This is a genomic window from Anaerosporobacter mobilis DSM 15930 (genome assembly GCF_900142955.1).
Taxonomy (GTDB): domain Bacteria; phylum Bacillota; class Clostridia; order Lachnospirales; family Lachnospiraceae; genus Anaerosporobacter; species Anaerosporobacter mobilis.
The window spans coordinates 270252-327922 of record NZ_FRCP01000007.1 but is presented as its reverse complement, the minus strand read 5'-3'; the positions used below and the strand labels follow the sequence as shown (position 1 = coordinate 327922).

At 35.1% G+C, this 57671-nt stretch carries 47 protein-coding genes (1 of these 47 only partly in view); 45 read left to right on the top strand and 2 right to left on the bottom strand.

All coding sequences use genetic code 11. The annotated features are described in order from the left end of the window. Window positions 1-411: 411 nt before the first annotated feature. The 23 genes from BUB90_RS06375 to BUB90_RS06265 all read left to right on the top strand — a co-directional run bounded on the left by BUB90_RS06375 (window position 412) and on the right by BUB90_RS06265 (window position 32385). On the top strand, window positions 412-768 hold the full coding sequence (locus BUB90_RS06375) for an Asp23/Gls24 family envelope stress response protein (protein WP_073284796.1): 357 nt from the start codon (window positions 412-414) through the stop codon (window positions 766-768). Between the two features lie 44 nt (window positions 769-812). After that, complete coding sequence (locus BUB90_RS06370) at window positions 813-2474, top strand: DAK2 domain-containing protein (RefSeq protein WP_073284794.1); 1662 nt, start codon at window positions 813-815, stop codon at window positions 2472-2474. 454 nt (window positions 2475-2928) lie between these two features. Next, a complete protein-coding gene (recG, locus tag BUB90_RS06365; protein ID WP_073284791.1) occupies window positions 2929-4965 on the top strand; it encodes an ATP-dependent DNA helicase RecG in 2037 nt (678 codons plus the stop codon). Between the two features lie 516 nt (window positions 4966-5481). Beyond that, window positions 5482-7185 carry a GspE/PulE family protein gene (locus BUB90_RS06360; protein ID WP_073284788.1) on the top strand — a complete coding sequence of 568 codons (1704 nt, stop codon included), beginning with the start codon at window positions 5482-5484 and terminating at the stop codon, window positions 7183-7185. A 45-nt stretch (window positions 7186-7230) separates the two neighbouring features. Then, window positions 7231-8283 (top strand): type IV pilus twitching motility protein PilT, encoded by a 1053-nt coding sequence (locus BUB90_RS06355; RefSeq protein WP_139241709.1) that lies wholly within the window; start codon window positions 7231-7233, stop codon window positions 8281-8283. Further along, a complete protein-coding gene (locus BUB90_RS06350) occupies window positions 8283-9497 on the top strand; it encodes a type II secretion system F family protein (RefSeq protein ID WP_073284785.1) in 1215 nt (404 codons plus the stop codon). The genes BUB90_RS06355 and BUB90_RS06350 overlap by 1 nt, the downstream gene beginning before the upstream one ends. Window positions 9498-9622: 125 nt before the next feature. Further along, window positions 9623-10111, top strand: coding sequence for a type II secretion system protein (locus BUB90_RS06345; protein ID WP_073284782.1), 489 nt, complete (start codon window positions 9623-9625; stop codon window positions 10109-10111). Between the two features lie 36 nt (window positions 10112-10147). Beyond that, window positions 10148-10900, top strand: coding sequence for a prepilin peptidase (locus BUB90_RS06340; RefSeq protein ID WP_073284777.1), 753 nt, complete (start codon window positions 10148-10150; stop codon window positions 10898-10900). A gap of 31 nt (window positions 10901-10931) precedes the next feature. Further along, on the top strand, window positions 10932-12575 hold the full coding sequence (gene pilM / locus BUB90_RS06335) for a pilus assembly protein PilM (RefSeq protein WP_073284774.1): 1644 nt from the start codon (window positions 10932-10934) through the stop codon (window positions 12573-12575). Between the two features lie 116 nt (window positions 12576-12691). Further along, a complete protein-coding gene (locus BUB90_RS06330; RefSeq protein ID WP_073284770.1) occupies window positions 12692-13414 on the top strand; it encodes a hypothetical protein in 723 nt (240 codons plus the stop codon). A 30-nt stretch (window positions 13415-13444) separates the two neighbouring features. Next, a complete protein-coding gene (locus tag BUB90_RS06325; protein ID WP_073284765.1) occupies window positions 13445-14725 on the top strand; it encodes a type IV pilus modification PilV family protein in 1281 nt (426 codons plus the stop codon). A 4-nt stretch (window positions 14726-14729) separates the two neighbouring features. Beyond that, on the top strand, window positions 14730-16904 hold the full coding sequence (locus tag BUB90_RS06320) for a pilus assembly PilX N-terminal domain-containing protein (protein ID WP_073284761.1): 2175 nt from the start codon (window positions 14730-14732) through the stop codon (window positions 16902-16904). Window positions 16905-16915: 11 nt separating this feature from the next. Beyond that, window positions 16916-17473, top strand: a complete 558-nt coding sequence (locus BUB90_RS06315) for a type II secretion system protein (RefSeq protein WP_073284758.1) — start codon at window positions 16916-16918, stop codon at window positions 17471-17473. Window positions 17474-17497: 24 nt separating this feature from the next. Then, window positions 17498-18076 (top strand): PilW family protein, encoded by a 579-nt coding sequence (locus tag BUB90_RS06310; RefSeq protein ID WP_073284755.1) that lies wholly within the window; start codon window positions 17498-17500, stop codon window positions 18074-18076. Window positions 18077-18095: 19 nt separating this feature from the next. After that, on the top strand, window positions 18096-22595 hold the full coding sequence (locus tag BUB90_RS06305; RefSeq protein WP_073284752.1) for a DUF5057 domain-containing protein: 4500 nt from the start codon (window positions 18096-18098) through the stop codon (window positions 22593-22595). 238 nt (window positions 22596-22833) lie between these two features. Continuing rightward, window positions 22834-24468, top strand: a complete 1635-nt coding sequence (locus tag BUB90_RS06300) for an AAA family ATPase (protein WP_073284749.1) — start codon at window positions 22834-22836, stop codon at window positions 24466-24468. A gap of 62 nt (window positions 24469-24530) precedes the next feature. Beyond that, window positions 24531-24998 carry a TspO/MBR family protein gene (locus BUB90_RS06295; RefSeq protein ID WP_073284746.1) on the top strand — a complete coding sequence of 156 codons (468 nt, stop codon included), beginning with the start codon at window positions 24531-24533 and terminating at the stop codon, window positions 24996-24998. Between the two features lie 85 nt (window positions 24999-25083). After that, window positions 25084-26409, top strand: a complete 1326-nt coding sequence (locus tag BUB90_RS06290; protein WP_073284743.1) for a D-alanyl-D-alanine carboxypeptidase family protein — start codon at window positions 25084-25086, stop codon at window positions 26407-26409. 466 nt (window positions 26410-26875) lie between these two features. Continuing rightward, a complete protein-coding gene (locus BUB90_RS06285; RefSeq protein WP_073284739.1) occupies window positions 26876-28330 on the top strand; it encodes an acyl-CoA carboxylase subunit beta in 1455 nt (484 codons plus the stop codon). A gap of 90 nt (window positions 28331-28420) precedes the next feature. Beyond that, a complete protein-coding gene (locus BUB90_RS06280; protein ID WP_073284734.1) occupies window positions 28421-29215 on the top strand; it encodes an OadG family protein in 795 nt (264 codons plus the stop codon). Window positions 29216-29234: 19 nt separating this feature from the next. Continuing rightward, window positions 29235-29678: a biotin/lipoyl-containing protein gene (locus BUB90_RS06275; protein ID WP_073284730.1), complete on the top strand. Its 444-nt coding sequence runs from the start codon at window positions 29235-29237 to the stop codon at window positions 29676-29678. Window positions 29679-29731: 53 nt separating this feature from the next. Continuing rightward, window positions 29732-30859, top strand: coding sequence for a sodium ion-translocating decarboxylase subunit beta (locus tag BUB90_RS06270; RefSeq protein ID WP_073284727.1), 1128 nt, complete (start codon window positions 29732-29734; stop codon window positions 30857-30859). A 113-nt stretch (window positions 30860-30972) separates the two neighbouring features. After that, window positions 30973-32385, top strand: a complete 1413-nt coding sequence (locus BUB90_RS06265; RefSeq protein ID WP_073284724.1) for an oxaloacetate decarboxylase subunit alpha — start codon at window positions 30973-30975, stop codon at window positions 32383-32385. 132 nt (window positions 32386-32517) lie between these two features. Here the strand turns inward: BUB90_RS06265 and BUB90_RS06260 are convergent, their stop codons facing one another. Next, window positions 32518-32946 (bottom strand): hypothetical protein, encoded by a 429-nt coding sequence (locus BUB90_RS06260; protein ID WP_073284720.1) that lies wholly within the window; start codon window positions 32944-32946, stop codon window positions 32518-32520. Between the two features lie 198 nt (window positions 32947-33144). Beyond that, complete coding sequence (locus BUB90_RS06255) at window positions 33145-33900, bottom strand: sulfite exporter TauE/SafE family protein (protein WP_073284717.1); 756 nt, start codon at window positions 33898-33900, stop codon at window positions 33145-33147. Between the two features lie 309 nt (window positions 33901-34209). Between BUB90_RS06255 and BUB90_RS06250 the strand changes: the two genes are divergently transcribed. The 22 genes from BUB90_RS06250 to BUB90_RS06145 form a co-directional block, all read left to right on the top strand. Next, window positions 34210-34710: a MarR family winged helix-turn-helix transcriptional regulator gene (locus tag BUB90_RS06250; RefSeq protein ID WP_073284714.1), complete on the top strand. Its 501-nt coding sequence runs from the start codon at window positions 34210-34212 to the stop codon at window positions 34708-34710. Window positions 34711-34818: 108 nt separating this feature from the next. After that, window positions 34819-35985, top strand: coding sequence for an ArsA family ATPase (locus tag BUB90_RS06245; RefSeq protein WP_073284711.1), 1167 nt, complete (start codon window positions 34819-34821; stop codon window positions 35983-35985). 83 nt (window positions 35986-36068) lie between these two features. Beyond that, the gene (locus tag BUB90_RS06240) at window positions 36069-36368 is read left to right on the top strand and encodes a hypothetical protein (RefSeq protein ID WP_073284707.1); all 300 of its coding nucleotides are present in this window, start codon (window positions 36069-36071) and stop codon (window positions 36366-36368) included. An 88-nt stretch (window positions 36369-36456) separates the two neighbouring features. Further along, the gene (locus BUB90_RS06235) at window positions 36457-37620 is read left to right on the top strand and encodes an ArsA family ATPase (protein WP_073284704.1); all 1164 of its coding nucleotides are present in this window, start codon (window positions 36457-36459) and stop codon (window positions 37618-37620) included. A 729-nt stretch (window positions 37621-38349) separates the two neighbouring features. Then, window positions 38350-39786, top strand: coding sequence for a group II intron reverse transcriptase/maturase (gene ltrA / locus BUB90_RS06230; protein ID WP_073284699.1), 1437 nt, complete (start codon window positions 38350-38352; stop codon window positions 39784-39786). A gap of 263 nt (window positions 39787-40049) precedes the next feature. Next, entirely contained in the window at window positions 40050-40517 is a 468-nt protein-coding gene (locus BUB90_RS06225) for a GyrI-like domain-containing protein (protein ID WP_073284696.1), read from the top strand. 33 nt (window positions 40518-40550) lie between these two features. Then, the gene (locus BUB90_RS06220) at window positions 40551-41000 is read left to right on the top strand and encodes a hypothetical protein (RefSeq protein WP_073284693.1); all 450 of its coding nucleotides are present in this window, start codon (window positions 40551-40553) and stop codon (window positions 40998-41000) included. An 893-nt stretch (window positions 41001-41893) separates the two neighbouring features. After that, complete coding sequence (locus BUB90_RS06215; RefSeq protein WP_073284688.1) at window positions 41894-42520, top strand: hypothetical protein; 627 nt, start codon at window positions 41894-41896, stop codon at window positions 42518-42520. Window positions 42521-42540: 20 nt separating this feature from the next. Beyond that, the gene (locus BUB90_RS06210; RefSeq protein ID WP_073284684.1) at window positions 42541-43173 is read left to right on the top strand and encodes a hypothetical protein; all 633 of its coding nucleotides are present in this window, start codon (window positions 42541-42543) and stop codon (window positions 43171-43173) included. A gap of 63 nt (window positions 43174-43236) precedes the next feature. After that, a complete protein-coding gene (locus BUB90_RS06205; RefSeq protein ID WP_073284681.1) occupies window positions 43237-43863 on the top strand; it encodes a hypothetical protein in 627 nt (208 codons plus the stop codon). 21 nt (window positions 43864-43884) lie between these two features. After that, the gene (locus tag BUB90_RS06200; RefSeq protein ID WP_073284678.1) at window positions 43885-44130 is read left to right on the top strand and encodes a hypothetical protein; all 246 of its coding nucleotides are present in this window, start codon (window positions 43885-43887) and stop codon (window positions 44128-44130) included. A gap of 109 nt (window positions 44131-44239) precedes the next feature. After that, complete coding sequence (locus BUB90_RS06195; protein ID WP_073284675.1) at window positions 44240-44866, top strand: hypothetical protein; 627 nt, start codon at window positions 44240-44242, stop codon at window positions 44864-44866. A gap of 21 nt (window positions 44867-44887) precedes the next feature. Continuing rightward, window positions 44888-51034 carry an InlB B-repeat-containing protein gene (locus tag BUB90_RS06190; protein WP_073284671.1) on the top strand — a complete coding sequence of 2049 codons (6147 nt, stop codon included), beginning with the start codon at window positions 44888-44890 and terminating at the stop codon, window positions 51032-51034. Between the two features lie 440 nt (window positions 51035-51474). Continuing rightward, window positions 51475-51873, top strand: coding sequence for a YlxM family DNA-binding protein (gene ylxM / locus BUB90_RS06185; protein ID WP_170865450.1), 399 nt, complete (start codon window positions 51475-51477; stop codon window positions 51871-51873). A gap of 53 nt (window positions 51874-51926) precedes the next feature. After that, window positions 51927-53270: a signal recognition particle protein gene (gene ffh, locus BUB90_RS06180; RefSeq protein ID WP_073284663.1), complete on the top strand. Its 1344-nt coding sequence runs from the start codon at window positions 51927-51929 to the stop codon at window positions 53268-53270. Between the two features lie 81 nt (window positions 53271-53351). Next, a complete protein-coding gene (rpsP, locus tag BUB90_RS06175) occupies window positions 53352-53597 on the top strand; it encodes a 30S ribosomal protein S16 (RefSeq protein ID WP_073284659.1) in 246 nt (81 codons plus the stop codon). A gap of 130 nt (window positions 53598-53727) precedes the next feature. Beyond that, window positions 53728-53955 carry a KH domain-containing protein gene (locus BUB90_RS06170; RefSeq protein WP_073284656.1) on the top strand — a complete coding sequence of 76 codons (228 nt, stop codon included), beginning with the start codon at window positions 53728-53730 and terminating at the stop codon, window positions 53953-53955. 145 nt (window positions 53956-54100) lie between these two features. Then, complete coding sequence (gene rimM, locus BUB90_RS06165; RefSeq protein WP_073284653.1) at window positions 54101-54610, top strand: ribosome maturation factor RimM; 510 nt, start codon at window positions 54101-54103, stop codon at window positions 54608-54610. 15 nt (window positions 54611-54625) lie between these two features. After that, window positions 54626-55387: a tRNA (guanosine(37)-N1)-methyltransferase TrmD gene (gene trmD / locus BUB90_RS06160; RefSeq protein ID WP_073284650.1), complete on the top strand. Its 762-nt coding sequence runs from the start codon at window positions 54626-54628 to the stop codon at window positions 55385-55387. 167 nt (window positions 55388-55554) lie between these two features. Next, on the top strand, window positions 55555-56007 hold the full coding sequence (locus tag BUB90_RS06155) for a methylated-DNA--[protein]-cysteine S-methyltransferase (protein ID WP_242952490.1): 453 nt from the start codon (window positions 55555-55557) through the stop codon (window positions 56005-56007). Between the two features lie 27 nt (window positions 56008-56034). Beyond that, window positions 56035-56802 (top strand): DUF2087 domain-containing protein, encoded by a 768-nt coding sequence (locus tag BUB90_RS06150; protein WP_073284644.1) that lies wholly within the window; start codon window positions 56035-56037, stop codon window positions 56800-56802. Window positions 56803-57055: 253 nt separating this feature from the next. After that, on the top strand, window positions 57056-57671 hold the 5' portion of the coding sequence (locus BUB90_RS06145; RefSeq protein ID WP_073284640.1) for a DegV family protein. 254 nt of this gene lie beyond the right edge of the window; 616 of the gene's 870 nt are visible here — the first part of the coding sequence; the start codon lies at window positions 57056-57058; the stop codon falls past the right edge of the window.

The following is a 57671-nucleotide window of genomic DNA, read 5'->3' as shown; positions in this document are numbered from 1 at the left end:
CCGATACTTATTTAGTAATATATATTCTAACATATGTATATTATGTGTACGATGTGACTGTTATAGCTCAATTTATTGGTTTTGAATGGTGGAATTATATGCGAAATAGCATAACGAAAACGTGGTATACTTGAAGTCTATATAGTAAGCTGTGCGATCATTGCAAATAATGAATAGGATTATGAATATTCGTTTGGAGATTACAAAAAGTGGATATAATTTGTATATAGACGTTTTTTTCATTTAACTGTTTCCTTTTTTATAAAAAAAGGGTATAATAATCGAGTAAGAAGATATATGGATCCATAAATGAACGGTAATTTATATTATTGCTATATGTGCAATCGTGCCAGCGTTGTACTGGGTAACATAATCGTTTGATCCATAGAATTAGGAATTGGAGGGTTAACTATGAAAGGACATATGAATACTCAGATGGGTGAGATCATGATTGATAACGAAGTAATCGCTAAGTATGCTGGTTCAGCTGCTGTAGAATGCTTTGGTATCGTTGGTATGGCTTCTGTGAATGTCAAAGAAGGTTTTGTTCGCTTACTTAAAAAAGACAGCCTTAGTCATGGAGTTAATGTCGTTGTAGAAGACAATAATCTAACAATAGATATGCATATTATTGTTGCATATGGTGTAAGTATTTCAGCTGTTACAGATAATTTAATCAGTAACGTTATATATAAAGTAGAAGAATTTACTGGCATGAAAGTTGAGAAGATTAATGTATTTGTCGAAGGCGTACGTGTGCTCGACTAGATAGACTTTTATGGTTTATTGTTAATTTAAGGAGGAACAAACAAGTGGTAATGAATACATTAGATGCGATAACACTTCAGAAATTATTTCTAGCAGGAGCAAAACGCATTGAAGCAAAAAAAGAATATATTAATGAATTAAACGTATTTCCTGTTCCAGACGGTGATACTGGTACGAATATGTCATTAACGATAATGGCAGCTGCAAGAGAAGTTAGTGCAATTGAGAATCCAACAATCGCAGTACTAGCGAAAGCAATTTCCAGTGGTTCTTTACGTGGAGCTAGAGGTAATTCAGGTGTTATTCTTTCACAGTTATTCCGTGGATTCACAAAAGAAATTCAAGAACATGAAACGGTTACTGTTGCTATCATGGCGGCAGCCTTTGAAAGAGCGGTTGAAACTGCTTATAAAGCTGTTATGAAACCAAAAGAAGGTACCATCTTAACCGTAGCACGTGGTGGAGCAGAAAAAGCAGCTGAATTAGTAGGACAGACAGAAGACTTGGTTTATTTTGCTGATGAAGTAATTAAGCATATGGATTCAGTATTAGCTAAGACTCCTGATATGCTTCCTGTATTAAAAGAGGCTGGTGTAGTAGATTCGGGCGGACAAGGTTTATTAGAAGTTTTAAAAGGTGCTTATGATGCAATGCTTGGCAAAGAAGTAGATATCACAATCGAAGCTTCAAAACCAGTAACTAAGAGCACGGATTCTACTTCTTCTGAACCAGTAGATATCAAATTTGGATATTGTACAGAATTTATTGTTATGTTAGAAAAGGAATATACTTTAAATACAGAAAAAGAATTCAAAGGATATTTGGAATCAATTGGGGATTCAATCGTAGTAGTTTCAGACGATGATATCGTTAAGGTACACGTACATACGAACGATCCTGGACTTGCAATTCAGAGAGCGTTAACGTATGGTTCCCTAACTAGTATGAAGATTGATAACATGCGTGAAGAACATCATGAGAAGTTAATCAAAGAAGCAGAAAAGATGCAAGCAGAAGCAGCTGAGAAGAAAAAAGATGAACCAATGAAAGAAGTTGGATTTATATCTGTTTCAATTGGTGAAGGTGTGAATGAAATCTTTAAGGGATTAGGTGTTGATTACTTAATTGAAGGTGGTCAAACTATGAATCCTAGTACAGAAGATATGTTGAATGCAATTGAACAAGTGAATGCTAAAACAATCTTTATCCTACCGAATAACAAGAATATTATTCTTGCGGCGGAACAAGCAAAACAATTAACAGAGGATAAAGAAATCATTGTAATACCAACTAAGACAATTCCACAAGGAATTACAGCTGTAATTAACTTTGTATATGATAAATCACCGGAAGAAAACATGGAACGCATGATTGAAGAGATGTCAAGAGTAAAATCAGGACAAGTAACGTATGCAGTGCGTGATACTACAATTGATGGAAAAGAGATTCACCAAGGTGATATCATGGGAATCGGCGATTCCGCAATTCTTACAGTAGGTAATGCAATCCATAGTACTACGGTAAATCTAGTTAAAAGCCTAGTAGATGAAGACTCAGAACTAATCAGCTTATACTATGGTGAAGAAGTAAATGAAGAAGATGCGAATAAAGTAGCAGAAGCTATTATGTCATTATATCCAGATGTGGACGTAGAGGTACACAGTGGCGGACAACCAATCTATTATTATGTATTGTCTGTAGAATGATCGCGAAGGCTACGAGCAGTGCGGAAATAGAAATAAAGATACCCGGAAGAACAAGCTTGCTTGTGCTTCCGGGTATCTTTATTTCTATTTCCATAGGGCGACAGCCCGTGTGCAGATTGAGCGTAAGCTCAAGCTGCTGGACAGCGAGAGAGAAAACATAGGGGGGACAGCCCATGTGCAGATTGAGCGTTAGCTCAAAGCTGCTGGACAGAGAGAGAAAACATAGGGGGACAGCCCGTGTGCGGTGTAAGCTCAAGACGCTAGGACAGGAACTATCTTCGAATATACGTTCTTGTATAATCGCATTAACTATGATAAAATCATACTACATGGAACTATGCCTTAAATAGTTTTAGGCCGCAGTCAAACATTAGAAAGAACAATCTGTCACTGTCTGTTGTCATGAATTACAAAGAGTGATTTTTAGTAAAACCTTATAGATAGGGGGCTCGCTATGCAATTAACAGATGCTATTAGTGTAGTAAAAGGAATTGGTGAAAAGACGGAAAAAGGTCTTAACAAATTAGGAATATATACGGTTCAGGATATGTTAGAACATTACCCAAGAGCCTATGACATATATGGTAGACTTATGAACATAAATGAAATTGAAGAAGGTGAAATGGCAGTATTCGTTGGCTATATGTATATGAATATCGAAACGAAGAAAGTTCGTCATCTGACAATTGCATCCTGTCGAGTGAAAGATGCAACAGGAAGTATCGGCTTAACATGGTTTAATATGCCATACATTAAGAATACCTTGAAATCAGGAAGTTATTATATCTTCAGGGGAAAAGCTTCAAGAAAAAATGGTATGCTTGTAATAGAACAACCTAAGATTCTATCAAAAGAGGAGTATTATAATAAGAAAGATGTGTTACAGCCAATCTATCCATTAACCAATGGAGTAACCAATAATTTGCTTAGTAAAACGGTGAAAGCAATCATAGAGGAGATTGACCTAACTGGGGATTTTCTACCTAGTACCATTCGTAAGGAGAATGACTTAGTAGAGTATCGGTTTGCCGTGAAGCAGATACATTTTCCTAAGGATAAAGAGGAGATGTTACGAGCACGTAAGAGGATCGTGTTTAATGAGTTTTTCTTGTTTACATTAGCGTTGACATATATGAAGGAAGAGAAGAGTAAGAAGATACGTAAAAACCCTTATGATCGTGGGAGCATAAGCGATGCACTGATAGAGGGATTACCATATGAATTAACCAATGCACAGAAGAGAGCCTGGAATGAGATAATGAAAGATATGTGTGATGGCGTAATTATGAATCGCTTGGTGCAAGGTGATGTAGGTTCTGGTAAAACCGTATTAGCTGCCCTAGCCCTAGCTATGAATGCGGAGAATGGATATCAAGGGACGTTAATGGTACCAACAGAAGTATTAGCAAAGCAACATTTTGAATCGTTGAGTAAATTATATGAACCGTTCGATATTTCCTGCCTCTTATTAACTGGCTCTATGACCGCCAAAGAAAAACGTTTGGCATATGAGAAGATTAAGAACAAAGAAGTTTCGGTTGTAATCGGAACGCATGCCTTAATTCAAGAAAAGGTTGAATATGCAGATCTTGGTCTTGTTATTACTGATGAACAACACCGTTTTGGAGTAAAGCAACGTGAAATACTATCTACAAAGAGTGAGAATCCTCACGTGTTGGTAATGAGTGCAACTCCAATACCAAGAACACTTGCAATTATCTTATACGGTGATTTGGATATATCGGTAGTCGATGAATTACCAGCAAATCGTCTTCCTATTAAGAATTGTGTTGTTAATACCGATTATCATAGCACTGCGTACCGTTTTATAGAAAATCAGATTCAAGAGGGAAGACAAGCTTATATTATTTGTCCAATGGTAGAAGAGAGTGAATCAATGGAAGCTGAGAATGTTATAGAGTATACGCAGAAAGTTCGCGAAGCCCTACCACCATTTATTCGTACAGAATATTTGCATGGTAAGATGAAACCAAAAGAAAAGAATGAAATCATGGAACAGTTTGCGAAAAATGAGATTCAAGTACTAGTATCAACAACTGTTATTGAAGTAGGAGTTAATGTACCGAATGCGACCGTTATGATGATAGAGAATGCAGAACGGTTTGGATTGGCTCAATTACATCAGCTAAGAGGACGTGTTGGTCGTGGTGATCATCAATCTTATTGCATACTGGTTAGTGGTTCAAGAAGCAAGGAAACTAAGAAACGATTAGAGATATTGAATACTTCCAATGATGGGTTCTATATAGCTGGTGAAGACTTAAAACTTAGAGGGCCTGGTGACTTGTTCGGTATTCGCCAAAGTGGTGACATGGAGTTCAAGTTAGGAGATATTTATAATGATGCTAAAGTACTAAAGGCTGCTAATGAAGCAGCTAAGAATATGTCCATCTCAGAGATTCAAAAGCTGTGTAGTAAGAATGAGCGTTTAAAACATCAATTAGAAGGGTATATAGGTACTACGCTATAATAATAGAATAATTAAGTAGAAACGAAACGTATTTGTGTTGCTTAACAAGTATGTTTCGTTTTATTTTTGCCCTTAGGTTAGGAAGGCAAGCTTTATTAGTTTATAGAGTTTAGTAAATATTTAAATGGATTATTAATATCTAAAACCCTATATTAGATTAAAATGATACTAAATAATAGGAATAAATGGAATGAAACATTGCATATGCTTATATGGTTGAAAAAGGTGTGAAGGAAAAAGGGTTAATCAAAATACTACATATTTAAGATTAACGAAAAAATACGAAATAAAACACTGCAAATGGCCTATAATCGGTTGTGTTTTTTATACATATTATGCAGATATATGACGATATTCTATAGAAAACGTGCACAATTGACACGATAACTTAAAATGTTACAAGTAAATAATTACCATAAATGTTTGTAAAAGCTAACTTTGGATGTTATAATTGGTGGAAATGAATGAGATATAAAAGGAAATAATGGCTAAAATGGGAAGGATAAACAGGTTATTATGGAATTTTACAGTAAGAAAAGAAAAAGACTTGGGGATTTATTAATTGCATCTAATTGTATTACACAAGATCAATTAGTGGTGGCTTTAGCTAAACAGAAGCTGACGCGAAAGAAACTTGGTGAAACGTTGGTGGATATGAATATGATATCCGAACAAGATATTGTTGAAGCGTTACATACACAGTTAGGACTAGATGTTGTGAATTTGAGCCGAATTCGTATTGAGGAATCTATTATACGATTGTCAAATGAGAATATTTTACGTAAATACAGTATGATGCCTTATGAATTTAAAGAAAATTATCCGAATGTATTGCGAGTAGCGATGTCAGATCCGTTAGATATTGTAGCAATTGATGATTTGGCAATTGTAACTAATTATCAAATTGAAGCAGTGGTTGCGACACCAACGGAGATTATAACAGCAATTGAGAAATATTATGGTAATGCAGAGGCGATGGCGGTTGCTGAACGGTATAGCAAAGAGAGAGAGAATCTGTATCCGAACCTAGAAGGTAAGGAAGAAGATAAAGAGGATGTCAAAAACTCTCCCATAGTTTTATTGATTAAGAAAATAATCGAACAAGCAGTTAGACAACGAGCAAGCGACATACATATTGAACCTTTGAAAGAAAGTATCAGAGTACGTTACCGCGTCGATGGTGTTTTAACTGAGGTTATGAAATACGATTATTCCTTGCTATCTGCGTTAGTAGCTAGAATTAAAGTTATCGGTGAGATGGATATATCAGAGAAGAGAAAACCACAAGATGGTAGAATCACAAGTATTATTGATAAACAAGAATATGATATTCGTGTATCTATTCTACCTACTGTGTATGGTGAGAAAGTTGTTATGAGATTAACCGCAAAACATGGACTAACAAAGAGTAAATTGGAATTGGGGTTCTCAAGCGATGAAATGGACAAGTTTAATCGTATATTATCAAATCCCTACGGGATTATATTGGTAACTGGTCCTACCGGAAGTGGTAAATCAACGACACTCTATACCGCATTAAGTGAGTTAAACAAAGAAGATGTTAATATAATAACAGTTGAAGATCCGGTAGAGGCAAATGTTGATGGTGTTAATCAAGTACAAGTTAATACGAAAGCAGACTTAACGTTTGCATCTGCTCTTAGATCTATCTTAAGACAGGACCCTGATATCATAATGATTGGAGAGATGAGAGATAGCGAAACGGCGGAAATCGCGGTTAAAGCATCTATAACAGGGCATCTTGTGGTTAGTACGTTACATACGAATGATGCAGCAAGCAGTATTATAAGACTTGTTGATATGGGGATTGAACCATATTTGATTGCGGATTCTGTGGTTGGAGTAATTGCGCAACGATTAGTAAGAAGGTTATGCTCATATTGTAAACAAGGGAGACTAGCAGACCCATTTGAAAAACAGATTCTTGGAATCGATGTAGAGGAAGAAGTTACGGTGTATGTACCGTGTGGGTGCCATATGTGTAATGACACAGGGTATATAGGAAGAATCGGTGTTTATGAAATTATGCCAATAACAACAGCTGTTAAGGAGTGTGTTAGTCATAAAGCAAGTGCGGAAGCAATCAAAAAGACAGCAGAAAAAGAGGGATTGGTTACTTTACATAAGGCAGGAGTGAAGCATGTCTTGGAAGGAATTACATCAGTAGCAGAGCTGATGAAGATTATTGCAAAGGTGTAGTAGCGTGCAATAGAGAAGACTTTGGAAAGGGGCATGTTTGTTATTATGACAATAGATGATTTGTTATTTACTGCAAAAGAGTTAGGTGCATCTGATTTGCATATTACGGTGGGTATATCACCAAAATGTCGTGTAAATGGTAGATTAGTTGACCTAGAACTACCGAAGTTGGCTCCAACAGATACCGATGCGATTATAAGACCTATGTTAAATCAACGGTTAGAAAGCAGGTTGACAGAGGAGGGGGAAGTTGATTTTTCTTACTCCATACCTAACTTAGGGAGATATCGTGTTAATGTTTTCAAACAACGTGGATCCTATGCAGCAGTACTTCGGTTGGTAGGAACAAAAATCCCTACACCTGAGTCACTTGGAATACCAGAATCGGTAATGGATTTGGCACAGAAAAAAAGAGGGTTAGTCCTTGTTACAGGACCTACTGGAAGTGGCAAGTCTACATCCCTGGCATCGCTGATTGATTTAATTAACAGTAATTATAGTCAACATATTATCACACTAGAGGATCCAATAGAGTATTTGCATTCTCATAAGAAATCAATTGTGAATCAAAGAGAAGTTGGTTTGGATACGAATAGTTATGCCAATGCCTTACGAGCTGCTTTGCGAGAAGATCCTGATGTTATCCTTGTAGGTGAGATGAGAGATCTAGATACGATTTCCATTGCAATAACAGCAGCTGAAACAGGACATTTGGTATTCTCCACACTACATACAATTGGCGCAGCTAGCACAATTGATCGTATTATTGATGTTTTTCCACCTTTTCAACAACAGCAAGTGAGAGTTCAATTGGCAACAGTACTTGAATCCGTTATATCACAACAGCTTATACCAAAAGAAAATGGAAAAGGAAGAATTGCAGCTTTTGAAGTTATGCATGCTACGAACGCTGTTAAGAACTTAATTCGAGAATCAAAGACGTATCAAATTACGTCTGTCTTACAGACAAGTAAAAAAATTGGAATGCAAACAATGGATGATCATCTCTTTGAGTTGTGTACCAAGCGAGAAATAAGTGTGGATGAAGCACTTATATTTGCACAAGATCGAGTGGCGTTAGAGAGGAGGTTGTTTTAATGGCTAGTTTTTCGTATATTGCAATTGATAGTAGAGGAAAAGAGCAAAAAGGAGCAATGGAAGCAACGAATGAGGATAAAGTAAATGTCTCCCTTCGTGCAGCTGGCTATATACCCATATCAATTATTCCACAGAATCTATTAACACGGGATATTAATATTAGTATTGGTAATCCAGTTAAGCCAAGAGATTTGAGTGCATTTTGCAGGCAGTTTGGCAGTGTCTTGTCAGCTGGGGTTTCGATTACAGTCGCTTTACATATGTTAGAAGAGCAAACAGAAAAAAAGGTATTTAAGAAAGCCATTGCAGAAGTTAGAAACGATGTGGAACGTGGAGAAACATTAGCGGATGGAATGAGGAGGCAAGGAAAGATATTTCCACCAATTTTAATTAATATGGTGGAAGCGGGAGAAACGTCAGGAAGTTTAGAGGGTTCATTGGAAAGAATCGCGATTCATTTTGAAAAAGATGCTAAATTAAAATCTATGATGAAGAAGGCCATGATTTATCCGATTGTTGTAGCCTGTGTAGCAGTCGTGGTTATTATCATAATGCTATCGTATGTAATTCCGAAATTCCTAACCATGTTTTCACAGATGAATGTTGAAATGCCATTACCAACACGAATGGTTATAGCCATGAGTGATTTTATGCAACATAAATGGTATGTAGTAGTTCTAGTAATTGCAGCAATTATAGCAGCATTTAGAGGTTTCGCTGCTATGCCAAATGGGAAAATTATCTTAGCAAATATGTCGCTGAGAATACCACTGTTTGGAAAGCTGATAAAGAAGAATGCATGCGCTAGACTTGCTAGAACACTCAGTACCTTATTAAGGTCTGGTATATCTTTGATTGATGCTATTGAGATTACGGCAAGAACAATGGATAATGTGGTAATCAAACAAGTATTAATGAACGCAAGAGAAGAGGTCGCTAGAGGTATTCCGTTATCTCTACCATTAAAGGAAAGTGGAATATTTCCTGCTATGATTTATCAGATGGTCAATATCGGTGAGGAAACCGGAAACTTAGAAGATATGCTAGATTGCGTGGCAGATTACTTTGAAGAGGAAGTAGAAATGGCAACAGAATCTTTAACAGCTGTAATTGAACCATTGATTATAGTAGTTTTAGCTGTAATAGTAGGGTTCCTAGTAATCTCTATTATGTTACCAATGGTAACGATGTATAAGGGTGTAGACAATCTGTAAATTGTTACTACCTGATATATGGGGCAACATCTAATTGATTTTGTGACAGCTATATGGGGGAGTTTGGTATAGAACGTTACAGAATCACTTAGTTGCAATAGAATGAATTAAAAGGAGAGAGGTAAATGAAAACAGAAATTATGGAAGTATGCAATCAAGAAATGAAGAAAAAGGAGGGGAAGAACAAAGGTTTTTCGCTCGTAGAGTTAATTGTTGTTATTGCTATTATGGCGATTTTGGCAATTGTTATTGCACCACAGGTAATGAAGTATATTGGACAGTCTAGAAAATCGGTTGATGCCACAAATATCTCAGCGTATAAAACGGCAGTTAATACAGCGTTAGCAAATGAGGATGTCTATGCTGAAGTAGCAGAAGGGTCAGGTAGTATTAAAATTGTCGTAAATGGATCTGCTAAAGCAAATTTTTCGTATACCAATACTAATAAAGATAGTAAGTTAATGGTTGAATTAGAGGAAATTCTAGGAGGATCGTATCCACTTCCGAAAGAAACGGATATGAATGCGTTTGAAATTAATATAGCAGTTGATGCTACTAAAGACGCTATAGGAGCAGTAACAGTTAAAGCAATGAAACAAATAGCAACACCATAATAAATTCAAAAAACTAACTATAAGGAGGAGCTCCCAATGCAAATATCCAAATACATAGTAATATTTCTATATGGAATCGTCATTGGGAGCTTTCTCAATGTATGCATTTATCGAATTCCAAAAGAAGAAGACATTGTGAAGGAGCGTTCGCATTGTATGACCTGTGGACATACACTTAGGTGGTATGAATTAATTCCCGTATTCAGTTATCTACTTCAAAGAGGAAGATGCAGAAGCTGTGGCACGAAATTATCCATACAATACCCATTGATGGAGGCGCTTAACGGAGTACTGTATGTAATTATCATACACAGAGTAGGTATTACACCATATGGAATTCTGTTGTGTTTATTGTGTTCTATATTACTTGTGTTGAGTGTTATTGATTTTAGGACCTATTATATTCCCATTGGAATTAATATATGTGTTCTGATAATTGGATTGGTATATACTTGCTTTGACTATAAGAATGTGAGTAATCATTTATGGGGGATGATAGGTGTAAGTGGTTTCTTGTTTGCTCTGTATCTCTTGACCAAGAAAAGAGGAATTGGAGATGGAGATATCAAATTGATGATTGGAGCAGGTGCATTCCTTGGAGTTTGGCCAAGTATTTTAGCGTTGTGGATTGCTTGTTTGTTAGGAGCAGTGATTCATAGTATACGTATGAAAGTTTCAAAGGTAGGGCACCAACTAGCATTTGGGCCTTATCTAGCAATCGGGATTTTGTTTTCTGCTCTTTATGGGGAAGAGTTAATACATAGATATATGGAGTATTTGATGAGGTAAAAAACGAAATCCATTGGATGGAGGAAGATGTATGGCGGTAAAGAAGGTATTAAGTATTGAGATAGGTATCACACTGACTAAAGTGTGTGAGATTGACTATCATAGTAAGTCACCAAAGGTATATCGATGTATAACCTTTGCTACACCAGATAATACCGTAGAGGATGGGTATATAAGAGACAAAGATCGATTTGTAGATTGCTTAAGAACGGAAATTCAGAATGCTGGGATGCGTTCTACGCATGTCGTATTCACCGTAGCATCTACGAAGATTACAAGTAGGGAAGTAACGATTCCTTGTGTGAAAGATAATCGTATTAGAGATGTTGTGCAAGCAAATCTTACAGAATATTTCCCGATGAATTTGGAGGATTATACGGTAACGTATAATGTGTTAGATAAGAAGACAGCGCCAGAAGACCGTCATATTCGATTGTTGGTTTTGGCAGCCCCTAATAATTTGATTAAGAATTATTATAATGTTGCAGAGATGATGAGTCTTACTATTGTGGCGATTGACTATATAGGTAATAGTACATTTCAGATTGTGAAGAAACAAACCGCAGCTGGTGTACAGATGGTATTGCAGATGAATGAACAGAGTTCGATTATCTACATACTTGAAGACAGTATTTTATTATTACAAAGAACAATTCCATATGGAATTGAGAATCTAATTGATTCAATTATTAATAGTAGTAGTTATGCTGCATCGACATCCTTAGAAGCACTTGATTTATTACAAAAAGAACATATCTTGAACGGGAAATTAAACCAATCGATTCATATGTCAGAGGCAGCGGCAACCTATGAGGGATCGGAAGTTCTATATAACAAGCAGATGCAAGAATTGCATGCTAAGGAAGAAGCAACGAGTACAATAAGCTATCTTATCAGTAATGTAATCCGTGTACAGGAATATTGTTTATCAAAGTTTAAAGAGAAGAAAATCAATACGATCTATATTACGGGTATTGGAGCTAAGATAAGAGGTATTCACAAATTAATAAGCAATGAAACAGGAATTGATGTTAAAAGGATTGATCATCTAATAGGAGTAAACTTTACTGAGATTCAGGGAGAATTTGACGAAAGTGCATATGTTTCAAGTATTGGTGCCGCAATGAAACCTTTGGATTTTGTACCAGAAGATGTGCAGGCTGAGAAAGAGCGAAGAAGTATGCAGACAAGTATAGTGGTTGTGTTATTCGCAGCAATTGCCTCTGTTATATTTGTTGCAGTAAGTTTTATTCAATATAGCAGCTCGAAGAGTGAATTAGAAGCGCTTAGAGTAAAAGAAGAGCAATTATCTGAGATAGAGATATTGAACTCAAAGTATATATTAGCTACGCAACAATATAATGCACTAGATGCACTATACCAGTCTTTGCCTACTAAGAACAGTTCTTTAGTAACGGTTTTAGAAGAGATGCAAAAATCAATGCCTAAGAATGTGGAGATTACATCTATGTCATCAGGGAGTGAAGGTTTGGCATTCGGTGTTGTTGCCAATAGTAAAGAAGAGATTGCACAGTTTGTAATGGAGATAAAGAAATTCCCGGAAATCAATTCTATACTAGTGGGAGTTATTGTGGAGAATAAAGATGATAATGGAATTGTTAAATTGAATACCACATTAACGTGTACGTATGCTACTACACAAGTAGAAGAATAAAGTGCGAACAATAAGATGTTCACACTTCATTAATGCTGAAACCAAGCTAACTTGTGATATTGAATGGGAGTAGATGTACTAAATCACCAGATATGGAGAGGGGCGTTTAAGATAGTATGAAGAAAAAAATGCAAATAGATATTTCTATGAAAGAGAAGAAATTGCTCTTAATATTACTAGCATTTGTACTTTTGTTTGTGGCATATCAATTTGGATATGTTGTATTAACGAATAGAGCTACTGCTAATAATCAAAAGATTACAGATCTAGAGGACCGTGTTGCATCTTTGGAATTGATGAACATTAATAAGTCAATGTATACCAATGGAATAACAGAATGTAATGAAAAGATGGAGGCAATTCGGGCGGAATTTGTTAAGGAAGAAACACCGGAATCTAATATTATGTTTATTAGAAATATGGAAAAGAATCTAGGAGTAGAGATTTATGAGATAAATCTCTATGATAAAGCCTTGATTACAAATCTAGTATTGGACCAAGGCCAAACAAACGCAGAGAATACAGACAATACAACAGGTGATACCTCAACGGGTTCATCAGAAGCTCAGTTTGTGCAAACCGGATATAATTATGCAGTTGATATGAAATTCAAATGTAGTTACGAAGAGTTGAAAAAGATGGCTACCTATATTAATGAATATCAGTATATGCGAGCAATACAATCCATATCTGTTGTGTTTGATGGAGATACGGGTGAATTAATTGGTGAACTTACAATGAATATCTATACATTAGAGGAAGCAACCAATGAATATGAGGAACCGAATACTGGTATAACAAACTTTGGTAAAGATAACATATTTGGTACTATTCATTAGTTAAGGTTTTTGAAAGGAGTGTAGTTGTTTATGTGCAAAGAGAAAGAAGAGAACAAAGGTTTTACTTTGGTTGAACTGCTTGTATGCGTTGCTATATTGGCAATTATCTCTGTTCCACTTTTAAATAGTTTTTTTGTAGCAGGAAAAACAAATGAAAAAGCGAAAGAAATCCAAAGGACTACAACTCTTGCACAGAATATTATGGAGACTGTAAAAGGTCAGAATCTTAGTCAACTAAAAATCTTGTTTGGTAGTTCGAATTTGATCGGGCTCAATTTGAATGCACCATATGATATAACGAATAGTTTTGCGGAGGTTAAAAGTGAGGATTCGGTTAATGGGAGATATGAGTATTGTATTAAGCGAGTAAAAGATGGGATTGGTGAATATGATGTATATATAACCCTTAATTCTGCTTTGTATAAGACACTATCAGACGCCGTACAGAATAAGTATCAGATGCCAAAGATCACAAATCTTACTGGTGATAAGATAGCGGTAATTGACCCAGAAGCCTATTCTGCTAGCTGGAATTCATATGTTGATGCAAGTGGTGAAACGATTTATTCAAAGGACACTAGTACGAATATGGATAATATGATTATCACGTATTTTTATAATCTTCATATGGCATATCTAGATTACCTTACGATGCAAAACCAAGCAGTAGCGGATGCCATGAATGCAGATCGAGTAGCGAATGGATTACCGGCTAATGTAGTTGCAAATCCTCTACCTTCTTATTATCCGTATTCTTATAACCAGATTAAGGGCTTTATTACCAAAGAAACAAGTATCGTAGCGACCAATGGAATAAAGTTAGATGGAAGTTATGATACTTCTGTGGTGAACTTAACAAGTAAGATTTCGTATTCAATTCCTGGCACTGATAAGGTAACAGGAGATGTATCAGGTTTACATACTGAATATCAAGTATTTTCAAAGACATTCAAGACATCGGATGGGACAAATCCCTTAGAACAGATTTATCTATTCTATAATAGATCTGATTTTCCAGAGGATGTGGTGGTGATTAAGAATAGCTCTATAAATGAAGCGGAATTAAATATCGTAGATCAATTGACAGGTGTAGTGAAAGTGAAATGTAATGACCCAGCAAATACTTGGAAATTAGCATCGAATGCATCAATTACTTTGCTTGAGGGTTCGAAAGTAATTGACACAGAACTAGTATCTAGTGAGGATCCTGTTGATCGTTTATTTGAAGTAAAGGTAGAAGTATATCAAACAGATTCTGGGATTCGTACTGGTAAGAAATATTCTGAATTATTATCAACAAAGGGGGAATAGGATAATGAATATTAAGAATAGAGGCTCTGCGCTTATCCTAATCCTTATTACAATGTTCTTAATAACAACCTTAGGATTAGCAATATTGTCGGTTAGTATGATGAACCTTGAGATGAAAAGCGTAGACAGTAAATCAAAGGAGAATTTCTACTCAGCGGAAACAGCATTAGATGAAATAGTAGTTGGATTAGAAGAACTTACAACAACGCAGATTAAAGCGGCCTATACAGAAGTTCTTGAGAAGTACAGTTCGATTCATCCGACACAAAGAATTGATAAGTTTAAAGAATATCTTAGGTATAATATGTGGACAAAATTGACAGATGTGTCGGATGCTACCTTATCCTCCGAGAAACTAAGGAATCTATTAGTTGATTATGTTAAACAAACTCCGAAATATGATACAGATACAAAGGTTGGAGTGACCATTAATGAACCGGGAACTGTACAACCAAATGCATTGTTTTATGATACCTACGCGATTATTCATAATGTATATGTAACCTATCAGGAGCAGGGTTATGAGACAGTAATCCAGACGGATATTAAGATTGCATATCCAGAAGATATTATGTTTGATAATGTAGATTCCTCCGAAGAAAATTATGCAATAAGCGGTTATTCTATAATTGCAGATAAAGGGTTAGAGATAGGAGATAGTTATACAACATCTTTAACGAATATTGTTGGAAACATCTATGCAGGAGAACACGGAATCTCCACAGCTAATTATGGTACGATGGTTAGTATCTTGGCAAACGAGGTTGTTACCCGTGGAGATATTGTAGTTAAGGATAAAGCAAGACTCTACATTAATGGAACGGGAACCAATCGTATATGGGCAAAGAATATTAAGTGTGAATTATCCAATGGAATAGAAGCGACTAACGATACGGCTATCGATATTAAAGGCAATTGCTATATTTTAAATGATTTGATTTTGAACGCTAAGAAAAGTAGTGTGAAATTACATGGTAACTATACAGGATATGGTACCAATCAATTAATAGACTCGAATAATGGAAGCGCAATTGTCGTAAATGGAAAAGATTCTACGTTAGATCTAAGTGGAGTATCTAACCTCATTGTTGCTGGAAACGCCTCGATTGAAGTTCCAACATACGATGCGACAGGAAACATTAAACCGAATTCTTATATTATGACGGGTGATTCTATTGCTATGAAGGGAAATCAAATTGCTTATCTAGTACCGGAATCTTGTATTAGTGCAGGGCATAACCCGGTTTTGTGGAGTGAATATACGAAAGGGGTGAGTGTTGATATAACAAAAGATACTACCATTAAGCTCGCTGACTATGTGGATATGACTCCAAACGCAGACGGAGATGTTGGATATCGTAAGGTGTTTTATAAGTTGTCTGGTGGATTGAACGTGGTGTATTATTATCTATCTTTTAAGGATGAACAAAAGGCATATGACTATATGATTAAGTATAAGGAGGTACATCCGAATAGGTTAGATGATATTCGATTGACGTTCCCTGTTAAAAAGATGGATTTTGTCTATGGAGTTATCCAAAGTAGTGGGATAGCAACAAGAATTAAAGGCACCACCGATAAGACTGAGATATTAGATACTAGGGTTAACAAGTCTTACTTAAACAGTATCGAGTCATCTACATCAAGTAAATACCTATGGATGACAAGAAGGCTAACTGAGACCGATGATAATAAACCATATCTTGATGTGAATTCTCTTGCGAATAGCTTTGTTAATATGGCAAAGATTAAGGAAAAAGCGGGGGGTATCATTGGAAGAAACGTATATACACCTGATCCATTGGATACGTATTCGATTCGAATTATCTATAACGGCAAAGGGAAATATGCTGCTGCAGGGGAAGAAAAAGGTACCGCTGTTTTGGTAAACACACCAACAAGAGGGATATTAGTAGCTACAGGGGATGTTAAAATCAATGCCAATTTTACTGGTCTGATAATTGCGGGTGGTAACATTACAGTATCTTCGAATGCTAGTATTTATTCGGATTCTACGATTGTGAATGACATATGGAATAGATGTAACGAAGATATTAACCAATATTTCTATGATATAGTGACTGGAGGAGCAACTGGAGGAGGTACTGTAAGTGGTTCAGTAACGCAGAGTATTGATATATCGAATCTAATATCGTACCAGAATTGGCGTAAGAATTAATGGAGGCTGCTATGAGGAATTTAATAAGGAATTATGAGGAGTGTAATAAGGTACAAAGCAATTCTAACAATAGAGGATTTAGTCTTGTAGAGATACTAGTTACTATAATAATACTTGTTCTTCTTGTAGCAGTGACAACGTTTCGGCTATCAACAACAAAGTATGCAGATGTAGAGAGATGTAGTGAGAATATAGAGAAAAAGATGAGTCAGCTCAGACTTAGTGTTATGAGCAGCAAGACACAGGAATATTTGATTATATACCAAGCCGCTGACGATAACTATTATATGGCCATTTCTGATGATAAAGATAGGTTATGTACTGCAAGTGATGGTGAAAAAATAGGAAATTCCAAGATTCATATCACGGGGACTACAAGTAGTGGTGCTACCAAGGTTAGTCATACGGATAATAGTCGAATTGTTATCTCGTTTCATAGAAGTTCTGGAGCGTTTATATCGGTAGGAGTGAATTTGTACCAAACGATAGAGATTGTAACAGAAGGGATTAAGTTTCGAATATATCTGGTGAAAGAAACTGGGAAACATTATTCGAAACAGATATATTAATTAGTAATTGGGGGATTTATCTGTATGATTGAAATGGAAGAGGTAGGATTGATAGATGAGAGGGGATTTAGTCTAGTAGAAGTAGTAGCTACGGTTGCTATACTATCTTTTCTGATATTTGCTATCTGTACATTTATGAGTACTAGTTCGAATCTGTATAAGGAATCCAGCTTGGAGATTGATTTACAACAGGAAGCACAAACAACAATGAATCAGTTGAATGATATGCTCCTCTCTGCGAATAAGTTCAAGGTTAGTTATAAAAACCACGGGCTAGCTAATGAAGTTGCTGTAATGTTCAGCCAAGCAACGGAAGAGATTGATACAAAAGTAAGTTATTGTATCATATGGATGAAAGAAAGAGGAAAGCTCTATTTTATTAAAAATGATGATACTTTTACCTTCGCAGGTACAGAAAGCGAAATAACAAATCTTTGTAACAGTGTTACAGATGAAGCCAATCTAATGGCAGAATATATCAATTCAATGTTAATTGATCAATCAGTAGATAAACAAGCAATATCCATAACAATTAGTTTTCATATTCGTGATGACCATTATGAGATGACCAAGCAAATTAAGTTTAGGAACCAGCAGGAATGATGGATACAGGAGGCCGATGATGATACAAAGAAGAGGAAAAGGTAAGATAGTTCTAGTAAAGATGTTGACGCTTCTAATTGTGCTGTGTAGTATCTATTCAGGATATCAGGTGGCAACTGCTCGAAGTGTAGTAGTTCCAGTTAAAGGAGCAGATGAGTCTATTTCAGAGAACGAAACAGTGGTTACGAATTTAGCAAACGTACTTAGTAGTACTCGTGTGAATGTTACAGATGATATCTTTACTATCTTAGAGATTGTTCCATATCGTGGTATGGGGGAACTAGGGTATATGGTTGGCGGCTGTGAACCTATTGATTTGGCTAAACTAACAACAAGAGACTATGATGGCTATACTAGTTTTTTGGGTGAGATGTTATTAGTAAGGGATACCTATGTGGAAAAAGAGACATTAACGAAGAAAGACCAAGATGAGTACAAGGATTGGTCTGATGTTTATGTAGCAAAACAAGAAAAGGGAAATTTTAAATCCGTTGAACCATATACGGGCGAGTATACATTGGAGAACCGTGATCAATACGTTGTCGATCAAAACAAGCACGGTTATTATAACACAAGATTGAATAAGTTAGTTTTTAATAAGAATCTATACGGTAAGATTGTTAAAGATAATAATGTAAATGCTTGGTTTTATCCAGAAGATGATGCAAGTAAGTATACCGCATTTGATGGAACCAAATATACAGTAGCCAATGCAGTGAAGAATGAGACGCATACAGGGGATTATGAGTACGATAGATTGAAGGATCTATTTGTTCTTAATAAGGGAAACGGAACGTATGATGTACAGTTTATGCCATATTCATCTCAAAGAAATCAAAAAGTATATTATATGGCTTCTGAATACGAAGTCGTAGATGATTATTCGGGTGAATATACGGGGGAGATAACATATGTTAATGCACCAGATACAGATCGTGATGGTAGACCAGATGGACGGTATAACAAAGTAAAAACAGAGAATTATGTATTCGTAGGACCAGGAATGGGGAGTTATAGTTTTATCCCTGAAGCTAAGCTTTCAGATACAACTACACAGACTTATCTGGTTTATAAGAAGTATTTCTGCCGAAAGGGTGTTGAGTATACGAACGCGGAGTGGTTTAAGCGATATGCTATGCGACTAGATGTATCTGAATGGGATGATTGTAAGATAGAGGTGATAACGCGTACACCGAGTGAAGTGAATAAGGATCCATCATTAATTACGAAAGCAGATATGTTGTTTTTATCTCCAACACAACAGAATATGGCTTATGTTGGCTTATGGGAGTTCTTTGGGAAAGATAAGGAGGCACTTGGCGTAACGGAAGCTACAAGGTATACGGTGAGTGATTTGGCTAACAATGGGTTGCCAATTAATCTAACTGGTTTGAAACCAGGTAAGACCCTTCCTACCTTTATTGATAACGATTTGAATTGGAATGTAACCTACCAGTTGTTCAAACGAATCGGCATTGAACAAGATTTACCAACGGTACTTAATTGTGTAATGTATGAAAATAATCGTACAGAGTTAGAACATTACCCTAATTCAACTAGTAATAATTGTGCCAAGTTATATCTTATGTTAAGACAGTGGAATCCACAGATTTTTTATGAGAATTTTTTTGAGACAAATCTGATTAAAGAAGGGACATTCAAAGGAATTACAACAGGAGAATATACGGCTAAAGTAAATGATGCTAGGTACATATGGCATAGTCAAACGTTCTTGCCTGCTTTACCGAATGGAGTGTCAAACCCACTGGATTACTATACTAGTATTGGTATCGATAACCCATATATGAACGGAAACGAAAGTGTTGTTAGTAACATCTATACATTTAATGGTGATTGTATCGTAGATAATAATTTCTTGGTTGAACGAAATTACTCCGATAAATATAAATGGTTTTATAATATAAATTCCTTTCTTTTTGAAGAAGACAATGGACGAGAAGGTACTGATGAAGAGCTTAAAAAAGTTACCCTTTCAACTGCGGATATCTTCTATTATTTATTAAAATATAAGAAGGTTAATTTGAATAAAACAGAACTTGTAGTGCTTGACCTTGAACCATGTAATGACTTCAAATTAACGGAAGCAGATGTAAAAAATATGATAAAAGGGTATACAGGCGCAGTGAAAATTGTTAAGATGACCACAGCGGAATTCAATGGCAAGATTGAAGATTTGAATAAAGAGTACGACATGATTTATATGGGACTGAATACTGGTATGTTCAATACGAATTCCAGTGGGAATACAGTATATAATGACACCGCACTAAATGGTAAGATATATCTCCATGTAGGGGATAAAATGGTGGGGGGCTTTGCTTTAATGGGATTAGTTAAAGACTACAACGAATATCGTTTTAGTGGGAATGATATTACTGCAATTAAAGAAAGGGAGTTGGTGGAATATATAAGTGCAGGATATCCCGTTGTTATGGCAAATGATTTATACACGCTTAATACTAGTAAGATAGATGCTTATAGTAATATCCATCATTTTGTTAAGGTGAATAAAGTAGGGAATAAGAATATACTGAATTTGGAATCCTTTCGTGATATGCAAACTAAAGTGAATGCTAGTAGTCAGCTTAAAAAGTATCTTTCAATAGAGAAGCCAAAACTAGATTTTACTATTATACCAGCAATGTATGATGATAAATCAGATACATATTCAACAGAAAGAAAACTTAGCTATAAATTCTCAATAGGGGATTTGAAAGCAGGAGAGAATGATAAGATTACCTATACGGTTAAGCTATACATTGATGGGAATGCTGATGGTAGGTATTCAACAAACGAACTACAAGCCAATATGACAAAGATTAAAGCAGGGGAACAGATTGAATTACAGAAGACATTACCATCTTCCTATGTTGGTATTGTACCGTGGAAAATAGTTGTTTACAGGACTGATAATCCTAACATACGAAGTAATCAAGTTGGTTATTATGCTATTAAAGGGAATAGTAACGAGAAAAAAGTGCTGCAGATTTTACAAATTACGTCAACAAAGTACTCTATGTATAATTGGACGGGATCAACAATAAATCTACAGGAAGAATTAAAGAATAGTAACACGCTATTCTCAAAGTATACGAAAAATCTTAATGACTTTACGTTAAAAATTGAAACAATTGATGTGAATGGCTTTGTAGATAAGTATAAGGGATTTAAGGATGGTAAATCAAATAAGTACATAAAAGATAATCCGAATTCTGTTGATCAATTATCAAAATATGATATGTTGATTTTTGGATTCGGCGATAGCTATTCAGATATTAGTAATGAAAACGGTGCGTTAGATAACGTAACTGCCTTCATTGATAGTGGTAAAAGTGTACTGTTCTCTCACGATACCACATCTGTAGACAACAATCCCGAAAGTATGGATAATGGGCAAACCCATACGAAAGGAGTTATTAATTGGGGATACAACATCAATAAATATTTTAGGAATAGTTTAGGTATGGATCGGTATGGAGTAACGGTAGCAAATGAAGAGAGAAGCGGTAAGGATGTTGCTTATAATCCTAATGGAAGCATCCATAAAGCAATTCAAGGTTATACCTATTCCGCATTGATTCAATATGGAGTAGTGCCTGGTGATAGATGGAATTCTATTACGTTCCCAGCAAATCAATTAAGTCCTTTCAAAGGCTTGAATGTAAAAGATAGTAGATCCAAAGATTTTCCTGAATTTAATTATTATGCTACCAATTCAATTACTAATGTCAATCAAGGCCAAATTACCGAATATCCATATAATATACCAACACCGTCATCTCAGGATATAGCAAAGATGGCTGTAGCTGAAACCCATGGCCAGTACTATGAACTAGATTTAGAGGATCCAGAGATTGTAGTTTGGTATTGTTTATCAAACAGTAATAATGATTCTTATGACTATCGTTACAATACCCTATACAGTTCCTCTCCAAATGATGTTCGTAATAACTATTATATCTATAATAAAGGGAATATAACCTATACTGGTGCTGGACACCGTTACTTTGGGAATAATGAATATGAGGTAAAACTATTCATTAATACTATGGTTGCAGCATATCGTGCTGCTATTTCAGCACCTGAGATTTCAGTGACGAATGGATTTGATAACGAGGATGGGGTCAGTTTTGTTTACGTAGATAGCGATTTTACTGAGAATTCTTCAGTTTCCAAGGAAGAGGATATGGTGAAGATTTCATTCACTGTTAAGGATGATAGCATTGTATCTAGTACAGCTAAGATTCAACTCTTAGAGGAGAGTGGAGAGGTGAATAGCCTGATCGTATACGATGAGAATGAACAGGTAGTTCCAGATAATAAAGTCAATACCTTCAAGAATAAAGATGGCGATCTTTATGAATACTACATCTTATATCCAAGAAAGAAATTAGACGGGAAAGAATCCGTGAATCTATTAATCACCGCGGATAATTCAAAGATTAAATCCAGTAAAAAAATCACACTAATAAGAAGGAATTTATTTAATTTGAATTAGATGATACAGTTCTGTTGCATAGTTATTTCAGTGCTGTGTACACGAATTGAAACCAAGGGATAATCTTCTTATAGTGATAAAGTATGAGGCAGTTAGAAGTCTTCTTTCTACTGTCTCATACTATTATGTTGGTGCCATATCAGACTAAAAGAGTATTGTTACTTCCACTAAGATGTAGTAGAATGATAATAGTTATTAGTAGTAGTAATCCTCTACAACAAGAGAAGGAAGTGGCAAGATGCAAGCCTATTCAAATCGTTCGTTATTTGAGATAGCCCGCGAGAATTATAAAACATTAAAAAAACATTGCGAAGATTTACTAGAAGAGGGGTATTGGGAAAAACCATCTGAGATTTTGAAACAATCTGTTTTTGATGTGCTTGACATCTATGTACAAGCAATTTTAGTAAGTTATGCAGTGTTTAGTAAGCATTATATGAGAGAAGATATAGAGTTCCTACTTTCAACGGTGGATAGTAATCATTTTGGATTGCATCCGGAGAAATGTATTGAAGATACAGTGGTGGCACAAGTTGAGCGTATGCTTGCTTCACCACCTATTTTGTTGCAATTGTGTGATTTACGAGATAAGGAGAAGGGAACGCGTTGTGCAGAGACTTTCTTTGAGACTTTAATTAATATTGTATTAGCTATGGCGTACTTGAATAGCTCAAAAGATCGTTATGTAATACAATTTATACAAGAATATTATAATAAAAGTCATATCTTTATTAGTACAAGAATGAATTGCGACTATATATTAGATGAAAAATATGTTTTCCGTAAGATTTGTAGTGAGATGTTTAAAACTGGAGTGCATATGAAAGCAGAACAGGCAATCCACCATGAAGCAATTGTTGGTGGATTGTATAAGAATGTGGAGAATCAGTTTACCGCTAGAGATGCATTGGAACTAATAAAAGCAGAGGAATCAGAAAGCATCCGGGAAAATGATATAGAAAATCAAGAAGTCATAAATCAAGATGTGGTTTGTGAACAAGTAGTAAAAGAGAATACCTATGAAATTAACGAAACGCAAACGCAGCAGGAACAACAAGAGCGATTGACTCAACTATTAGAAGAATTGAACACCTTGATCGGTTTAGATGGGGTGAAAGAAGAGGTGAATTCTTTAATTAACCTAATAAAAGTTCGCAAGATGCGTGAGAAGTTTAACATGCCTGTTATGGACATGTCCTATCACATGGTTTTTACGGGGAATCCGGGTACCGGAAAGACAACTGTCGCTCGAATTGTAGCAGAGCTATACAAGGAATTGGGGCTCTTATCAAAAGGAAACCTTGTAGAGACGGATAGGGCTGGATTAGTTGCAGGCTATGTTGGACAAACTGCTATTAAAGTTACAGAGATAGTAGAGAAAGCCATAGGTGGAGTGTTATTTATCGACGAAGCGTATTCGCTTACGAATAATACAAGTGGGAATGATTTTGGCAATGAAGCGATTGATACACTTGTTAAATTAATGGAAGATCACAGAGATGATTTCGTAGTGATTGTCGCTGGATATAAGAAAGAGATGGAAGGTTTCTTGAAGGCGAATACAGGGCTAGTATCAAGATTTAATAAGTTTATTGAATTCAAAGATTACACAGAAGAAGAATTAATTGATATCTTGAAGATGATGGCAAACAAATCAGCAATGAAAATTGATGAAGAGGCGATTTCTTATGTTACAAAGCAGCTTGATAAGATGACGAAAGCGGCAAAGAATCGTTTTGGTAATGCAAGAGGTATCCGTAATGTATTCGAAAAGATTATTACAAGCCAGGCAAATCGACTTGTAAACTATGAGGATCCAACAATAGATCAGTTACAACAGATTATATATGATGATGTGGTGGACGTAATATAAGTACTGAAATAATGCATTAACTCATAAGATACTACTAGAAAGGCATAGTAGGAGAAGAGAATATGCAGATAAAATGGAAACCATTAGCATGTAGTATAACCATACCGCTAGCATTTGGTTTGTTAGTGGGATGGTTAACAAAAGATAGCATGGACATCTATGAACAGTTGAATAAGCCAGCTATGGCCTTGCCAGGCTATGCTTTTTCAGCTGTCTGGTTAATCCTATTTGTTCTTATGGGGATATCATCTTATATCATATATGTATCGACTTCACCTGAAAGAGAGAAAGCAATGCGATTGTATGAAATCAATTTGCTTTTAGTTTTTATATGGCCAATTATCTTTTTTTTATTCCAATCGTATTTCGTGGCATTTGTAATTGCGATTATATTATGGGGTGTTGCGTTCACTATGGTGAGTATGTTTACACAGATTTCTAAGTTTGCTGGGTGGATTTTGCTACCATATTTTATATGGGTGACTTATGCAGCTTATCTTAATCTGCAAATACTAATGTTAAACAAATAAAGGTTTATGAAGAGTTACAAAAAGATAGAATATTTGTAAGGGTTAGTATATAAAATAAAGTAAGAATGTTTCAAGGAGACTGTCCTTGCGTAAAAAAATTACTTCCATAATTATATGCATTATTGCCATAGCAGTTATTGCAATGCTATATTATCCTATGGTAGAGGAACAAGTTAAAGGTTGGCCACAATACAAGCAACCGAAAGATGCCGTTACATACACTATGAATCGTAATGAGAATAGGTTAAGTCAGATTGATTATCAAGATGATTTAATAATAGAAGAAGTGGCAACTGTTACGAAACCGATTATAGATGAGAAAGCAAACATACAATTGAATGCTAGGGCAGCTTGTCTAATGGATGCCTCTACCAATAGAGTACTGTATGGTAAAGAAGTAGATAAAGAGATGCCAATGGCTAGTACGACAAAAATCATGACATTAATTGTGACACTAGAAAATGCAAATTTAGAAGATGTTGTAACCGTATCTAAGAACGCTGCAAGGCAACCAGATGTACAACTTAATATGCAAACTGGAAACCAGTTCAGGCTAGAGGATTTATTGTATTCCCTTATGTTAGAATCTCATAATGATACAGCAGTAGCGATTGCTGAACATGTAGGTGGAAGCGTGGAAGGCTTCGCGCAGATGATGAATGAGAAGGCAAAAGAATTAGGATGTACGCACACTAATTTCGTGACGCCGAATGGTTTGGATTCCAGTACAGAGGAGCATTATACGACGGCAAGAGAACTGGGGATTATAGCAAGCTACGCTATCAAGAATAAGAAGTTTTTAGAGATAACCAATACTCCAAACTGGTCATTTAAAGAACTTAAAACTGGCTCTTCTTACGCAGTTAGCAATAAGGATCGCTTCTTATATATCTATGATGGAGCCATAGGCATCAAAACTGGATTTACGAACAAAGCAGGGTATTGTTTTGTTGGTGCAGTAGATAAGGAGGATAGGACATTTGTTTCAGTAGTGTTAGCAAGTGGCTGGCCACCGAATAAGAATTATAAATGGTCAGATACAACAAAGCTTATGGATTATGGAACAGAGAATTATAAGGTTCAGGAAATCTTTGATGATACCAAGCTATATGATCCAATCTTCGTAAGAAAAGGAAAAGAGAGTTATGCAGACTTATATTGTGAAGGAAGTCTTCAGTTGCTTTTAAGCAGCCAGGATGAAGTTAAAGTTGTTTATGAAATTACAAAAGAAGTAGAAGCACCAGTGAAACCAGATGAACAAGTTGGTGTAGCAAGGTATTATGTTAATGATGAATTGGTAAAAACTTTTCCGATTAAAACTTCAACGAGCATTGAGAAAATTGATCATGAATTTACTTGGAATCAAGTGCTTAATTTATGGTTCGCAGTAAAAACTAATATGGAAGAATAGTTGAATAACCAGAACGATTAACGTAGAAAAATTAAATATTATGAACATAATCCCAGTATATAATGTAATTATTACATTATATACTGGGATTATTTGGTATGTTTTATGGGCATTCTTTAAAAGAGTATATTGGTACTGAGATTGTCTATAGGACTTAATGAGAGTATGAATACAATTTAGGGGAAGCAGAAACAGACACTGAATGTACATATATACTAAAAGATAGAGAGCTTATTCAGGATCAATAAGTCATATTGCACAGTTCTGGAAGTGTATAATTACATTATATGAAATTGTAAGCAATTATTGATTGACAGTCAACAAAATATAACAAAATATTGTGAAAAAAGGCAGGATTTATGAACAATTTGCTAAGATTCTATTGATAAATTCATTGAACTGTTATACAATTAGAATTGGCAGAAAATTGATTTTACTTAATATAATATAAAATGGAGGGCTGAAAATGAGTACTACAGCACAATTGTCAGCGAGAGAAAGAATATTATCTTTGCTAGACGACAATAGTTTTGTTGAAGTAGGTGCGATGGTAACTAAAAGAAGCACAGACTTTAACATGCAGCAGAAAGAAATTCCTGCAGATGGTGTAATTACTGGTTACGGAGTTATTGACAGTAATCTAGTATATGTATATAGCCAAGACCAGACAGCTTTAGGTGGTTCCGTAGGTGAAATGCATGCCAAAAAAATTGCTCGGATCTATGATATGGCTTTGAAAGTAGGAGCACCGGTAATTGGTCTTATTGACTGTGCGGGTCTTAGACTTCAAGAAGCAACGGATGCGTTAAACGGTTTCGGTGAACTTTATTTAAAACAAACACTAGCATCTGGTGTGATCCCTCAGATTACTGCAGTACTTGGTAATTGTGGTGGTGGGGTAGCTATTTCTTCGAATTTAAGTGATTTTACATTTATGGCTGAGAAGGATGCAAAAATATTCGTCAACTCACCAAATGCTCTAGATGGAAATTATATGGAAAAATGTGATACAAGCACAGCTAAATTCCAAGCAGAAGCTGGTGTAGTTGATGTGGTTTGTGAAGACGACGAAGCTGTACTTGCTAGTATTCGCCAGTTAGTGACAATCTTACCTTCTAACTATGAAGATAACGATTCTTATGTTGAATGCAACGATGATTTAAATCGTCTTGTACCAGCTCTTGGTACTTACTTAAAAGATTCTGCAATAGCTCTAAAAGAGATATCTGATGATAACTTCTTTTATGAAGTGAAATCTGCTTATGCAAGAGAGATGGTTACCGGTTTCATTCGTCTTAATGGAATGACTATTGGTGCTGTGGCTAATCGTGCAGAGATTCTTGATGAAGAATTGAAAGCAGTAGAAGAATTTGACGGTTCTTTAACAACGGCTGGTTGTGAAAAAGCAACGAGTTTTGTGAATTTCTGTGATGCATTCAATATCCCAGTTCTAACTTTAACAAGTGTAAAAGGCTATAAAGCTACAACTGAAGAAGAAAAGACTATTGCGAAAGCGGCAGCAAAATTAACATATGTATTTGCAAATGCAACTGTTCCGAAAGTAAATGTTATTGTTGGGGAGGCTTATGGTAGTGCTTACGTAACAATGAATTCAAAACATATAGGCGCCGATTTAGTTCTTGCATATGAAGATGCAATAATTGGTATGATGGACGCAAAATCTGCAGCACAAATTATGTATGCGGAGGAAATTAATGCTTGTAGTGATGCAACTTCTATGATTGATGAAAAGACAAGAGAATATGCAAGCCTCCAATCCAGTGTAGAAGCGGCTGCTAAGAGAGGCTATGTTGATAACATTATTTCAACAGAAGCTACAAGAAAACAACTCGTTTATGCATATGAAATGCTATTTACAAAGAGAGACAGCCGTCCAAGTAAAAAGCATGGTACGGTTTAAAATGAGGTAAAAGCGTGAAAAAATCTTTCACGCGGAGATTTGTGCTTCGCGCAAAGTCTCCATACTTTGAAAGGGGCATGCGTACTAATTATGAAAAAGAAACTAGTGCTATTTTTATTTTTGATTATTTGTCTGTTTGCTATAACAGCATGTTCATCGAAAAAAGAAGCAGCTACATTTGAATACGATGAAGCGATGGTAAAGGAAACAGCAACTCAATGGCTGGACTCATGGAATCAGACGGATTTTTCTGGATATGATGATGCAACGTTAGAAGGACTTGTTTCTTCTGGTCAATTGGATGAAGCATCAAAAAAAGTATTCACTGCTTGGAGACAGACACAATCGGATATCGGTGCTTTTGTGAAAGTTAAAGATGTTGTGATTGAAGAAGCGGGTGATATGATTACAGTAGTATTCACAGCAACTTATGAAGGAACTAAGAATAATGTTGTTTTCAAAGTACCTTTTGATTCTACATTGAATGTTAACTCTACTGCGATTACTGTGGAGGAAACCGAGGCTTTTGGTGGCAAGATGGAATCCGCTTTACTTAATACTATAATAGGTATGGGAACGGTATTCGTTGTATTAATCTTCATATCGTGTTTAATTGGAATGTTTAAAATCATACCTAAGATTCAAGCGAAGATGGAAAAGAGACAAGAAGAAGACTTTAATGTTGTAACTGCTATTGATAATACGGTATCTCAAATCGTTGAACAAGAAGAATTAGAAGAATTGGTTGATGATGGTGAATTGGTAGCTGTTATAACGGCTGCAATCATGGCTTCTATGGCATCGAATGGAGAAGAAGTCCCAGCAGATGGTCTTATTGTTCGTTCTATTAAGAGAACAAACTCAAATAAATGGAAGAAAGCTTAAGTTTAGGAGGAATAATCACATGAAAAATTATACAATTACGGTTAATGGTAATGTTTATGAAGTATCTGTTGAAGAAGGCATATCAGGAGCGGCACAAACAGTGTCTACACCTATAACAAAGGCAGCAGTTCCAGTAGCACCCAAAGCGGTAGCTCCAGTAGCACCTGTAGCGAAAGCAGCGGCACCAGTAGAAACTAGGGAAGCAGCTCCAGTAGCACCGAAAGCAGCGGCTTCAGCTGGTACTCAAGGAAGTGTTAAGGTTAACGCACCAATGCCAGGTAAAATACTTGAAGTAAAGGCTAATGCAGGACAAGTAGTTAAGAAAGGTGACGTATTAGTTGTTCTTGAAGCAATGAAGATGGAAAACGAAATAGTTGCTTCTCAAGATGGAACAGTAGCTAGCGTTAATGTAGAAGTTGGAAGATCAGTAGAAGCGGGGGATATATTAGCTACATTAAACTAGATTTGCATGTTTCAAGTAACTTACCATAAAGAAAATTGGGAGGTAATATTTAAATGAACGACATTTTAACAATGTTAGAGAACTTGGTTGGTCAATCAGGCTTTGGTTCTTTAACAATCGGAAATTACCTAATGATTGCGGTTGCGTGCTTTTTCCTATACTTAGCGATAAAGAAACAGTATGAACCACTACTGTTATTGCCAATCGCATTTGGTATGCTGTTAGTAAATTTATATCCACCAATTATTCAAGAAGGGGGATTGTTATATTATTTCTATAAACTTGATGAATGGACAATCCTACCTTCGTTAATATTCTTAGGGGTTGGCGCTATGACTGATTTTGGGCCGTTAATTGCTAATCCTAAAAGCTTCCTTCTTGGAGCAGCAGCACAGTTTGGAATCTTCTCTGCTTATATTTTGGCCATTCTTATGGGCTTCAATGGAAAATCAGCAGCAGCTATTTCCATTATCGGTGGAGCAGATGGTCCTACTTCAATCTTCTTAGCGAACAAATTAGGTCAGACTACATTATTAGGACCAATCGCTGTAGCCGCATATTCTTATATGGCGTTAGTACCAATTATACAACCGCCGATTATGAAGTTATTAACATCGAAAAAAGAACGTGCGATTAAGATGGAACAGTTAAGACCAGTATCAAAATTGGAGAAAATCTTATTCCCAATAGTGGTTACAATTATTGTTGTATTAATTCTTCCAACTGTAGCTCCTCTCGTTGGTATGCTTATGTTAGGTAACTTATTCAGAGAATCAGGAGTTGTTAAACAACTTGTTGAAACTGCGTCCAATTCGTTAATGTATATTGTGGTAATCTTACTTGGTACTTCTGTAGGAGCAACAACTAGTGCAGAAGCTTTTTTGAATACGGATACAATTAAGATTGTTATCCTAGGATTAATTGCATTTGCAATTGGCACGGCGGCTGGTATCTTATGCGGTAAATTAATGTGTAAGTTAACAGGAGGTAAAGTTAATCCATTAATAGGTTCAGCAGGTGTTTCTGCCGTACCAATGGCAGCTAGAGTTTCACAAAAAGTGGGGGCTGAAGAAGATCCTACAAACTTCTTATTAATGCATGCAATGGGACCGAATGTTGCTGGTGTAATCGGTACAGCAGTAGCCGCTGGCACATTTATGGCAATATTCGGCGTAAAATAGATTTGTGTTAGAACACCTAGAAATTCTACACTGTGCAGAACACATAGGTATACTTTATATACTAGAAAGATTAACTAGGTTGAATAGTATTAGTAATAACAGGAGGTAGAAAAATGGCAGAACAAGTCAAGAGACCGGTTAAGATTACCGAGACTATATTACGTGATGCACACCAATCATTAATAGCTACAAGAATGACAACTAATCAGATGCTTCCAATTATCGAAAAGATGGATAAAGTCGGTTACCATTCTGTTGAGTGTTGGGGTGGAGCTACATTTGATGCATCCCTTCGTTTTTTGAAAGAAGATCCATGGGAAAGACTTAGAAAGTTAAGAGAAGGTTTTAAGAACACAAAATTACAGATGTTATTCAGAGGTCAGAATATCTTAGGATACCGTCACTACGCGGATGATGTTGTAGAGTATTTTGTTCAAAAATCCATTGCAAATGGTATTGATATTATCCGAATCTTTGACTGCTTGAATGATATACGTAATCTTGAAACAGCAGTTAAAGCAGCGAATAAAGAAAAGGGACATGCACAAGTTGCCCTTGCTTACACTTTAGGTGAGGCGTACACGTTAGATTACTGGACGGATATGGCTAAGCGAATTGAAGAAATGGGCGCTGACTCATTATGTATCAAAGATATGGCTGGTCTATTAGTTCCATATAAAGCAACGGAATTGGTTGAGACGTTAAAAGGAGCAACATCACTTCCAATTCAACTTCACACACACTATACATCAGGTGTAGCATCCATGACATACATGAAGGCTATTGAAGCTGGTTGTGATATCATAGATACGGCAATGTCGCCATTTGCTATGGGTACAAGCCAACCTGCAACGGAAGTTATGGCTGAAACCTTCAAAGGAACGGAATATGATCCAGGATTTGACCAGAATCTGTTAGCAGAAATCGCTGATTACTTCCGACCAATCAGAGATGAAGCATTGGATAGCAAATTACTAAATCCAAAAGTTATGGGTGTTGATATTAAGACATTATTATATCAAGTTCCAGGTGGTATGTTATCTAACTTGGTATCTCAATTAAAAGATGCGCATCAAGAAGATAAATACTATGATGTATTACAAGAAATTCCTTGTGTTCGAAAAGACTTTGGTGAGCCACCGCTAGTAACTCCTTCTAGTCAAATCGTTGGTACACAGGCTGTACTTAATGTTTTAGCTGGAGAACGTTACAAGATGGTAACAAAGGAATCAAAAGCGCTTCTTCGTGGTGAATATGGTCAAACAGTGAAACCATTCAACCCAGAAGTACAAAAGAAAGCGATTGGAGATGAGAAAGCAATTACTTGTCGTCCTGCTGACTTGTTAAACCCAGAACTTAAGACAATTGAAGCGGAGATGGCTCAGTGGAAAGAACAAGATGAAGATGTATTAACCTATGCTTTGTTCCCACAAGTAGCTACGGATTTCTTTAAATATCGTCAAGCTCAAAAAACCAAAGTAGATATAACGGCTGCGGATACAGCGAGTAAGGCTTATCCTGTATAATCAGTAGAATAAAGGCAGGAAAGTTGTACTTTCTATAAAGGGAAAGCTCCTTACAGTATTCAAGTGAGTACTGTGGGGAGCTTCCTATATTAATAAATATTGCATAGCGCATTTTGCGTTATAGTACGTAAACTATAAGAATTCCTTTAAACTTTCTACATTCTTTTCTTCGAATTTAAGAAGATCTTTCATTAAATCAATAATCTTTTTATCAGCATTTGTGTATTCTTTGATTTTTCTAGTAGCTTCAATAATACCCATGGTACTGCCTGTAATCAACATTTCGGAAATATGAGATGCGGACTTATCCGTAAGTGTCTGCATGTTAATCATTATATATGCTTTGAATTTGTCCATTTGACTAATTCCTTTTTCATCACCACCTAAATCCGTAAGCATATTACGAGCCTTTTGGTTTATCTCTCGATATTCTTTTAATTGAGATTCAAGTTGTTTTTTAAAAGAGTCATTATCTACGATTTCTAGGATTTGTCCAATTGTCTGTATTCCCATTTGAGAATTTTGAAAAATATAGTTTAAAAGTTCTGTATTTGTATCCATGTAATAACCTTCCTTTAACAATGTAGTACTTTTAGTATGCGTATATATTTTGTAGCTATGCAAACTGTTGCTATTAATATACAAAGTACTAACGTCTTAGATGGAATACACAATTGTTTTAGTAATGAATTCACATGATAATAATGAGAATTGCTAGCATGTATAATACTGCTTCCTATACAGTATTATTCATGCTACTTATAATAAGATTTTTATTAATAATAAAATTAGTACAACAATTATTATTGGGCGAACAATCTTTTCTCCACTCTTTAACACCATTCCAGAACCAAGATAATTACCAGCCATACTGAAAAGTGCGGCACAAAGTCCAAGTGGAATTAAAAGTTTTCCATTGATAAAGAAAGTAATAAGTGCAGCAATATTAGATGCAAGATTAATAAACTTAGTATTTCCACTAGCTTTTTTTACATCTATCTTGGCCAAGCCTGTGAGAGCTAGGACAAGGAAGGTACCAGTTCCAGGTCCATAGAAGCCATCGTAGGCACCTATTATGAATGAAACTATCATAGCAATTGTATATTGCTTTTTAGTAGAGACTGAAGAATGTTCAGTAACTTGCACGGTATTCCTTCTGAATACAACAAAATAGGCTACAATTGGTAACGCGAATAGTAATAAATATTTGATATACTGATCACTTACCAGTAGGATTAGTCTTGCACCAATGGATGAACCAATAAGAGCGGAGACCACTGTTGGAAGAATCAGGCGCATAATAACCGTTTTATTCTTAAGAAATCGTATGCAAGCGACAAGGGTTCCACAAGAGGAAGAGAGTTTGTTGGTTGCGATTGCGTTATGTGCAGGAAGTCCCGCAAGTAGATATGCAGGTAAGGTAATGAGTCCGCCACCTCCTGCAATGGAATCAACAAAGCCACCTAGGAAAACAAGGGGGCAGACGATAAGAAACATATGTAATGTGAGTTGCATGAGTGTATCCTTTCAGTATGTATTCGGTATGTAATAGAACTGGTTATTTAAGAACTATTCTGATTATAATAATTATGACTACTTATGTCAATTTGCTGTTGACGGGTTTTCAACGAACTAATCTATTGATAAAATATAGGCATAGACTAGTGATAAAATTTGAACATAGAGATATGAAAATATGAATATAGAGATTTGATTAAATATAAAAGAAAATTATATACTTGACAAATATATACTTCGAGAGTAGAATTAAATTACTTCGAATGAGGAAGTAATGTGAAATATTTAAGAAAAGGGAAGTAGTGTATGACAAATACTGATAATATTAATTTGGAAACTATGTTGTTTGGTTATATTGATAAGATAAAGATATTGTTTACAGCAGATTTATGGAGTAGTGAGATCTTTAATTGTTCAAAGAATGAACTGTTTATCCTTTTGCTATTATACCAAAAAGACGAAGTTAATATGAGCCAGATAGCTCAACATATCGCAGTTCCCCTTAATACAGCAACTGGTATTGTTGCCAGAATGGAAAAACGCGAACTGGTAATAAGGCAAAGAAGTAAAGAAGATAAAAGAATTGTTACTATAATGATGACAGACCAAGGAAAAGAGCAGATTGCATTTATTATTAAAAAAATCATTAATTATGGGAATCTGATTTTTGATAGTTTTACTTCAAAAGAAGTTGAACTTACTTTTCGCATTCTTGATAAGATAATTAAGGTGTTATTAGATGAACAGCTAAGATGTGAGAGTGAACAGAAGGAAGAGACAAAGATTCGTAAGATTACAATTGAGTAATATAATTTGGCATTGTGAGAATGTAATAACAAAAACAATGCCAATAATTATAGATAAATACTTCGGAAATCGAACTATTCAACGAACGAAATAATAGGAGGGTTATGTATGAAAAGGATATTAATTTTTACAGGTAAGGGTGGAGTAGGAAAGACAAGTGTGGCCGCTGCACATGCTGTTAAATCAGCAAAAGAAGGTAAAAAGACGATTATAGTAAGTACAGATATGGCTCATAATCTGGGGGACCTGTTTGACATGAAGATTGGAAGAGAGGAAGTGAAAGTAGCAGATAACTTATACGCATTAGAAATTGATCCTGATTATATGTGTAAGAGCGAATTTAGACATATGATGGACGCTATATCTAAGATGATTTCATCACTTGACAAAGGAGACAAGGAACTTGACTCATTTACAATGTTGCCAGGAATGGATGAACTGTTTTCTTTATTAAAGATTCAGCAACTATATGTAAACAGCGACTATGAACGAATTGTAGTAGATTGTGCTCCTACAGGGGAAACACTAGCATTGCTCAAATTTCCTGAACTGCTTTGCTGGTATATGGATAAATTCTTCCCAATTGGTAAAATTGCAATGAGAATATTGTCTCCTTTTTCTAAAAAATTATTTCAGGTTCAATTACCAGATGGTAAAGCAATGAGTGATATTGAAAAATTATATGTTAAGCTTATTGAGTTACAAGAATTATTAAAAAACAAAGAGGTTTCTTCCGTAAGACTAGTTACTATACCTGAAAAAATGGTGATTGAAGAAACAAAGCGAAATTACATGTATATGAATCTATATAATTATAACGTAGATGGTATCTTTGTAAATCGTATTCTACCAACACAGATTGACAATCCTTTCTTTAAAGAGTGGATTCAAATTCAGAAAGAATATTTAGAAGAAATAAAAACAAGTTTTGATCGAATTCCAATATATTATATTCCTTGGTATGATACGGATTTGCTTGGAATTGATTCAGTGAATCGTATTTGCGAAGATGCTTTCAAGGAAAGCAAAGATTTGTTTGCAATTAAGGCGGATTTGGAGGGAGAGACATATGAACAGACAGAAGAGGGATATGTATTAAAGCTGTATTTACCACATGTGGAAAAGAATCAAATAGATGTCCGTCTATCTGGAAGTGATGTGATTGTCAAGATTGGTAACTATAAACGTAATATACCAATGCCAAATGCTTTACGAACAATGAATGTAACGGCGGCAAAATTCGAAGATCAGACGTTAAATATCACATTTGAGTAGTTTAGCCATTGATATATCTAATGTACTACACAAAGTTTTATTACTCTAAATAAAATCAAGCTTGAAAGGAGTCAAGGACTAATATGAATGAAATGTTTATAACAAAAATGATACAGTCCAAAAGGTTAGAGAAGGAAGCATTAAAATCCATATTACCAGAGTTTATGGTATCTCATCTTGATGTGATTGAAGATGAGCTGATGGCAATGATGAAAGAGTTCGCAAAGGATGCGACAGAAAAAGCCGTAGTAGGCTATTCGAAAGCTTCTAAGATCTATAAGGAAGCTAAGGAAGAACAAACACCAGATAGGGATCAACATACAGAGGATAGGAAACAGACCAAAGCATATAAATCAAAAGTTAGTAGTATAACAATTGAGTAGGAAGGTATAGAAGAAAATTGAATTGGTGGAGAGGGTTATAGGTTATCTTTATCAACCTAAATAAATTATATAAGGAGTAAGTATTAATATGAGGATTGTATTATATACAGGAAAAGGTGGAGTTGGAAAGACAAGTGTTGCTGCGGCAACTGCTGTTAAAGTAGCGGGGGAAGGTAAGAAAGTTCTAATAATGAGCACGGATCAGGCACATAGTCTGGGGGATTCATTCGGGGTACCCCTTACGAATGAACCTATGGAAGTGGCTAAGAATCTGTGGGCGCTTGAGATTGATTCCATAGTCGAAGGAGAGAGAGCTTGGGGAAACATGAAGGAGTATATGAAGCAATTTCTGACAGCAAAAGCAGAGGGAGGAATTGAAGCGGAAGAATTGCTTGTATTTCCTGGTTTAGAAGAGTTATTTTCATTGTTTCGTATTACGGAAATACACGAACAGAATCAATATGATTTGCTTATCGTGGATTGCGCCCCTACTGGGGAAACATTATCCCTTCTCAAATTCCCAGAGATCTTCGGAAACTTTATTAGAAACGCACTTCCTATGAAGAAAAAAGCAACTAAGATTGCGGGACCTATGGTAGAGAAGGTGATTAAAATACCGATGCCAAAGGAAAATGTATTTGATGACATTGAGGCACTAGATAACAAGTTGGAGAAATTGCAAACGATCATGATGGATAAATCGGTTACAAGTATTCGAATTGTAACAACTCCAGAGCGAATTGTTATTAAGGAAGCAAAGCGTAATTTTACGTGCTTACATTTATTTGGTTATAACGTAGATGCAATTATAGTGAATAAAGTTTATCCAAGAAGTGCATTAGACGGATATTTTAGTAAATGGATTTCCCTACAAGAAGAAGGGTTAAAGGATATCAAGGAAAGTTTTGATCAGATACCATTATTTACGTTAGGGTTGTTGGATAGTGAACTTAAGTCCATGGACACATTAGAGAAAGCTTCTGAGCTAATCTATGATAAAAGTAATCCTATTGAGGTTTTGTTTCAAGATAGGATATTTGAAGTAAAGAAGGATCAGGAACAATATGTATTGGCACTTAACCTTCCTTTTGCAACAAAAGATCAGTTTGAATTAAGTCAAAAGGGGGACGAATTGCTATTGCAAATTAATAATGAAAGACGATGCTTTACATTGCCAGATATTCTTAAGGGAAAAGAAGTAGAAGGCGCAAGTTATGAAGAAGGTTGGTTAAACATTCGATTTGCGATATAAATTAATATTTTTGTTAATAAAAGTGCTATATAGGTTTCGGAATAACAAATATATGAGGGAGCAGATGTGTCATGCATCTGCTTTTTTGTGCGACAGGCAGTCGTACCAGTTCTAACTACGGTTAGGACTATTTTGTGTATTAAGAACAGCGATTACGATGCGGATGCAAGAACGAATCAAGAGTTCTGAAAGCAAGATTTCTCTGGAGTGAAAATCTCCACCCGTGAGCACTGGTGCAAATCGGGAAGTCTAATCTAGGGCATTATCGTAAGGTGGTGTCTGAAGGAGATGCGGAAAGTCGAGAGACCCGTAGACGGTTTAGCAGACCGAAACGAAAAGTGAAGCACATGTTGCGGCAGGGCAAGTTGATGACCGTGCGAAAGAACGGGAAATCTAAATCATTTATTCAAAGAGCCAGTCGGGTAAATGGAAGTTGTCATGTGAAGGTGCTCGGTATGTTAAAAGGGAAGGTGTGATGACCCTGTGAGACCCTTATATTTGCCGAACGGGTTGATATATATAAGAGTAATTCGAAGTTATATCAACATATAAGGGAGTCAGACAATCTCATAGTACAGAAGTAATTATGTGACCAAACACATAATGAATGGAAGGGGGTTGACCTTTGTAGACCAAGTCAAGAATTTATAGTTATGAAAATGGTAACGATGTCAAGGTATAAGCCTAGCAAAAACGAGCCAAATGAACGTAGAGAGGACGAGGATAGTAATGAATGATGAATTGAAAATGAAATGGCATAGTATTTATGGACAGATTTTATTTGACCGTAAACTAATGTCGGCATGGAAACAGGTAGAAGAGAATAAAGGTTGTGGTGGAATAGATTGGGAAACCATAGAAACTTTTAAAGCAGATGAAGAAAGAAAAATACTGCAAATACTACAAGACCTTAAAAACAAGGAATACAAGCCGACACCAGTTAAAAGAGTATACATTCCTAAGAAGAATGGAGATAAAAGACCGCTAGGAATACCAATAATCAAAGATAGGATAGTTCAGCAGAGTATTGTAAATGTATTAAGTCCTAAATTTGAAGATGGAATATTTCATAAATGCTCTTGTGGTTATCGACCAAACAGAGGAATCGAAAGAGTTATGCAAATAATCTTGTGGTATGTAGAACATGGAAATAATTATATATACGATTGCGATATAAAAGGATTTTTTGACAACATACCACATAAGAATCTGATGAAGATACTGACAAAATATATAGCAGATGGAACCGTGCTAGATATGATATGGGCATGGTTGAAATCAGGATATATGGAAGAGGGTAAATTCTTAGAAAGTAACTCTGGAACTCAGCAAGGTGGTGTTATATCGCCACTACTTTCAAATATATATTTAAATGAATTAGACTGGGAATTAGAAAAGGAAGGAATAAAGTTTGTACGTTATTGTGATGATTTTCTGCTCTTTGCAAAGTCAGATGAAGAAATTAAAAGAGCTAGCGAAATAGCAAAGAAATTAATTACAAGCTTAGGTTTAGAAATAGCTATAAATAAAACTAAGTTTGTAGATTTTCATAAGGATGACTTTAAATTTGTGGGGTTTGACTTCAAGCATTGGAGAGAAAGAAAAAATGGAAGTGGGAAATACTTTATTGTGGAACCTACAGAACAATCCTTTAAAGACTTCAAGAAGAAAATCAAAGATGTGACATGTAAAACACTGACTTTAAGTCAAGAGGCATGGATACAGAGGGTAAATCCGATTATCAGAGGAAAAGTGAATTATTATCTATATCCATATAAAGCAGTAGAACAGAACAAGAGGTATGGTCTTGAGAGTCATTGCTATTTAAAAAGTTTCAGCAAGCAACTCCATGCAATAGATGCTTACACGAGACAGAGATTAAGGGTTTGCATGCAACATAAACACCCGAACGTCAGAAAAGGCTTTGAAAAGATACATAAGTGGAATGTCGGTTATTTCTGCGGAATAAAACTAATACCATCGAATTGGCTTTACTACAACAAAATGTATGGATATAAAATAGAACAGTATGTAGAAAAACAAACACAGAATTGGAAAAAGAAACAGAATAATCGAATAGAAAAGCTAAAAGCACAAGGGAAAGAATACTATACCAAGAAAGTATTAAACGGAATAGCTATCAATAAAGGTTTGGTCATGACATAATCATTCAATATGAAAACTGCAATTGGTAAGCCGTATGCCTTAGTAGGGCACGTACGGTTTGATAAGGGGGTAGCCTAGAAACAGGTTACCCTACTTTATTGACTATAAATAAAATTATAGTTATGGTAAGGATGCCGACGGCAGAATGGGACCGTGACTACTTGTGTCAATTTACCATAGTTAATAAAACTTCATTGATTTTTCTTTACTTTTTGATATAATGTGGTAATATTGTAAATAATTTATAAAGAAAGGAAAAATGTATGAAAGCAGATGAAATTACAATTGTACAAATGAAAAAAGATACTACAATTTACGGTTTAACTTTAAAATCAAGTGACCATCGTCAGTCTAAAGACATTTCAAAATTAAGTACTGAATTTTATTTTAAAAGCAACCAGGAATCCGAAAAAACGTTTCCTTTTTATATACTTTCAAAGGACTATAATGAGAGTACAAAAGAATTTCAGTTATTTGTTGCAGGTGTTACACCTTTCGAAGGTTCCTCTCAAATGACTCTTCCCAAAGGTTATTATGCGGTTATGACAATTAAACCTAAATTCAAATTCTTCTGGGGGATAACAATAGGACAAGCAAAGACTTTTTTCTATAGAAAATGGCTACCATGCTCAGAATACACTGGTCTTAATATGGAATATGAGTACCATACACAAAGAAGTGTCACCAATCAGCCAACCATTGATTTATATTTTGCAATAAAGGAAAAGTAGTATTTCAAAACTTTTTTATGCGAGGCGATTTTTATGAGAGATATAAAGCAATTAGTTAAAGACTTACATCATACAGATAACAGTTTTGCTTATACAAGTTTTAAGCAGTTAGTAGAAGAAAGCAAGGAATCGAATTCTGTATATCCTTTCTTTGATGATTTTATTGATATGTTGGAAGATGACAACTCCTATATCCGCAATAGGGGATTAATATTAATAGCCGAAAACAGCCGTTGGGATATTGATAACAAGGTAGATGAAGTTCTTAGTCAATATTTAAAACATATAACTGACGTAAAACCTATTACTGCAAGGCAATGCATTAGAGGACTAGAAATTATTGTGGATGAAAAAGAAGATTTAGTTCCTGATATTAAGAAAGCCCTTTACAATGCTATTATTGAAAAGTATCCCAGTAGTATGCGTAAGTTGATTGAAAAAGACATCGCTAGGGTACTAAAAGGCATCCATAAGAAGTTTTAATTTAACAAAATATACTTTGCCTAAAAGCAACAATAAGCCCTTAAAAGACATGTACAAAATGAACTTTTAGATCATTTTGTACATGTCTTTTCAATTAGAATATAAATTAAATGATTTTATAATAATTTACTTAACTTTCCCAACATTATCTGAATAAATCTGGTTTGAGAGTTTATCCAATCCTAGAGCATGCTTCTTATTATTTTGATTTATGCTGAGAAGTCTTTTAAGGTTCACAAACAGAGCCATTAAGCGTAAAAGCGCCAAAGCTCCTTCTACCTGTATGGAACGGTTGATTACAGAGCTGAATTTTCTTTAAGACTTTTTTGTCTAACAAAAGGGCATATCACACAGCTCTTATGAAACGTTCAGCTTCTATCACGGAGAGACGGTTCTGGAGAAGCTTGTTTGCACCCAAGTTCCGCCAAATGAAATCATTATGAAACCGTCACTAATAAAATAAGCTTTCCAAGAAAGCTATGTAAACTAAGAAGGCCGTCAGCATGTATTGAAATAAGAGAAGACAAAGGACGAGATTTTCTGATTACAAAGAAAACTGCGTAAATTAAAATGTGATTCTTACGATACAAAAGGGACTCTTGTTTTTCAGTTCACCTGAATATATACGAAAAGTCGTGAGAGTTATATCTTATTGACAGCATCATAGCAAAAAGGTAAAATATAGAAAATGCAGAATAAATATGTAATAAAATATAGAAGAAAGAGGGGAAATGTCGTTAGGAATTTGAATATAGAGAACAATTGAGTCGTATTTAGCAATAGGTTTCGTAATTCATAAGCAAGAGGGGGGAGGATTGAAATAATTCTAAAAGATATATTTAATCCCCAAGAAACTTATATATTATATTAATATAAATGATGGTAGATATAAAATGGAAGACAATTTTGATGAGGATTTCAACGAAGTAAAAAGGAAAGAAAAAAATAAAAACAGATTGAGAAAATTAGGATCAATCATTGGAATAACCTTGTTAATACTATTTGCAGGAATAATAACTTATGAATTTATATGGCCGCATTTTGTAACACCATATGCAATAAAGGATTTGAATGAGAATATAGAACTGCCGTATGAATTTGGAGTGGCTGCTAGTGAATATGATATTGAAGAGAAGTGGATTGAAGATGTGAATGAATTTGGTTTTTATGTGAATACGAGTATAGGGGACGTATTCACGTTTACAAGATACCCTGACTATGCAGATTCAGTAAAATTTGCAGGTTATTATACTAGTAATAGGGACATAGCATTGTTTGGGTTTAAAGTGGGAGATAGTTTCGAAAAGGCGGATAAATATCTTAAAGAACATGGATATAGATGTTATGATAGTGACGCCAGTTATTACGAATACGAGAGAGGTAGAATTAACATTAGCCTTTCTGTTACAAGTAGTGTAACAGAAATGGTGGAGTTAGAGAATATTAGTCGGAAAAAAGTGGCGAAATATTGGGTAGATTTGATAAGTACAGATAAGCAACGTAAAGGATATTATAAATAGTTGGCAAAGAGAGGTAGACAATGGAAGAAAATTTAAACCAAAACATTGCTAAAGCAAAAAGGAAAGATGAAAGTAGAAACAGAAAGGGGAAGTTAGAATTAATCGCTGTATTAATCGTATTAGCATTGCTAGGAGGAGCGATGATTTACGAATTTATATGGGCACATGTTATAGAACCATACGCAATAAAGGATTTAAATAATAATATTGAACTACCTTATGAATTTGGAGCAGAGGCTGATAAATATGATGTGGAGCAAGAATGGATAGGGGATGAAGATGAAGAAGATATGGTTTTTTATATAGATAAGAGCAATGGAGATGCATTTCAGTTTGCGAGATATCCTGATTATGCGGATTCAGTAAAATTTACAAGTTTTTATACCTGTAATAAGGAAGTGGAATTATATGGGTTTAAAGTTGGGGACAGTTCGGAAAAAGCAGATAAGCAACTTAAAGAGCATGGGTATAAATGTATTGATATTAGTGGTGGTTATTATAATTACGAAAGAGGAAGAATTAATATAAGTTTTAATGTTAGCATTGTTACAGAGGAGAATAATGAGGGAAACAGTTTCACAGAGGAAAGAGTAGTTGAGTATTGGGTGGAATTGGCTAGCACAGACAAGCAACGCAAAGGCAATTATAAATAGTTAAAATGTTAGTATACTAAAGATTTATAATATGTCATTACATAAGCAGGAGGTAGATATAAAATGGAAGACAATTTTGATGAGGATTTCACCGAAGTAAAAAGGAAAGAAAAAAATAAAAACAGATTGAGAAAATTAGGATCAATCATTGGAATAACCTTGTTGATACTATTTGCAGGAATAATAATTTATGAATTTATATGGCCACATTTTGTAACACCATTTGCAATAAAGGATTTGAATGAGAATATAGAATTACCGTATGAATTTGGGGTGGCTGCTAGTGAATATGATATTGATGAGGGGAAGAGTGATCGTAGTGATGATGTTAGCTATTATATAGAATCAGGTGATCGAGAAACATATGGTTTTTCAGGTTACCCTGATTATGCTTGTACATATAGATTCACATATTTTGATTCGAGTAACCCTAAAACAACACTGTTTGGATTTAAAGTAGGGGACAGCATGGAAAAGGCGGATAAACAACTTAGAAAACACAAATATACTAGAGGTATAATAGATGAGTCTGGCTGTATATATTATAGAGGAAAAATTGAAATTTATATAGACATTTTCTTAACAGATAATAGTTACAATGTGAAAGATTACATAAAGAATGGAGAAGTAATAAGTTATAGTATAGAAATAAGTAGTACAGATAAGCAACATAAGGGCTACTATAAATAGAAGGGAAAAAGGGAGAGAATAATGAAAATAGGAAAGAGATTAGTGGTGTTGAGTATAATAATATGCTTACTATTACAGTTAGTAAGTAGTGGTTTCACTACTGTGCAAGCTAAGAGCAGTAATAAATTAGTAGTATCAGGGAAAATAAAAGTTGAGATTAAGGATTTTACAAGTGGTTCAACATTAAATAAGAGGCAGAATCCGAAGAATTATCCAGAAGATAGTAACGGTTTAGCAAAAATAATAAATAAGAAAGGAATATTATAAGCGAGACTTTAGTCGTATTAATAAGTTAGAGGTAGATGATCGAAATAAGTTTTAAGTGATCTCTAAACTTATATTTATTGTATTAATATAAACAGGAGGTAGATATAAAATGGAAGACAATTTTGATGAGGATTTCACCGAAGTAAAAAGGAAAGAAAAAAATAAAAACAGATTGAGAAAATTAGGATCAATCATTGGAATAACCTTGATGATACTATTTGCAGGAATAATAATCTATGAATTTATATGGCCACATTTTGTAACACCATATGCAATAAAGGATTTGAATGAGAATATAGAATTACCGTATGAATTTGGGGTGGAAGCTAGTGAATATGATATAAAAAAGGAATGGATACAAGATGAAGATGACTTGGGTTTTTATATTAATACGAGCACAGGGGACGTATGCACATTTACAAGATATCCTGACTATGCTGATTCAGTAAAATTTGCAGGTTATTATACCAGTAATAGGGACATAGCATTGTTTGGGTTTAAGGTTGGAGATAGTTTCGAAAAAGTGGATAAATATCTTAAGGAACATGGATATAGATGTTATGATAGTGCCTCAGGTTTTTACGAATACGAGAGAGGCAGAATTAACATTAGACTTTATGTTACAAGTATTGAAAATGAAATGATGGATGTGGGAAACAATAGAATAAAAAGGGTGGTGGAGTATTGGGTGGATTTGATAAGTACAGATAAGCAACATAAAGGATATTATAAATAGTTGGGAAAGAGGGAATAAGTTATGAAAGTAAGAAAGAAAATAGTGACATTAGTTGTTATAATATGCCTATTATTACAACTTGTAGGTAGCGGTTTCACTACTGTGCAAGCTAAGAGCAGTAATAAATTAGTAGTATCAGGGAAAATAAAAGTTGAGATTAAGGATTTTACAAGTGGTTCTACACTAAATAAGAGGCAGAATCTGAAGAATTATCCAGCAACTTTGTATTATGAAGATAGTAATGGTTTAACAAAACATACGGATATAGTAACAGATGAATTAGGTAGCTACAAAGCTACATTGTCGTCTCAATCTGCTATAAAAAAAGTATGGCTTAAAGTAAAGGCAGAAAATGAAGCCTGTGTGGTATATTCAAAATTCAAGAAGTGGACTGGGCACACTAAATATGAATATAAAAATAAAACGGTGACTGTTGATTCAGATAAACAAAGTAATCTTACAATGAATTATACAATTAAAGGCAAGAATGCCGGAGCTATTAATATAGCAAGCGTTATTAACGATGCAAGGGCATATATGAAAAAAGCTTCAGGCCTAGTAGCACCTCAGGTTCCTGTCTACTGGTCATATGGAAAAGGAGAGGGCTCGTATCAATTTGAACTTTTGGATCTAGAATTTATAGCATTATCTGGAGCAGACCAGGATGAATTTGATAGTTCTGTTATTTGTCATGAGTATGGACATTGGATGTTTAATACTTTGCGTAATGGTTGTTTTAGAGGCGGTGATCATTCGTCTAAAAAGAATGTAGATAGGAGATTAGCTTATTCGGAAGGGTTAGCTACCTATTTTGGACAAATGGCTTTGAATTCGGATATCTATTATGATGGAAATGAGCACGGGAATGATAATTCTTATTCAATTGAGAATGTTAATATAAAGGATAAAGATATCAAAGGGCTATTAAATGAAAGATATGTTGCGGCAGCTCTATGGGATATAACAGACGGGTATTATGACTATGAGATATGGGATAAGATGAAGGAAAGGGCTGAATATGTTTTTTGGGGTAATAGAGATGTAATTATGGCGGCAGATTTAGTTACAGATATTAAAAACCCGACAGAAGTATTCAACGCTTTTGATGCTGATTTGAAGGACTTCTATACTCAATATATAAAGAAACATATTAATAAGAATAGTGATGAAGCATATGACTTTTGGAAAATATTTAAAGAAAATAGAATGCAATTTGATGATGAGAATCCAGCGATTAAGTTAACAATTTCAAACAATGAGTTAAGTATTAAATTATATGACAATGTTAAAGTATCAAGAGCCGAAATATACATTAATGGTAAAAAGGTTTCTACGATAAATGATCCTTCTGACAATATATCATACTTAATTCCAACTAATAAGCTTTCTTCAGGGCCAAACCAAATAACAGTTAAGGCATATGATTATGCAGGAAATGATAAATCACAATTTAAACTGAAGCGACACAATATATATACAGATTCACCAGATAGGGCAACAGTTGGAACTTGTTATCAACCGTATGCAATTGCTTATTGTAATTATTTTTTTGATGGAGAGAATATAGCAACTATTTTTTCTAAGAATAATGCAAAGGATGCTAACGATGATAACTCAGTTATTGAAGAATTAGCGGATTTGTACGGACTAGTGTATGAAGAAAACATACATGGAAGTTTGTTATCAGAGGAGATATCAGAGACAAGGCAAATTAATGTTTCAAAAGGAAAAGATTTTTCACTGCTTATTGATGATACATTAGGAAATTGTGAGGTTCTACTGACAGACCCGAATGGAATTGTGTATAGTAATAATGTAACTTTAGATGAAGATACTGGTGATGAGGTAATGGATGAGATAGTTGATAATACAACAGCAGATATAAGTTTACAGAATGTCGTGAATCTGGGGAGCAGAGGATTGATAGCATTTTACCCAACTGCTGGTACATGGACATACACAATAAGGAATAAGGGACTTGATGGCGATTATTCCGCAGGTATATATACAAAATTGTCAGCTCCCGTTATAGAGAATGAAGAAAATCTAGCAATGATACAAGATGGAACAACTATTAGTATTAGCGGTTGTGTTGCAATCGATAATTCCAGTCAAATAGATTCTGAAAATCCAGTAATAACTGCATCGGGAAGTGCAATAACTGTAGCAACAGGCAGTGCTATTAGTGTAGATACAGATGAAAGGTTCTATACATTAACGGCAAAAGTACATCTTGAATTAATGGACGATTCAGGTGAAATATTAGTTGATGACGCCATTGTAGATGGAATTAATGAAAATGGAGATTTTACATATACCTTTAATGATTTAGAAGATGGCCATTATTATTTAGAAGTATATTCGTTGGCATCTGATGGGACAAGTAGTTGGACAAGAACAAGTGAAATCGTTGTAAATTCAAAGGAACCGGATATACAATTAGACGACGACTATGAATACTATATCTATTCACAAGAGGCTTTGCTTAGCGGAGTAATTAATAATGCAGATACGATTGATATAACGGTAAATGGTCAGGCAGTTCCTTATGTTGGTGAAAGTAAAAGAGATGATGCCTTTGCTTTTGGTTGCAATATTAAATTGAATGATGGAGATAATGTAGTGATTATTTCTGTAAAATCAGAAACAGGAAAGATCGTTACAAAAGAGTTGGTATTACATTCAATAGCAGAGGAAGAGTATTATAAGGAAAAACATCAACCAGAAATTGAAACGGTAACATTTAATGGGAAAGATGATACTACGATTAATGGAAATTCCATAATTGAAGTTTATCTAACGGATAAAAATATTTCGGATTATAAGGTTTATGCTGTTTGCAATGATCAAACATATGAGTTTAATCCGACGGATGATCATTTTAGATTAGATTTCATTCCCACAGACTATGATAATGAGAAGTATGAATTTACAATATGTGTAATAAGTAAGTGGCAATTTTATGATGAGAAGGAGTACGAGATTCAGGTTGTCGGGAATAAAGAAAAGTTACACATAAAGAATGAGCCAGAAGATATTTGCCTATATGTAAATGAAACAGCAATCTTGGATTTAAAAGAGATATTTGGAGATTATAGTTATAAAGTAGAAACAAATTATGGTACAGTTAAAGACAAAATCTGGAGTTTCACATCTGATGAAGAAGGTATATTTGAGGTTAGATTAAGGGCCTTTAATGAAGATGGTGAAAAAGAAGTTGTTTTTGCAGTTATGTTTGAACGTTCAAAGGAGCATGAAATTGAATTTAGAACAAATGGGGGCGAGTTAGATCAAACGGAGTATTATGTTATAGAGGGTGATGAATATGGAGAATTACCAATACCTACAAAGAATGGATATGATTTCATAGGCTGGTTTGATAGAGAAGTGGGAGGAGAGCAGATACTTGACAGTACAATAGTTAATGAGGGAATATCATATATTCTGTTTGCACATTGGAAAGGTAAATCAGTAACAATTAATTTCAATCCTAATGGTGGAAGTGTAGAAGTTGGAAGTAAATTAGTTACATATAAAGAGGAATATGGTAATCTTCCAATACCTATAAAAGCAAATTCTGAATTTATAGGTTGGTACAGTGGAGCAAATGGGGGAGTGAGAATATCTCCTAATAGCATAGTATCAAAAACAGAAACTCAAACCTTATATGCACAATGGCTAGAAAATAATTTTCAAGTAAGTTTTGATTCAAACGGTGGAATACTTGAGGAACAGATCCTTTTTGTAAAAAAGGGTGAGAAGTATGGAACATTACCAACACCTGTTAGAGAGGGATATACATTCAGAGGGTGGTATACAGCAAAAACGAATGGAGCTCTTATACAATCTACAACAATTGTAACAGCCACAAGTAATCATGTGTTGTATGCTCTGTGGAATCCAAACTGGTATGAGGTAAAATTTAAATGTACCGGTGGTCAGATAGAAATTAAAAATAAATATTATACTGAAACGTACGGCAATTACTACTATGATAATCTATATGGAACACTACCAACACCTTGGAAATATGGTAATGAATTTACTGGGTGGTACACACAAGAAGAGGGTGGTAATTTAATTACAGCTAGCAGTGTTGTTAAGATAACTGATAAGCAGACTTTATATGCCCATTGGAAACCACTAGAATTCGTGGCGTTCTTTAATGCTAATGGTGGAAGTGTAGATATTGCTAGTAAAAAAGTAACTTATATGAGTGAGTATGGAGAATTACCAGTACCGGTGAGAGAAAACTACATATTTGTAGGTTGGTCTACATCAACTTTAATTAGTGATTTGATTAATGCTGATAGTCAGGTCAAATCTGCTTATGGACTTACGTTAATAGCAATATGGAAGGGAAAAAGTTTTGAAGTGAACTTTGACGCTAACGGAGGAGAAACTATTGTTACTAATAAAAATGTTTATTTTGGTGAGGAATATGGAGAGTTACCTGTACCAGCAAGAAAAGGATATCGTTTTTGCTGGTGGAGTTATACAAAGACAGGAGCATCAAATATATCTTCAAATACGAAAGTTAGTATAGCTAATAACCACACATTATATGCTTGCTGGGCAGGAGAAACTTATAAAACAGTATTTAATTCTAATGGAGGTAAAATAAAAGTAGATAATTATGAATACGACGAATATCCTAATTACTATATTTATTACCAAAAATATCAACGATTATATACACCAACTAGACCTGGATATGAATTTGTTGGTTGGTATACAGCAAAAGAGGAGGGAGAACTAGTAACAGTTGATAGCATTATGACTGTAGCTGGCGAACAAAGACTATATGCTCATTGGAGGGAAGCAACATTTAAGGTAATCTTTTATCCGGAAGGAGGTGTTGTTTTACCTGCTAATAAAGATGTGACGTATAAAGATAAGTATGGTGATTTGCCAGTTGCAACAAGGGAAGGATATTCTTTTATAGAATGGCGTACTTTAAGAGCCCCAGCGGGTGAAGTGATTAATGCTGATAGTAAAGTAGTAGCAACTTCTAACCACAACATATACGCTCAATGGAAAGCCAATACGTATACAGTATCTTTTGATACAGAGGGTGGTGATTTACTGAATTATAGTAAAGAGGTTGAATTTGCTAGTGCGTACGGGGAGTTACCAATCCCAATAAAAACAGGCTATGTCTTTGCAGGTTGGGTTAATAGAGAACCCGGAACAGGATATGCAATTAAGACAACCATAATGAAAACTGCTAAGAATCACACACTTTATGCCATGTGGAATCCTCAGATCTATACAAGAACGTTTGATTGTACTGGTGGAACGTACGGAAACCAAAGTCAATATAATACGACATACTATTTTGGTAGAGAATATGGTACGTTAATTGTTCCTACTAAATTAGGACATGAGTTTGTTGGTTGGTTTACACAGGAACAAGGTGGTAAACAAATAACAAAAACCAGTATCGTGGATGTCGCAGAGCATCAAATATTATATGCACACTGGAAACCAGCTTCCTATACGATATATTTCAATACGAATGGTGGAAACGATAGTGTCCATAATACTACTAAGATTGTAACTTATAAAGAATATTACGGCGTATTACCTATCCCTACACGAGATCGCTATGAATTTGTTGGTTGGTTTACACAGACTAGCGGAGGGACGGAGATAACTTCAATGACTCAAGTAGAGATTGCAGGAGCTCATACGCTTTATGCAAGGTGGAAAGGTAAAACATATAATGTGAATTTTTATGCAAACGGAGGCTCTTGTTCTGTTAGTAAGAAGTCTGTTGTATATTATGAAAAATATGGAGATTTACCAGTGCCAACGAAAATCGGCTACAATTTTTCAGGCTGGTACACGGACATATCAAGCGGATATGTTGTTACTAAAGATACTATAGTAACAACCTCCCAAGATCAGACATTATATGCTAGATGGACACCTGTTTACTATACTGTGACATTTGTTACATATGGAGGAACCGTACCATATAACAGTATTTCGGTTATTCTGGGTGAGAAGTACGGACCTTTGCCTACGCCGAAACGAGAAGGCTATACTTTTTTATATTGGTATAGAGTTAATGGTAGTACAAGTACAATAGAAATCGTTGACGAATATTCAATAGTACCACGTGATAATGAAGATTATCGCTATTTATATGCTAGATGGTATTAAAATCAGTTAGTAACTAGCCCGTAGAAAAACATTAATAAATAGTCAGTACTTTTGAAGAAGTCTTGTATAAGTTATTTATTAGCACCAGCATAAGCTGGTGCTTTGCTAAATTATTTTGGAGGCGATTAAAATTAATTTTTAGGTTTTACTTTTGTTTTTAAGATACTATACACTGACGACATTTCTTTTGATAAAAATAGGGAGCATTACTTTTCTCATATGGAATTTCCACATGCATATTAATGTTTGATGAAGTATTATATAGGTAATTAAACAATGTCCAAAATCATTCAAAAAATTCATAAAAAAAACATAAAAAAATAAGTTGACATCAGAATAAGAATTATGTATACTAACAACTGTAAAGAAAATTACTTTACAGGGCGGTGCTTTATATGAATGATAAAATAGAAAAAAAAGATAATAATAATATAAAGCAAATTGATAAGCTAGTTGAGCTATCCTTGCTCTATGATTTCTACGGGGAACTCCTTAAGGAAAATCAAAAATGTATCTTTGAAGATTACATTTTAAACGATTTATCTTTAAGTGAAATTGCAGAACAACAAGGAATAAGTAGACAGGGTGTACACGATGTTGTAAAGCGATGTAGTAATCAACTAATTAAATATGAAGAGAAGCTTCATTTGATTGAAAAATTTGAACAAACGAAGCAAAAAGTAAGTAGGATAAAGGAATTATCTGAACAGATCATAAAGTTAAACAAGTTTAACTTGTTAAACGAGCGTAACTTGTCGAATGAGTATAGCATACCAAATGAGTTTAATTTACTTACAGAGATTGAATTACTATCCGATAGCATATTAGAAGATTTATAGAACATAGATTTATATGAAATAAGATAACGCAAATAAGATTGGGAGGTTTAAGCATGGCATTTGACAGCTTATCCGAAAAACTACAGAATGTATTTAAGAATTTGCGTGGTAAGGGGCGCTTAACAGAAGCTGACGTAAAAGTCGCTTTGAAAGAAGTTAAGATGGCATTACTAGAAGCAGATGTTAACTTTAAGGTTGTTAAGAACTTCATCAAGTCTGTTCAGGAAAGAGCAGTTGGGCAAGACGTAATGACAAGCTTAACACCTGGTCAGATGGTAATTAAGATTGTTAACGAAGAGATGGTTAAGTTAATGGGTGATGAAACCACAGAATTAGTACTAAAACCTGCTTCGGAATTAACAGTTATTATGATGTGTGGTTTGCAAGGTGCTGGTAAAACAACTACTACAGCAAAGATTGCAGGAAAACTGAAACAAAAGGGAAGAAAACCTTTACTTGTTGCTTGTGACGTATATCGTCCAGCAGCTATTAAGCAGTTACAGATTAATGGTGAGAAACAAGGGGTTGAAGTATTCTCTATGGGAGATGGTCATAAGCCAGTGAACATAGCGAAAGCGGCAATCGAACATGCACATAAGAATGGATTTAATGTTGTTATCTTAGATACAGCTGGTCGTCTTCATATTGACGAAGACATGATGACTGAGCTAATTGAGATAAAAGAGAATGTAGATGTAACACAAACTGTTTTAGTAGTAGATGCTATGACAGGTCAAGATGCGGTTAACGTAGCAGAGACATTCAACGGTAAAATTGGCGTTGATGGTGTTATTATTACAAAACTTGATGGTGATACAAGAGGTGGTGCTGCATTATCTATTCGTGCAGTAACAGGACGCCCAATTCTCTATGTTGGTATGGGAGAGAAGTTGTCTGATTTAGAACAATTTTACCCAGACAGAATGGCTTCCCGTATCTTAGGTATGGGAGATGTGCTTACATTAATAGAAAAAGCACAAGAAACCATTGATGAAGACAAGGCAAGAGAGATGGAAAAGAAGATGCGTAAAGCAGAATTCGATTTCAATGACTTCCTTGAACAGATTCAACAAGTTAAAAAGATGGGTGGTATTGGAGATTTACTTGGGATGTTACCAGGGGCTTCTGCTCAATTGAAGGACGTTGAGATTAATGACGACATCTTTGATGGTACAGTGGCAATCATTAATTCTATGACCAAGAAGGAACGTTCCCAACCAGATATTCTTAATCCGTCTAGAAAGAAACGTATTGCAAAAGGTGCTGGTGTTGATATCAGCGAAGTAAACAAGCTTGTTAAGCAATACGAGCAAAGTAAGAAGATGATGAAACAGATGTCAGGAATGATGTCTGGCAAAGGTAAGAGAGGTAAGTTCAAATTACCTTTCGGTCTGTAAGAGAGGACCAACAGGTTTAGAACCTGTAATAATAAATGACAAAAGTCGAATATGGTTCAATATTAAAGGAGGAAAAATAAGATGGCAGTAAAAATCAGATTAAAGAGAATGGGACAAAAGAAAGCTCCTTTCTATAGAGTAGTTGTTTCAGATTCAAGATCTCCAAGAGATGGTAGATTCATCGAGGAAATCGGAACTTACGATCCAACTAAAGAGCCAAGTGCTTTCAACGTAAATGAAGAAGCAGCTCAAAAATGGTTATCAAATGGTGCACAACCAACTGAAACTGTTAACAGATTATTCAAAAAAGCTGGTATCGTTAAATAATCAAGTTATCCGTAAGGTATAACTGGTTATACGAACTGCATATTCTATGTAGCTAGCCAGAATACACATAAGCCACGAGAAGTTCCCTTTTCGTGGCTCTTGTGGTATATGCATAGTGGAGGTGAAGGTAGTGAAAGAACTTGTTGAGATAATTGCTACATCATTAGTAGATCATCCAGAAGAAGTAGTTGTAACTGAGCATGAAACCGACAAAGCTATCGTTGTAGAACTAAAAGTAGCAGCGGATGATATGGGGAAAGTGATTGGTAAACAAGGCCGTATTGCGAAAGCAATCCGTACCGTTGTTAAGGCAGCCGCATCAAAGGATGATAAGAAAGTAATTGTAGAAATACAGTAATAATTCGTATGTCTCTAGCTCTTAAGAGCTGGCAACGGAATCGTTACAAGTTACAAATAAAATAGTTAACTACTAGTACTATGATACAGAGGGTGTCTTACATGTAGGACACCCTTTAAAAGAATTCCATAGTAGGAGGAAACAGATGGACAATTTATTACGTGTGGGTGTTATTAGTTCAACTCATGGAATCAGAGGAGAAGTTAAAGTATTTCCAACAACAGATGACCCAAATCGTTTTGCGAATTTAAAGAAAGTTTTATTAGATACAGGAAAAGAACAAATTGAAATGGAAATCACTGGTGTCCGTTTTTTTAAACAGATGGTAATTGTTAAGTTTAAAGGATATGACAACATTAATGATATAGAGAAATATAAAGGTAAAGATCTCCTTATTACAAGAGAGAATGCTGTGAAGCTTGAAGAGGGAGAATACTTTATCTTTGATTTAATTGGTTGTTCTGTAGTGACTGATGAAGGGGAAGACTTCGGAACGTTAGAGGAAGTTTTACAAACAGGTGCAAATGATGTATATGTTGTGAAGACCAAGGAAGGAAAAGAAGTTTTATTACCAAACATCGAACCATGTATTCTAGATGTTAATATCGAAGAGAAGAAAATCACTGCTCATATCATGGAAGGTTTAGTTGATTAATAGGAGGAAATAGTGATGAATTATCATGTGCTTACTCTATTCCCTGAGATGATTGAGCAAGGTTTGAATACAAGTATATTAGGACGTGCTAGAGAAAAGAATCTGATTACGTTACAGACAACGAATATTAGAGATTTCTCTACGAATAAACACCTTAAGGTAGATGACTATCCTTATGGGGGTGGCGCTGGTATGGTTATGCAAGCAGAACCTGTATATAAGGCGTATGAACATGTTAAGGAACAAATGGGAAGTGAGAAGCCACTTCGTGTAATTTACCTTACTCCACAAGGTAAAGTATTTACACAAGAGCTGGCAGAAGAATTTGCAAAAGAAGAAAACCTTGTATTCCTGTGTGGTCATTATGAAGGAATTGATGAACGTGTGCTGGATAGGATTGTAACCGATCATGTTTCTATTGGTGATTACGTATTGACAGGGGGAGAACTTCCTTCTATGGTTATGATGGATGCAATATCAAGATTGGTACCTGGTGTACTTAATAATGATGTATCAGCGGAGATTGAATCTTTCCATGATAATCTACTTGAGTATCCTCAATATACTAGACCAGAAGAATTCATGGGCGAGAAAGTTCCAGAAGTTTTATTATCTGGTCATCATGGGAATATAGATAAATGGAGAAGAGAACAATCTGTTATTCGAACGGCACAGCGAAGACCTGATTTATTAAAGGGAGCGAATCTAACAGATAAAGAGAAGCGGATTGCTCGCGAAGCATGCGCTGGCGATGTGGAAGAAGCAACTGAGATTTAACAAAAGCCAACATAGATAAGGAACGAATGCAAAATGATGTGGATTAAGTTAATCCATTAGTTAGAGAGAATATAAGGACAACATCTAAAAGCCATAATTTACAAGTCTGCTTCTATCATGTATAATCAATACATAGAGTAGGCTTGTTTTTTAAAATGGAGGAGACTATGATTTCAAAAATACATTATAAATGTCCAGTTGGAATGTTATGCATAGAGGAAGAAGATGGAGTTATCATAGCGGTGTGTACTGATGAGAAACCGGACTTGTCAATGGATAAAGAAACTACAATCTTGGAGAGAGCGGTAGAACAGTTAGAAGAGTATTTTCAAGGGACAAGAAAGCAATTTGATTTGCCCCTTCAATTAAGAGGAACAGATTTTCAATTGAAGGTATGGAAAACACTGCAAACCATTCCTTATGGTAAAACCTGTAGTTATGGAGAGATTGCAAAGAAGATAGGGAATTCCAAAGCATCAAGAGCAGTAGGTGGAGCCAATAATAAGAATCCTATACTGATAATTGTACCTTGCCATCGTGTAATTGGTGCGGATGGTAGTATGGTGGGATTTGGTGCGGGAATAGGAGTGAAGGAATACCTATTGAATCTAGAGAGATAATACATGAGTATGTAAAAGAGGTAGCATATGCAGGAGAATCATGAAGTAATGTGGAAATCAAGCCTAGAAGAATTAGTAGAAGGATATAAGGAAAACAAAGAAGGTTATTCTTGTATCTTCTGTGGAGAAAACTTTGTTAAGGGAAGGATTTATCAAATTGATGGAGAGTTATACGATGCATATGGAGCCGTTAGCAATCATATAGCAAACAATCATGGAGAAACCGTTGACTATTTACTATCATTGAATACCAGTGTTATAGGAATATCAGAGGTGCAACAGCAGATTCTTAAATTAATGTCTGCGGGGAAAGATGATAAAGTGATTGCTAAAGAAGTGGGAATTGCCTGCTCTACTGTACGGAATCATCGATTTAAATTACGTGAGAAGGAGAAACAGGCTAAGCTATTCTTAGCTCTTATGAAATCCTTAGAAGAAAAGACAAGTCGTGCGATAAACCAGACAGATATTGGAATTATTGAAGAAATTCATACCTCAGCAACGATGGTAGATGATCGATATAACATCACAGATCAGGACCGCGAGAAGACGATTAGCACATACATGGATGAGAATGGTGCATTAAAACAATTTCCAGTAAAAGAGAAGAAGAAAATCATTATTCTTGGTGAAATCATGAAGAACTTCGTACGAAATCGTGAGTATAAAGAAGAGGAAGTGAACAAAGTTTTAAAGAGAATGTATGATGATTATCCTACTTTACGAAGGGCGTTAATAGAATATGGATTCTTTGAGAGAACGAATGATTGTAAGATATACCGTGTGAAGGAATAATTACCTATGAGAATACCAATAAAGAGATTGTTTTGAATGGGGAATAATTACTTTATATGGGAAGACAATAATACCTGTTGATAATTACTTCTTGGTGGTTTAGAGAATTTTAATGTATTTTCACTTGCATATTTATAAAGAATCATATACCATTACAGTTATGAGTATTTTTATGCGTCTATATTTTGCTAATTTCAAGATAGAATATAGGTATGGCAAGTGTATGTAAAGAAGGAAAATAGGATGGTGTAGAATGAAAAAAATAGCAGTCGTAACAGATAGTAATAGTGGTATAACACAGGTAGAGAGCAAAAATCTGGGAATATCTGTGTTACCAATGCCTTTTTATATAGATGAAGTATTATATTTTGAAGATATCACATTATCGCAAAAACAATTCTATACTAAATTAGAGGAAGGCGCAGAGATATCAACATCACAACCAGCGCCTGGAGATGTGATTGATCTATGGAATTCTCTATTGAAAGAGTATGATGAAATTGTTCACATACCAATGTCAAGTGGATTAAGTAGCTCTTGTGAGACTGCAATTATGCTATCTATGGATTTTGATGGAAAAGTTCAGGTTGTTGATAATCAAAGAATCTCTGTTACACAAAGACAATCGGTACTTGATGCAATTGAACTTGCTAATGCAGGAAAGTCTGCATTAGAGATTAAAGAATATCTTGAATCAGTTAAACTTGAATCAAGTATTTATATTACGCTTGACACTCTTAAATACTTAAAAAAAGGTGGTAGAATTACACCAGCAGCTGCGGCAATTGGTGCGGTATTGAATCTTAAACCAGTTTTACAAATTCAAGGGGAAAAGTTAGATGCATATTCAAAATCTCGCGGTAAGAAAC

What these genes read in the sequence shown, in the direction of transcription:
- ffh (WP_073284663.1), top strand. Translation starts at nt 51,927, where the DNA reads ATGGCATTTGACAGCTTATCCGAAAAACTACAGAATGTATTTAAGAAT.
- BUB90_RS06280 (WP_073284734.1), top strand. Translation starts at nt 28,421, where the DNA reads ATGAAAAAGAAACTAGTGCTATTTTTATTTTTGATTATTTGTCTGTTT.
- BUB90_RS06205 (WP_073284681.1), top strand. Translation starts at nt 43,237, where the DNA reads ATGGAAGACAATTTTGATGAGGATTTCACCGAAGTAAAAAGGAAAGAA.
- BUB90_RS06155 (WP_242952490.1), top strand. Translation starts at nt 55,555, where the DNA reads ATGATTTCAAAAATACATTATAAATGTCCAGTTGGAATGTTATGCATA.
- BUB90_RS06310 (WP_073284755.1), top strand. Translation starts at nt 17,498, where the DNA reads ATGATTGAAATGGAAGAGGTAGGATTGATAGATGAGAGGGGATTTAGT.
- BUB90_RS06250 (WP_073284714.1), top strand. Translation starts at nt 34,210, where the DNA reads ATGACAAATACTGATAATATTAATTTGGAAACTATGTTGTTTGGTTAT.
- BUB90_RS06345 (WP_073284782.1), top strand. Translation starts at nt 9,623, where the DNA reads ATGAAAACAGAAATTATGGAAGTATGCAATCAAGAAATGAAGAAAAAG.
- BUB90_RS06350 (WP_073284785.1), top strand. Translation starts at nt 8,283, where the DNA reads ATGGCTAGTTTTTCGTATATTGCAATTGATAGTAGAGGAAAAGAGCAA.
- BUB90_RS06275 (WP_073284730.1), top strand. Translation starts at nt 29,235, where the DNA reads ATGAAAAATTATACAATTACGGTTAATGGTAATGTTTATGAAGTATCT.
- BUB90_RS06215 (WP_073284688.1), top strand. Translation starts at nt 41,894, where the DNA reads ATGGAAGACAATTTTGATGAGGATTTCAACGAAGTAAAAAGGAAAGAA.
- rimM (WP_073284653.1), top strand. Translation starts at nt 54,101, where the DNA reads ATGGACAATTTATTACGTGTGGGTGTTATTAGTTCAACTCATGGAATC.
- pilM (WP_073284774.1), top strand. Translation starts at nt 10,932, where the DNA reads ATGGCGGTAAAGAAGGTATTAAGTATTGAGATAGGTATCACACTGACT.
- BUB90_RS06305 (WP_073284752.1), top strand. Translation starts at nt 18,096, where the DNA reads ATGATACAAAGAAGAGGAAAAGGTAAGATAGTTCTAGTAAAGATGTTG.
- BUB90_RS06325 (WP_073284765.1), top strand. Translation starts at nt 13,445, where the DNA reads ATGTGCAAAGAGAAAGAAGAGAACAAAGGTTTTACTTTGGTTGAACTG.
- BUB90_RS06360 (WP_073284788.1), top strand. Translation starts at nt 5,482, where the DNA reads ATGGAATTTTACAGTAAGAAAAGAAAAAGACTTGGGGATTTATTAATT.
- BUB90_RS06240 (WP_073284707.1), top strand. Translation starts at nt 36,069, where the DNA reads ATGAATGAAATGTTTATAACAAAAATGATACAGTCCAAAAGGTTAGAG.
- BUB90_RS06235 (WP_073284704.1), top strand. Translation starts at nt 36,457, where the DNA reads ATGAGGATTGTATTATATACAGGAAAAGGTGGAGTTGGAAAGACAAGT.
- recG (WP_073284791.1), top strand. Translation starts at nt 2,929, where the DNA reads ATGCAATTAACAGATGCTATTAGTGTAGTAAAAGGAATTGGTGAAAAG.
- BUB90_RS06150 (WP_073284644.1), top strand. Translation starts at nt 56,035, where the DNA reads ATGCAGGAGAATCATGAAGTAATGTGGAAATCAAGCCTAGAAGAATTA.
- BUB90_RS06265 (WP_073284724.1), top strand. Translation starts at nt 30,973, where the DNA reads ATGGCAGAACAAGTCAAGAGACCGGTTAAGATTACCGAGACTATATTA.
- BUB90_RS06320 (WP_073284761.1), top strand. Translation starts at nt 14,730, where the DNA reads ATGAATATTAAGAATAGAGGCTCTGCGCTTATCCTAATCCTTATTACA.
- rpsP (WP_073284659.1), top strand. Translation starts at nt 53,352, where the DNA reads ATGGCAGTAAAAATCAGATTAAAGAGAATGGGACAAAAGAAAGCTCCT.
- BUB90_RS06340 (WP_073284777.1), top strand. Translation starts at nt 10,148, where the DNA reads ATGCAAATATCCAAATACATAGTAATATTTCTATATGGAATCGTCATT.
- BUB90_RS06200 (WP_073284678.1), top strand. Translation starts at nt 43,885, where the DNA reads ATGAAAATAGGAAAGAGATTAGTGGTGTTGAGTATAATAATATGCTTA.
- ltrA (WP_073284699.1), top strand. Translation starts at nt 38,350, where the DNA reads ATGAATGATGAATTGAAAATGAAATGGCATAGTATTTATGGACAGATT.
- BUB90_RS06210 (WP_073284684.1), top strand. Translation starts at nt 42,541, where the DNA reads ATGGAAGAAAATTTAAACCAAAACATTGCTAAAGCAAAAAGGAAAGAT.
- BUB90_RS06295 (WP_073284746.1), top strand. Translation starts at nt 24,531, where the DNA reads ATGCAGATAAAATGGAAACCATTAGCATGTAGTATAACCATACCGCTA.
- BUB90_RS06255 (WP_073284717.1), bottom strand. Translation starts at nt 33,900, where the DNA reads ATGCAACTCACATTACATATGTTTCTTATCGTCTGCCCCCTTGTTTTC.
- BUB90_RS06285 (WP_073284739.1), top strand. Translation starts at nt 26,876, where the DNA reads ATGAGTACTACAGCACAATTGTCAGCGAGAGAAAGAATATTATCTTTG.
- BUB90_RS06315 (WP_073284758.1), top strand. Translation starts at nt 16,916, where the DNA reads ATGAGGAATTTAATAAGGAATTATGAGGAGTGTAATAAGGTACAAAGC.
- BUB90_RS06195 (WP_073284675.1), top strand. Translation starts at nt 44,240, where the DNA reads ATGGAAGACAATTTTGATGAGGATTTCACCGAAGTAAAAAGGAAAGAA.
- BUB90_RS06355 (WP_139241709.1), top strand. Translation starts at nt 7,231, where the DNA reads ATGACAATAGATGATTTGTTATTTACTGCAAAAGAGTTAGGTGCATCT.
- BUB90_RS06245 (WP_073284711.1), top strand. Translation starts at nt 34,819, where the DNA reads ATGAAAAGGATATTAATTTTTACAGGTAAGGGTGGAGTAGGAAAGACA.
- BUB90_RS06270 (WP_073284727.1), top strand. Translation starts at nt 29,732, where the DNA reads ATGAACGACATTTTAACAATGTTAGAGAACTTGGTTGGTCAATCAGGC.
- BUB90_RS06225 (WP_073284696.1), top strand. Translation starts at nt 40,050, where the DNA reads ATGAAAGCAGATGAAATTACAATTGTACAAATGAAAAAAGATACTACA.
- BUB90_RS06220 (WP_073284693.1), top strand. Translation starts at nt 40,551, where the DNA reads ATGAGAGATATAAAGCAATTAGTTAAAGACTTACATCATACAGATAAC.
- BUB90_RS06190 (WP_073284671.1), top strand. Translation starts at nt 44,888, where the DNA reads ATGAAAGTAAGAAAGAAAATAGTGACATTAGTTGTTATAATATGCCTA.
- BUB90_RS06330 (WP_073284770.1), top strand. Translation starts at nt 12,692, where the DNA reads ATGAAGAAAAAAATGCAAATAGATATTTCTATGAAAGAGAAGAAATTG.
- BUB90_RS06375 (WP_073284796.1), top strand. Translation starts at nt 412, where the DNA reads ATGAAAGGACATATGAATACTCAGATGGGTGAGATCATGATTGATAAC.
- BUB90_RS06300 (WP_073284749.1), top strand. Translation starts at nt 22,834, where the DNA reads ATGCAAGCCTATTCAAATCGTTCGTTATTTGAGATAGCCCGCGAGAAT.
- trmD (WP_073284650.1), top strand. Translation starts at nt 54,626, where the DNA reads ATGAATTATCATGTGCTTACTCTATTCCCTGAGATGATTGAGCAAGGT.
- BUB90_RS06260 (WP_073284720.1), bottom strand. Translation starts at nt 32,946, where the DNA reads ATGGATACAAATACAGAACTTTTAAACTATATTTTTCAAAATTCTCAA.